Raw genomic sequence first — 57,106 nt, forward strand, 5'->3', positions numbered from 1 at the left:
CATCAGCGCGAAGGTGATCACGAAGCCGCTGACAAACACTGAGAAAAAGTCGAAGTAAAGACTGCTGTCCCGGTTGAATGCCGACGCGTACTCCCTACCGACAGCCGTCAACGACCCCAGCACATCGCCGTCAAAATATTTCCAACCCTGGATAAACAATACCGCGGTCACCAGCATCATCATGATGCCCTGCAGAGAGTTGGTGTAGGCGTGGGCATAGGTGCCGCCCATCAATACATAGGAAAAAACAAAAACCAGTACGATGACCAGCGCTGTCTTCTGCTCCAGCGGGAACAGGCCGGTCATCAGCAGGCTGCAGCCGACCAGGATCAGCACCACAAAGGTAATCGACAGGAGATTTATACCGGCGAAAAACAGGCTGAAACCGCGATGGTTGTAGCGATAGAAGATCCACTGGGGAATAGTAAGGGCCGCCGAACTCTCACCCAGCCGCAGAAACCCGCGGGTCAATACCAGGAAGGCAGACAGTATACCCAGGGAACCGGCGACACCGTAGTGCAGGTACGCCGACAGACCATGCGTATAGACAAAGCCCGGGTTAATGACGAAGGTGGCGGTCGAGGAGATGGACGCCGCCAGGGTGATACCGACAATGTAGGGACTCATGTCCTTGTTGCCGATTGAAAAGCCTTCGACCGAGCGGGTGCGGCGCATACCCAGCCAGGACAACCAGTACACCAGCAGGGCATAGGCTCCCACTATCAGGTATTTGAATATCTCCGGACTCATTGCAGGCCGCCAGTTATGATCAGTTATTGTGGCGACAAGCATATTCAACAAGCGTTGAATTAGCAACTATGGTAATCTGCTGCCGCAACCTTGCGGGGATTTCAATGAACAAAAAATCGTCCAGCCCGAAGAGCGAGCGCATTCTCGATGTCGCCGAAGAGCTGTTTGCCATGCACGGCTACGACGGCGTCACCCTGCGCCAGATCGCAACCGGTGCCGGTGTCGACGTCGCCCTGGCGAGCTACCACTTCGGCAAGAAAATGGATTTATTCAACGCTGTTTTTGCGCGCCGTGCCGGGGAACTGAACGAGTCACGCCTCAGCGCCCTGCGCCAGTGCCAGGAGCGAGCGGGGAAAAAGGGGCCGACCGTGGAGCAGATTATCGAAGCCTTCCTGCGACCACTGGAAATTGCCCAGGAAACGGGCGACGAGGGCTGGACCAATTACCTGGCGCTCATCGCCTATGTCAACAACTCCCCCTACTGGGGTGAAAAAATGATGTCCAAGCTGTTCGATAAACTGGTGCTGGAATTTATCGCCGCCCTGCGCACCGCCCTTCCGGACGCCCGCGACGAAGACCTCTACTGGTGTTATCACAACCTGTCAGGCGCGCTCACCCTGACCCTGGCGCAAACCGGCCGGATCGACAAACTATCCGGGGGCAAGTGCCGCTCCAGTGATTTCCAGGCGGCCTATGATCACATGATCCCGTTCACCGCAGCCGGTTTTCGCAAGGTCTGCGGCGGCAAGGGCAAAGGGTAATCCCTACAGACTGACGGTTGCCTGGTAGTATTCGCTGGACTCACAGTCGCTACTCTCAACGTAGCTCCGCAGCCGGCCGTGGACCTGGTCGTCGTCGCCCTCGTCGATGGAAAACATCAGCCCATCCATGTAACCGAGCGCCTTGGCGAGAATAGTGTCCCGCTCCGTGTCGTCAAACCCGTCCAGTACCGTATGGGTTCGGGCACCGTATTCCGTTTCCGAGAGATAGCCCAGGGACTGCTCAGCAAGCACGCAAGCCAGTTGTCGCGACGCCAGGAACTCCTCCGGGGCGAGGGACAGGCTCGCTGCCTGTTGGCTAAAAAACGTGCCGGCCAATGCCGCCGCAATCACCATATTACGCATAACTTACTGATCCAAAGGGATTTAGCGAGAATCCGGCCGCGCATCGCCCGGCCTGTATTGGGAACAATACCCGGCTTTCTTTACAGCAATATGACTGTTTTTTGACAGCGCGTCAGGGTCCCGGACCCCACCGGCGCAATTGTTACAGGGATGTGTACCGTATGTGAATTTTTTATGACAACGATAGAAGCAGCGAGGTTTTTGTGGGTATCCTTTGCCACATGCGGAGCAAGTCGTTGTTATGAAATTATGACAGTCAGATGAAACTTACGGCCGCGAAGGCCGCAACCCCCGGTGCGAGGCAGTTGAGTCCCGCCCGAGCTTATAGAGAGGTATAGACAATGAAAAAGCTAATGACTGCTGTATCCACCGTCGCCCTGCTTGCGGGCCCCGGCTTAGCCCTGGCGCAAACTGAAAAAGATTGCCTGCTCGAAGGCACCGTGTACAAGTCTGGTGAGGAACAAACAGGGGTTACATTCCACTCCGCCAAGCGCTATGACGAAGACGCCAAATGCCGGGTCCGTCGCGGCGAGAAGATGGAGTTCAAACTCCCCGCCGACCCGCGCCTGCAGGACGCCCCTGAAGGCAGCACGGTGAAATACCGTTACCAGGAACAGAAAGACGGCAGCAGCAAAACCGAACTGGTCAGCATCGGCGCCTGACCAGCAAGGGTCGCGCCCATTGGTCGCAGCCCGTCGCCAAGGCAAAAAAAGGGGATGCGATGCATCCCCTTTATCGTTTCCAGCAGCCGGTGGCCAGGGCCTGTCACAACAGGGCCAACCCAGTTAGTGTGAACAGGCCCTAGAACCTTGCCTTGATCCCCACCGAGTAGGTCACGCCTGGATCCCAGCGCTCGTAGCGTTGGCCACCCTGGGTCCACTCCACTTCCTCATCGAGGATATTGGCCGCCCTGGCCTCAACCTCGAACTCGTTATTGCCCCAGGGCAGCAGGTATTTCACCAGCACGTCCACCCGGTGACGATCCTCCTCCATGATGTCCGGCGCGTTGTTGTCTCCCACCAGTACGATACGCTCGCCGGTAAAGTTGTACGCGAGGGTGGCGGTAATGCCGTTGTCATAGTCCTGGTAGGACAGCAGGACGTTGGCCAGCAGGTCCGACTGGCCGGTCATCGGCCGCTCATTGGCATACAGCGGTGCGATCTGGCGACCTCCGGTCAGGGGCACGTCGGCTGCCGTTTCACCGTTACCCAGCAGGGTCACTTCCGAGTCGATCCAGGATACGTTGAAAGACGCCCGGAGGCTGTCCCAGGCCGGGTCCAGGTCGAACCAGGTGCCAAAGGTCAGGTCCTTGCGGATATCGAACTCGACACCGTCGAGGGTCGCTTCTTCCGCGTTGAACCAGGTGAAGATATCACCCTGGGCCTGGATCTTGGCCACTTCGATAGGGTTGGTAAAGTCCTTGCTGAACACCCCGATAGACATCTCGTCAGCAGCGGCAAAGTACCACTCCCAGCGCAGGTCGATGTTTTCCACATCCGCCGGCTCCAGGAATACGTTACCGCGGTACAGGTTCTGGTCTTCGGGATTGCGGATGGTGGAACCGGTAATCTCCAGCAGGCTGGGGCGATTGACCGTTTCGGAGTAGGCAACACGCAATTGCATATTCTCGAGGAACTCCCAGGTCAGCGAGGCGCTGGGCAGTGTATCCGAGTAGGAGCGCTTAACCCGGTTATCCGTGCCCTGTTCGGTGTTGCCACCCCAGGCATCGGCGGTAATGTCGGTATCTTCGCTGCGTAATCCCAGTTGCAAGCGCACTGTTGACAGCACCTGGGAATCCACGGATCCGTAATAAGCCTTGATTGATTCCTCGGATTCCGCGAACGGGAAAACGCCCGACGCGTTAGCCTGGCCCGCCGAGAAGTCGCGGACCGACAGGTATCCGTCGGCCCAGTTCTCGTTACGGAACAACTGTTGGGGTGTCATCCAGGCAACGTAACCTGGCGCGGAAGGCAGCAGACCGAAGCGGAACAAGCGGTCCTCAGTCTCGCGTGAACGCTCGTAGTCGGAATAACCAGCCTTGATCACGCTGTCCAGGAAGCTGACCGGGAGCTCAATATCCATACCGATGTCATCAATGCTGTCCTCCAGTTCGCTGTAGTTGCGATCCGGGGCCTGGAACACGTCACGCAGGTCCCCCGCCGCCTGGCGACTGGGGTCAACCACGGCCATTACGCCGTTGTTTTCCTCGGCATAGGTGTAGGTCCGCGTATCCGGCGCTTCCCGGGAACCGGAGCCGTCCACCAGGCGCCACTCCAGCAACATGTCGTTCAGGCTGGGGAAATAGTGTTCGCCGGTCAGTTGGAAAGACTCGATTTCGTTCTCTGTCCACTGCAGACGGTAGCTTTCGACAAATGTGCCGTCGGTGACATCATCCTCGGAAGAAAAGCCCCGGTCCTGCTGGACCTCGTCCTCGGACTGGCGCAGGTTGATAGCGGTAAAGGAGACCGAGTTGTTCTGGTTGAGCTCCAGGCCAAGATTCAGGAAACCCGACAGGTTGACCGTTTGTTTGGTAATCCAGCGGGTGTAGTCCACCGTCTGGTTACTGCCGCCATCGACACCGGTGAACTCGTAGCGAGCCAGGTCCTTGATGGTGTTGTTCCAGGTATTGGTGTACTTGGCATTACCCAGAATGCCCAGGGCCATGCCGCTGTCGAAATCGATACGTTTGCCGAATTCGGCCTCGCCGCTGTAGATCGGCTTCATATCTTTCTCGTAGATGTCCCAGTTGTTGTAGAAACTCGCGCCAAGGTTGGATTTCTGCGGATAGGGGTTATCCTCGAACTCCTCACTGCTGAGCTTCTGCACATTCTTCGGCACCTTGCGGGTACCGTCGTCCCAACCCCAGTTATCATTCTCCCCGCCACGATAGAAAATCCCATCACCACCGGTCGTTTCGGAATTGCCACCGATACGCAGCTTGGCGGTCAGGTAGTCCTCATCGGGTATGGTCTTGGTACGGATATCCACCACTCCACCGGAAAAATCGCCGGGATACTGGGCAGAGTAGGTCTTCTGCACCAGCAGGCTCCTGACGATGTTGTTGGGGACAATGTCCAGGGGTACTGTCTTCTGGAACGGTACCGGTGAGGAAATGCGCGAACGATTGAACAAGGTAAAGGAATAGCGCTCACCCAGACCACGCACGTACACATATTTGCCACCCACCAGGCTGAGGCCGGACACCCTGGAGAGGGTGGCGCCAACCGTGGTTTCCGGCACGATGTCCATATCCTCCTCGCCCACTACATTGGAGATTTCAGAGGTATCCCGCTTTTCGTCCGGGATAAACTCACCCGTAACAAAGACTTCCTCGATGTCCGGCGACGGTATGTACACTGTCCCGCTGTCCTGGGCCAGGGCGCTGGCGGGAAGGCCCGCCAGCGCAGCCAGGACCGCCACTGATAGTTGATTGCGTTTCATCAAATACACTCTCGATTACTGGCCGAATACCCAGCTACCTTTCCAGCTGTCCAAGTCGGAACCGACCACGTCAGACTGCTCGAAGAAACCGTCGGCGGGCAGGGTAGCCGCCGGGACATCACCGCCGTCCTGGCTGACATTAACCGCGCCGTCCAGGTAGCTTTGCAGATCCGGGTTATCGCCATCGACGACTTCAGGGCAATCGAAGGAAGCGCTCTCGATATTGATTTCGGCTCCAAGCAAGCCGACGGAGGTGTCACCGTCCACATCCAGACAGGTAGCCGAACCGGTGACTATGGTGTTGTACAGGTCCGCCCCGGTACCCCGGCGCAGGCGAATCGCTCGCTCGCCGGAATTGCCGATGATGGACAGGTTGGCAATGGTCGGGTTGGAGCGCGGCATGGCATTTTCGTCGCCCTCGCGGTTGTCCGCCTCGATGCCGTTGTCCGCCGAGTCGTCGCCCTGGACGATGTGGACAAACTGCAGGCGGCCCTGCCAGCCGTCGGTCCAGTCCAGGGAGTCGTCGGCATTCCCACTGAGCACCACATGCTTTGCATCCACCGTCCCGCCGAAGAACTCGATACCGTCATCCAGGTTGTTGTGCACCTGTATGTAGTCGACTTCGGTGCCGGAACCCACGCCCTGGAAGGCGATGCCGTTCAACTGGTTCTCCGGATCGACGTTGGAACCTGCGTACTTGACCACCACGTAGTTGAGTACACCGCTGGAGTCGCTGACGTCGGCGCCACCAAACAGGCCGGAGTTGGCCTCGCCCTCCTTGGTGCAGTCGACGGTGCCGCCGGTTGCGCCTTGCGGACAATCGTTGATCGGCGCGTTACCGTTGATCACCAGCCCGCCCCACAAACCGCGGGCGTTACCCAGGTTCACACCCTCGACATCGTCGATTGCGGTCAGCGTTACCGGTGCGGTCGAGCTGCCGTTGGCAACAATACGCGAACCGCGGGAAATCACCAGGAAGTCCTCGGCGTCGTCACCGACGATGGTGACCCCCGCATCCACAGTCAGGGTGGCGGAGTCCATGTTGTCGCCACCGACAATGGTCTTGCCATCGAGAATGTAGAAGTTGCCGGCGGTCAGCTGCAGATCACTGATAATCGACTGGGGCAACGCACAGGAAGGGGTACCGTTGATTTCCTCGCCTTCAGTGGTGCCGTCAGGACAGCCCGCCACCGGCGGTGTGAAACCGGGGCTACCGGTATCCAGGTCGCCTACGGTCCAGCCGGCGGTCCAGTCCATCTCGCCAACCGCGCCGACAAAGTCAGCACTTTCGAAGTCGGCCATTCCGGACAGGTCAGCGGCAGCGACCGAGCCACCCTCCTGGGAAACATTGCCCAGACCATCGAGGAACGACTGCAGTTCGGGGTTATCGCCATCCACTGTTTCCGGGCAGTTGAAGGAAACGCCGTCAAAGTCGATGTCGGTGCCCAGCAGGTTCAGGGATTCACCGGATACGTCAAGGCAGGTGGCATTGTCTGTCACGTAGGAGCTGTACAGACGCAGGCCGGTGCCACGACGCAGGCGCACGCCTCGCTCGGCCGGGTTGCCCACTATGCTCATATTGGCAATCATCGGGGTGGAGCGCGGCAGGGCATTCTCGTCACCCTCGCGGTTATCCGCCTCGATGCCGTTATCGGCGGAGTCAGCACCCTGGTTGATCAACAGGAACTGGATACTGCCCTGCCAACCGTCGGTCCAGTCAAGGGAATCATCCGCGTTACCGGTCAGCACCACGTGTTTGGCACTGACGGTGCCGCCGAAGAACTCGATGCCGTCATCCAGGTTGTTGTGCACCTGTACATAGTCGACCTGGGTGCCGGAACCCACGCCCTGGAAGGCGATACCGTTGAGTTGGTTTTCCGGATCGACGTTGGAGCCGGCGTATTTCACCACCATGTACTTCAGGCTGCCGCTGGAGTCGGTCGGGTCATCGCCACCGAACAGGCCGGAGTTGGCCTCACCTTCCTTGGTGCACTCGGCAGTGCCGCCGGTCGCGCCTTCGGGGCAGTCGTTGATCGGTGCATTACCGTTGATCACCACCCCACCCCAGAGGCCGCGGGTGGTGTCGATATCCGCATTGCCTTCGAGGTCAGCCAGGCCGGTAAAGGTGACCGGAGCGTTGGCAGTACCGTTGACGACCAACTGTGATCCGCGGGAAACCACCAGGAAGTCGCTGCTGCTGGGGCCGTACACGGTGGTACCGGCCTGCACGGTCAGGGTGGCTGACTCGGTGTTATCACCACCCACAACCACCTTACCGTTCAACTCGTAGTGGTTGGAGGAGGTCAGGGTTACGTCCTGGGTCAGGGTGCCAGTGAGGCTACATACTGCTTTCCCGGCGACCGATTCTCCGGTTTCCCCGGTTCCCGCAGGGCAACCCAGTCCGGGCTGGCCACCCTCGCCATTGCTGACAGAACCAGGGACAGTCCAGCCAGCGGTCCAGTCATCGCCGCTGATCGCGCCAATGTAGGCTGCGGATTCAAAGAAGTCGCCCAACGGGGTCACTGGATTTACCTGGCCACCGGTCTGGGATACCTGTTCGGCGCTGTCCAGATAGGACTCTACCGCACCGTCTTCGTCATCCGCATGAGTTTCAGTGCAACCAAAGCTGGTGCCGGCGATAGTCAGGTCACCACCGAGCAGATTGCGGGATTCGCCGCCGATTCTGAGGCAGCTGCCGGAATCGACCACGAAACTGTTGCTCAGGTGGATACCGGTGCCGCGACGGAAGCGCAGGCCGTTCTCGCCGGCAAGGCCATAGGCGGACATATTGCTGATGGACGGCAATGAGCGCGGCAGGGCATTTTCATCACCCTCGCGGTTGTCAGCTTCGATCAGGTTATCGCCGGAGCCAGACTGCTCCATGTACAGGTACTGGATATTGCCCTGCCAGCCATCGGTCCAGTCCAGGGAGTCATCGGCGTTGCCGGTGAGTACCACGTGACGGGCACTGACCGTGCCGCCGAAGAACTCGATACCGTCGTCCAGGTTGTTGTGTACCTGGACGTAGTCGACCTCAGTGCCGGAGCCTACGCCCTGGAAGGCGATACCATTGAGCTGGTTTTCCGGGTCGACGTTGGAGCCGGCGTAGCTCACCACCACATACTTGAGGATACCGGAGCTGTCGTCGGGGTCATCACCGCCGAAAAGACCGGAGTTGGCTTCACCTTCCTTGGTGCATTCGGCGGTGCCGCCCTCGACGCCCTCCGGGCAGTCGTTGATAGGGGCAAAGCCGTTGATCACCAGACCGCCCCAGAGACCGCGCTCGTTATCTTCCACTTCGCCGGTTACCGCTTTCTCTGCGGTAAACCGGATCGGTTGCTCTGCGGTACCTTGCGCATCAATCTGGCAGCCCTGCTCGATGACCAGGAAGTCCTCGTTGCTGGCGCCAACGATAGCGGCCCCAGGTGCGATTTCCAGCACACAGGACTGGGCCTGTGACTGGGCGCTGTAGCCGGTAGAAAGCAGCAGACCTGCTGCAACGCTGCGATACAATTTTGTACGGTTCATTCTCATGTCTCCCCTCAGCCGTTGCTAACGCTAAGGGCGCCGCCCCTGATGCGAAATATGACGTCGTTACCCAGCAGCAGACCCTCGGGATCCAGCTTGCCGCCCGGCAGCGCGGTGACATCGATGTCGTAGATTTCGCGGCCATCGTTGGCGGTCTCACTGGACGGGGTGATCGCGGACTCCAGGGCAGCGGGAATCACGCTTTCGACAAGATCGCCATCGCCGTCTCCATCACCATCACCATCGCCGTCACCATCGCCGTCCCCACCCCCGGGAACCTCGACCACGACCTGGCCCGGCGATACATTATCCGATGAAGAACCGCCGCAGGCGGACAGCGAGACCACGAAGAGAGCGAGCAAGAATTGCTTCATTCTTGTTTCAGACGCCATGTTTAACCCCTATTTACGTTTTCAGGAAAAGAGCGGCTTCAGCCGATAACTAAGCGCCGCATATTAGGGATGCGAAGTGACATCAATGTGATGCTTCTGTTGCAGAATTATTAAAGTTGCAGATCCGCCTGGCACTGCGCGAGGAGGCATAAGCGGTGAGAGAGACTCACAGGGCAAGGTTCCTGGACAGAGATGTCAAGGGAGAGGGGTTTGCTTCATAAAATGTTCAGCGGGGTTTATTTTCCCTGTAACCCCCGAACGCGATCCTGTCGGGAAATAACCGGAGGGGGCGCACATGGGCCGGAGAAACGATCAAACCAGCAGCAGTGAGAAGAACCGCATCCGCGCGGAGATCGACAGGCAGATCCGCGCCTACCTGCAACAGGGAGGCAGGATCGACGTAGTGGCGGCCCACGATCGTGGCCCGCGCAAGGCGATCGGGTCGGTCTGGCACGGGCCCGACGACATACCCGCCATCGAAGCAGAAAACCCTTCGTGCCCGACCTGAGCGGGGTGGTGAACACCACCTGTGGCCCTGTCTACAGGTCAGTCTCCTGCCGAAACTCCCGTTCGATCCGCTGCTCCTGTTCGTAACGGCTGATGCCCTTGCGCGCGGCGCTTTGCCGCATGCGCTGGGCAAAACGCTGACGCCGGTAGCGCGCCACCAGGCGGGGAAAGCGTTCCTGTTCGATCTCGCCGGCAATCAGTTGCTCGATGAAGGCGATATCGATGCCCACCCTGTAGGCGATCCGGCTGGGACGAATCTTGTGGGCGTGGAACTCCGCCACGATGTGAATCTGTTCCTCGCGGCTGTGGGTACAGACCCGGGAGTAGCCGTAGGGGGGAGAGGGAGTGCGCGGATCGTCGCTGTCAATCTGGTAGTTCATGGCAACATTATTAGCAGCTGGTCGAAATAATGCCAAGCTGCTGCGCCGCAGTTTTGTTGCCCGACCCGACCGTTTGCGAACAGGACAGGTAACAAATTCCGGGCAAATCCGGGGCAAATCCCGGCGCTCACCCCAAAGGTCCACATTAAATCCAGCGATAAACCCCCTGGCAGCCGTCACCCGCGCTTCACGGGAAACCGATGCCTACGGGGACTCTCCCGGCACCGGAACATAAAACCAGCTGGCGGGATCGCCAGCCGGGTGCAATACTTAAGGGCCAACCCCAAGCACTAACAGGGAGGCTCCATGAAGCGCCTGCTAATCATTTCCAGCATTCTCGCCCTCGCCGCCTGCTCAGCAGAGCCCGGCAGCGAACAGTGGTGCGAGGCCAAGCAAGAACAACCCAAGTCGGAATGGACGGCCTCTGACGCCGGCACCTACGCCAAGAATTGTATTATCGATGGCATGGAAGTAGGCTCGGAGAAGTGGTGTGAAGACCTGGCTGGCAAACCCAAGGGTGAATGGACGGCCAACGAGGCCTCCACCTACGCCAAACATTGTGTAATGTAACCAGGAATCCCTACCCCATGATCAAGACACTGAAGCAGCTCCTGCTGGGTGCGGTCGTTGCCCTCTCACTCATCAGCGGCGCCCAGGCGGGAGAGACCCTGCAACGTATTATCGACTTCAAGACACTCAAGGTAGGTATGTCTGCCGATCAGCCGCCGATGACCGCCCTGAACCGCCAGGGAGGGGTTATGGGTATGGATGTGGACCTCGCCCGAGGGCTGGCAAAGGCCATGCGGGTGCAACTGGATATCAAGGTGCTGCCCTTTGGCAACCTGCTCGATGCCCTGGAAAAAGGCGAAATCGACATGATCATGTCGAACATGTCCATTACTCCGGAGCGCACGGAAAAAGCCCATTTTGTCGGCCCCTACATGATGACCGGCAAGTCGATTCTGACCCGCAATTCGGTGCTGGCCGAGGCTGAGGATACCGGAGCTTTCAACCGGGAAGACCTGAAACTGGCGGCGGTGGCAAATTCCACCAGCTCCGTGTTCATTCGTGAAAACGCCCCGGCAGCAAATCTCATAGAGACAGACAGCTCGGACGAGGCTGTGGCCCTGCTGCTGGCCGGTAAAGTCGACGGCGTAATCGCCGATATGTCGGTAACCAAGCTGGCGGTACTGCGTAACCGGGGTGCCGGCCTGGTAACACTCAAGCAGCCCCTCACTCTGGAGCCAGTCGGTATCGCCGTGAGCAAGACCGATCCGGAGTTCCAGAACCTGGTGGATAATTTTCTCGGTGCCTTCGGCAAAACCGGCGTGCTCTCCCAGCTGCGCAAGAAGTGGTTTGAAGACGGCGACTGGATAGCCGCCCTCCCCTGATACGGTGACAGGGTTCTGCGTCGCCACTGCGCGCTCGCGGCGACACTCACTGTCAGCCTGTGGCCGGGGTGGTCTGTGAACCAGGCGGAACCGGTTGTCATCGCCCACCGGGGCGCCTCCGGCTATTTGCCCGAACACTGCCTCGCGGCCAAGGCCGTGGCTCACGCCATGGGCGCAGACTTCATCGAGCAGGACGTTGTCCTGACCCGGGACCGGATGCCCATTGTTCTCCATGACATCTACCTGGAGAGCACGACCGATGTCGAACAGCGCTTTGGGGACCGGGCCCGCAGTGACGGGCGATTCTATGCCCTGGACTTTGACCTCGCAGAGATCCGCCAGCTGCGCCTGCACGAGCGCAGCTACCGGGATGAAGCGGGTACCGAGCGGGCCTACTTCCCCGACCGATTTCCGCTGGGGCAGAGTACATTCAGTGTGCCCACCCTCGAAGAGGACATTCAGCTCATCGCCGGCCTGGACCGCAGCCGCGGCACCACCACCGGACTCTACATTGAGCTGAAGGCGCCGCGCTGGCACAGGGCACAGGGCTACGACATTGCCTCGGCGATTCTCGCTGTCCTGCATCGCAGCGGCTATGCCGACAAACCGGACCAGGTGTACCTGCAGTGTTTTGACGACCAGACCCTGATCGACCTGAAAACCAGGACCTCACTGCCACTCATCCAGCTGATTGGCGACAACAGCTGGGGAGAAGACGGCGGTGTCGACTACGACGCCATGCGCACCGACCACGGTCTTGCCAAAGTGGCCAGCTATGCGCAGGGCATAGGGCCATGGATTCCCCAGGTCATCGAACAGGGCCCGCAAGGCTTGCAGCCGACTGAACTCATCGCACTGGCGAGGCGTCACCGGCTTCTGGTTCATCCCTATACCCTGCGCCGTGACCAGCTACCTGAAGGCGTGGACAATGTCGACCAATTACACCGTGCGCTGTTTGAACTGGCGGGCGTCGACGGCGTGTTTACCGACTTCCCGGACCTCACCGGCGCCTACCTGAAATCCCGGCGATCAACGACAGGGCGATAGGCCACCTGGCCAGGCCCTTTTGTGATCTTTGCCACTGGCACTCACCGCGGCAACAGGGCATCATCAAGCCCTGAGGCACGGCCCTCTGACCGCTTCGGGCTTTCTGCCGGGCGGCAACAACCCAGTTTGGATAAACCGTGACGCCCAAAGTAAACAGACGCACCAAAATCGTAGCTACCATCGGCCCCGGCAGCGAATCCGAGGACATGATAGCCCGGCTGATCGCCGCTGGAGTTAATGTTTTTCGCCTCAATTTCAGCCATGGCACCAGTGAGCAGCACGCCGAGGTGGCGCGGCGGATTCGCAAGCAGTCCGCTATCGCCGGCCGCTACGTTGGCATTCTGGCGGACCTGCAGGGCCCCAAGATACGTATCAGCACCTTTCGCGATGACGCCATCGAGCTGGCCGCCGGGGACAGCTTCCGCCTTGATCTCACTTTGGCTGAAGGCGAGGGCGATAGTCGCGGCGTAGGCCTTGACTACCGTGAGCTGTGCAGCAGCGTCAGCCGGGGTGACACGCTGCTGCTGGACGATGGGCGGATCCGCCTGCGAGTCGACGAGGTAGAGGCCAGCGCGGTGAACTGTACCGTGCTTATCGGCGGCAAACTGAGCTCCCGCAAGGGTATTAACCGGCTGGGAGGCGGGCTCGCCGCCCCCGCCCTGACCACCAAGGACATGGCCGACATCGACAGTCTCACGGAGGTCAGGCCGGATTTTGTCGCTGTTTCCTTTGTCTCCAGCGAAGAGGACATTTTCCAGACCCGGGAGCTGCTGCAAAAACACGGTATGGACCCGGGAATCATCGCCAAGATCGAACGTGCAGAAGTGGTAGCCGACGGGGACGTACTCAACGGCATTATCCTCGCCTCGCTGGGAGTGATGGTCGCGCGGGGCGACCTGGGTGTGGAGGTGGGTGACGCCCAGTTGATAGGCATCCAGAAAGAGCTGATTGCCCGCGCCCGCAAGATGGACCGGGTGGTGATTACCGCCACCCAGATGATGGAGTCCATGATAGACAGCTCAATGCCCACCCGGGCTGAGGTGTTCGATGTTGCCAACGCGGTGCTGGACGGTACCGACGCGGTGATGTTATCGGCCGAGACTGCGGTCGGGAAATACCCGGTGGAGGTGGTTGCCGCCATGGCCGACGCCGCCCTGGGGGCCGAACGCCAGGCGGTCGCCCGAACCTCCCACTACCGCCTGGATCGGCAGTTCTCTTCGCCCCAGGAAACCATCGCCATGTCCGCTATCTACGCAGCCAACCACTACAGCGATGTGCGCGGGATCGCCTGCCTGACGGAAAGTGGCAACACGCCGCTGCTGATGTCCCGTTTGAGTTCAGGGCTACCTATTTTTGGCCTCAGCAGCAAGGCTGAAACACTGCAGAAGCTCTGCCTGTGCCGGGGCGTAATCCCCCTCTACTTCGATGCCAGCGTCTTCGATCACGACGAAGTCGACGCCCAGGCCATAGAGTTTCTGAAAGACGGCGGTTACCTGCAGCGGGGGGACGCCATCCTGCTGACCAAGGGCACCGTCATGGGAAGGTCCGGTTCGACCAATATCATTAAAATTCTGCCGGTACAGTAAATGGTCACAAATACCCGAATGGTAGCCGACGTCGGCGGCACCAATACACGCATCGCCCTTTTCGATGAGCAGCTAAACGAGTTCAGGGCGGTATCCAGCTTCAGTAACCGCGATCACCAGAGCCTGTCCCATGTGATCAACCACTGGCGGCAGCAACTGGATGAGGCCTGGCCGACGGCCGCCTGTATCGCAGCCGCCGCGCCCCCTTCCGGTGACCAGGTTTCCATGATTAACATTGGCTGGTCGTTTTCCCTCAAGGAAATGGCCAGGGAGTTTGAATTCAGCCAGCTGGGCTGGCTCAACGACTTCCAGGCCAACGCACACGCACTGCCTTACCTGAGCCCATCTGACCTGCAGCAGATCCATCCAGGCCAGGAAACAGAGCACAGCATACTGGCCACGGTAGGCCCCGGAACCGGCCTGGGCGGCGCCTCCCTGCGCTGGGCGGCGGGTGTGCCCTACGCGGCTTGTGGCGAACCCGGCCACGCCGGCCTCTCCCCGGGCAACGACCTCGAGATTGCCATCTTCAAAGCCCTGCTTCCGATCCACGGCAATATCTACGCCGAGCTGCTGGTGTCGGGAATCGGCCTGGTCAGGCTCTACAACTGCATCGCCGAAATTCACGGCAGCAAACCCCAAGCACTGGACCCGGCGGACGTATCAAGGCTGGCGCTGGAGGGGGCGGATGAACACTGTGTGCTGGCACTGGACACTTTCTGCGCGCTGCTCGGTTCCGCCTGCGGCGATTTTGTGCTCGATAACGGTGCCTACGGCGGCCTGTTCATCGCCGGCGGTATCGTGCCCCGCATGATCGACTTCCTGCAGCGCAGTGATTTCCTGGCGCGCTTCCAGGACAAGGGCGCGATGCAGGAGCACCTGCGGGCGATACCGGTAAACGTCATTATCGCCGACAACCCGGGGCTGATCGGCGCCGCCAATGCCCCGCTTCAACCCGGCTGAGAAAAGCTCACCCGGGCGCAGAAGCCCCGACCGCTGTCTGCCGGCCCGGTATCGAGCCGGGCGCCATGCAGCAGGGCGATACGCCCCACAATAGACAGGCCCAGGCCGGCGCCCAGGCCGGCACTGCCCGGCACCCGATAGAAGCGCTCACCCAGGCGGGCATGCTCCGCTGCCGACAGCGGCTCGCAATCGTTGCAGACCTCCAGACAAACCTCACCCCCCTGCTGACGCAGGGATACAGTCACCTCGGGCTTGCCACTGCTGTACCTGAAAGCATTGGTCAACAGGTTGCGAAACATGATCGCGAGCGCTTCCGTGTTGCCCTGCAGGCTGATCGCCGGCCCATCCTCCAGTACCAGCGACAGCTGCCGGTCGGCGGCAAGGTGGGCGGTATCCGCTGCCGCTTCGGTGAGCAAGGCCCGCAGGTCGATTTCGCTTCGGCCCAGCGGCGCGTCCGGGTCCAGCCGGGCCAGAGTGAGCAACTGCTCTACCGTGTGAGTCGCCCTGTCAACACGCTGGGTGATGCGGGACAACATGCTGGCCGCCGGTTGCTCGCGCAGCTGGCGCTGGCAGAGCTGCACCTCGGTTTTGATGGCGGCCAGGGGCGTGAGCAGTTCATGGGCCGCGTTGGCGGTAAATCGTTGTTCACTTTCCATGGCCTCAGCCAGCCTCGCCAGCAGGTTGTTCAGCGCTGACACCACGCTGTCCAGTTCAGCGGGAACATCGTCGGTCGCAACCGGGTCGAGAAGACCGGGTTTGCGCCTGGAAATTTGCGCAGCTAGGTGCTTCAACGGCTGCAGTCCCCCGGCGACCCCCAGGTAAAGTACCGCAATCGTCAACGGCACTACGATCAGCAGCGGGAGAAATGCGCGCCCCAGGGTGCCTAGCATATCGCGCCGGGCTGCACCCAGCTCTATGCCCACTTGCACCCAGAGACCGGTCGCCGGGTCTCGCTTGCTGAGCAGCCGCCAGTGACCGGAACCGCCGCCCAGTTCGCGATCGGCGAGGCCTTCCCGGGTCGGGCGTTCGAACAGCGGTGAACCCGCCACGATGGCGATGCGGGTCTGGTTTTCCCAGACATTGATGGCCGGTGCCAAGCCCTCGCTGAACGGCCCCTCGATGACAATCGGCTCCAGGTGGGCCTGGTCATAGTCCACGCCACTCCAGGCCTCGTACAGGGGCTGTCCCTGGGCCAGCTGGCGCTCAAATACCCGGGTAATATAGTTGACCAGGTCCGCATACTGCCCGAGCTGACGGTCCACCTGCTCCAGCAGCACCCGGTTGGAGTAAAAGTAAGTCACTACCGCGGAGCCAATCCAGGCAAAAAGTGTGAGGGCCAGCAGGATCCAGGTCAGGCGCTTTTGCAGGGAAAGGGTCATCGCGGAATGCGGTAACCCACGCCGCGCATAGTCTCGATGCTATCGCCACCAAAGCGTTTGCGCAGACGGGAAATATAGACTTCAACGGTGTTGGATCCCACTTCCTCGCCCCAGCTGTAAATGCCTTCTTCCAGCCTGGCCCGGGAGACGAACCGTCCGGCGTTACGAACCAGTATTTCCAGTATCGCGTATTCCCTTGCGGTCAGGTCCAGCACCGATCCGCCAAATGCCACCACCCGGTCGACGGGGTTGATAACGATACCGCCGGCTTCCAGTTGCTGGCCGGTCCGTTCACCGGTGCGGCGCAACAGGGTGCGAATGCGGGCGAACAACTCATCCATCTCGAAGGGTTTGGTCAGATAATCGTCGGCGCCGGAATCGAGACCGTCTACCTTGTCCTCAAGGGTATTGCGTGCGGTTAACAGCAGTACCGGCAGATCGTGCTTGTCTGCCCGCAGTTGCCTCAGTACCTGCATGCCGGGAACGCCCGGCAGGTTGAGGTCCAGAACCAGCAGATCGTAGGGGGTGGCTCCCAGGGTGGCGCGTACCGGCTCACCACTGCGCAACCAGTCGACGGCGTATTGTTCCAGGCGCAACGCCGCATCCAGGGATTCCCCCAACTGCACATCATCTTCCACCAGCAGTATACGCAAGCCCGAATCCATCTGAGATTGACCAGATCCAAAGGGTATACCCTGCCCGGTCAAGATGAAACAGGCCTGAAGCCTGGCCGCAAAACAGGCATTATTGCCAAATAACAGTGCTTGAAATAATCGGCAAGGTTCGCAATCTGGTGTTACACTCAAAAAAGCTGAAGGTTTTCAGCGAGATTTGGATAGCGGTCGAAGTTCCCACGAGTTCGTCGGTACGTAAACCATATACACTTAGATAAACAGCTGCGTTCACTGCGGCGTGGCAAGCAATACAGGTAAAAGTTATGTCTACAACTACCGGAACCGTTAAATGGTTTAACGAGAGCAAGGGCTTCGGCTTCATCGAGCGCGAGGACGGTCCCGATGTATTCGTTCACTTCAGCGCTATCAAGGGGGACGGATTCCGTACCCTGGCAGATGGCCAGAAAGTCCAGTTTGACGTTACTGACGGCCAGAAAGGCCCCCAGGCGGAAAACGTAATCGCGCTGTAAGCACTTTACGGCAGATACTAAAAAGGAGCCAACCGGCTCCTTTTTTTGTGCCTGCCAGACGCCAACCCGCAAGCGGGAGGCGGCTGGGTTCAGAGACTCAACCTTCCGCCAGGCTGCGTTGACGGTCCAGTTCGGAGTCCATGTACTTCATCCACTGGTCCGCATACTTGGCAGAGCGCTTGTCGCGTGCGGCGGCCTTGAACGCCTCCCTTGCCTTTTCGTACTCCTTCTCGTTGAAGTAGGCCATGCCCAGAACCAGGCGGGCATTATCCGGACGCTTGACACCACCGCGGGACAATCCCTTGTTGATGGCGGTGATTGCCTTGCGGTTCTGGTCGCCATCGAGATAGATATTACCCAGGCGCGCGTACAACTCACCCGTGTCGGATTTTGCCGCTGCCTTCTCCATCGCCGGGATGGATTTATCCAGTTCCTGGGCCTGGCGCCAGGCGCTACCGGTCACTTCCCAGTTCTTGGAGTTATCCTCTATGGATCCGTCCTTGAGCCCCTTGTCCATCACCTTGGCGGCCTTGTAAGGCACTTCACCCTGCAGATACAGGTACGCCATCGTGACCTGCTCGGTACCCTTGTCCAGCATGCCCTGGACATAGGCAGTTTCCATCGCAGCCAACTGGACCGCCTCTTTTTTCTGCTCGCCATACATATGTGACAGCTGCACCCAGTACTGTTTCTTCGGGTAGTGGGTCAGCAGAGTTTCCAGGACATCCACCGTCGACTTGATATCGTTTTTCTCGAAGTACAGGAAACGAGCGAGGTTATACCACTGCTCTTTGGGCAACTTGCCCTTTTCGTCGTACATGGAGATGGCTTTCTCGACATTCGCCAGTGCCTTGTCGTAATCCTTTATCTGGTAGTAACCCTGGGCCAGCAGCACATAGGCGGCGGCATTAGGGCTTTCCGTCATATCAAACCACTTCAGCAGCGCGTCGATACCCCGCTTCCAGTCTTCCTGGACGAAATACAGCTGGGCGATGGTGTAACGGGTGTTGATTTCCATCGCCAGGGGAATATCTGGCTGCGAGACCACGTTCTCATACGCTTCCAGCGCATTCCTGTAGTCCTCGCGGGAGTAATAAATAAACGCGTAGAGGTTGTAGACGTTGGCCAGCTCGTAGCTGTTCAGCGCTTTTTTACCCCCGGCGGCAATCATCCCGTCCAGAATGTTCTGTGCTTCACCCAGGTCCTTGGCTTCAGCCGCTGCCTGGGCCTCGGCGAGCTTCTCATACACCTTGTTGCGCAGGGCGGGCGTACGGCGGGTTCCACGCGTGTCCTTCTGCTGCTCCTGGGCAACGGCACTGGCGAGCGCTGCAATACCCGCATCACGCTGTAACTGAGTGACGGCCACCTGGGTCATCAGCACCGGCACTGCAAGCAGCGCTGCGCGGGACCAGGTTTTGTGGTTCAACAATTTCATAACAACCAAGCCTTGTTAGTTTTCCAGCTCATAGGTGAACTTGTTCTGTACTCCCGCCACTTCGATGGCCTCGCCGTCGACGACACGCGGCTTGTATTTGAACTTCTCTGCCGCCTTGACAGAGGCGCTTTCAAACACACCAGAGGGCTGGCAGTCCACCGGGACGGGATTGCGAATCGCTCCGGAGGTGGTCACGGTGTACTCCACAATGCAGTAACCGGTAATACCGCGGGTCTGGGCCCGGCGAGGGTAAATGGGCGCGACCTTCACGATGGGAAGATACTCACCGTCCCCTGAGGACATACCGCTGGTCGAAATGGTCACGTCAATGCTGGCGGTGGGCGCAATATTATCGACATTGGTATCCATGTTCAGGTCGATCTGGGCCATATCCATTTCCGGCGGTGGCTCTTCAGGGTCTTCCACCTTCTCCGGCTTTTTGGCTGTTGTCTCCAGCTGGATCTCTTCATCCGGCTGCACCAGGTCCGCGATTTTCTGATTTTTCACCTCGGGGTTTTTGAAATCGCGATCGATCAGACTGTGCATGACAAAAAACAGGCCCACCACTACGGGAATCGCGAGCAAAATTGAAAAAACTATTCTCACTTTACTATCACCCCTGCCCTAGCTCGCGTCGTCAGTGGAAGCACACAGCGGCGCGTCCATCAACGGTTTGATCGCTGCCAGCAATTCGCTCAACGCTGAAGTTGGTGCATCAACATCAGCCTGAATTACAAAGTTTGCCTTGGGAGCCTCTTTCTTGGCTGCTTCGGCAAGCCGGTAAGCACGGTCCACCGGGACCTGCTTTTTGTCGTAGTAAATATCGCCCGTCGCGTTAACAGCAAAGATGATCGTTCCCCGCTCGCAAGGGCCTGTAGTAACCGCCTCGGCCTTGAGGATATCGATACCCGGCTCTTTGACGAAGGACGAAGTTACAATAAAAAAGATAAGCATGATGAACACGACGTCCAGCATTGGAGTCAGGTCAATTTCACCCTCTCCACCGCCGCCGTCCGCTCCTGCTCGACCAGCTTCCATACTCCGCCTGCTCACTTCTTTTCCTCCGCTGGCCAATTCACCTGTTTCACGCCGGCCTCGCGGGCAGCATCGCCCACTTCAAGCAGCGTGCCGGCAGTGGCACCTGGCTCTGTTTTCACAGTGAATGACTGCTCAGGGTCCTCCGCCAGAAGGCGAGCAATGTTGGCCCGTATCGCACGGATATCGATTCGACGATTCTCCATCCAAATCTGGTTATCCCCGGTGATCGTCACAACAATACTGCTCGCGTCCGATTCGGGAGGATTCTGGTTGCTGTCGGGCCGGTTCATCTCGATACCGGCTTCCTTCAGGAAGGAAGCGACGACGATAAAGAAGATCAACATGATGAACACGACGTCGAGCATCGGTGTCAGGTCGATCTCAGCCTCATCGGCTGCGGCTTCTCGGTTACTCTTTCGCATCAACTTGGCTCTATTAGTGATCCGTGGTCAGGTTATCTCGCAGGAATACACTTTCCCGCTGGGCAATCCTGGTCACATAGGTATTGGCAAATACGCCTGAAAGTGCGGCGACCATGCCGGCCATGGTCGGGATCGTCGCCTGCTGAACACCGCCTGCCATCGACTTGGCGTCACCGCCGCCCGTCACTGCCATGATGTTAAATACCTCGATCATCCCCGTCACCGTGCCGAGAAGACCGAGCAGGGGGCACAGGGCAACCAGGGTCTTTATCACGGGCAGGTTTCGATTGATCTGCATGCGCGCCTGGGAAACCAGCATGGTACGTATTTGCTCGGCCTCCCAGGATTTGCGCTCGGGGCGCCCTTCCCACTTACTGATGACCTTCGCAACGTCCTGCTTCCAGCCGAACTTCAGGTACCAGACTCGTTCAAAAATCAGGGTCCACATCACGAACAGGAGGGCGGCGATTAACCACAGTACATCGCCTCCCTTGTCCATGAAACCGAGGAGCACCTCGATAAAACCGCCCATATCAAGACCTCAGATTGGCTTCAGTATGCTCTGCAATCATCCCGGTGGTCTGCTCGTCGAGAATGTGGATGATGCGCTGCGCGCGACCATTGACCACGGTGTGCAGCAGCACGGTGGGGATTGCCACCAACAGACCCAGCACGGTGGTGATCAATGCACCGGAAATACCGCCGGCCATTGCCTTGGGATCGCCAGCACCGAAGATGGTGATGGCCTGGAAGGTGATAATCATACCGGTCACCGTACCCAGCAGACCCATCAGGGGTGCCACAGCCGCGATGATCTTCAGTAGTGTAAGACCACTCTCAAGCTTCGGAGTTTCCTGCAACACACCCTCGTGGAGCTTGAGCTCCAGGGTTTCCGTGTCCATGGTGGGGTTGTCCTCGTGAATCTTGAGAACACGACCCAGCGGATTGTTGGTATTGGCCTTGTCACTCTTCAGCTGGGCGTTCACCTTGCTGCCGACGATCGTCAGGACAAACAGTCTGTAGATTGCCAGGAGGAAGGCAAAAATACCTACCGCGGTGATCGCGTAACCCACATAGCCGCCCTGGTGCCAGCGCTCTTCCAGGTTCGGCGTGTCAATGATCGCCGCCAGGAAGGAGCCACCGGTCGGCCCGGTGGGATCAACACCAAACTTGTGCATACCGCTGGTGGCGGATGCCAGGTCGGCAGCCCAACCCGTGTAGGGCCCGCTGGGCTGGCGCGGCAGCTCGCTCAGGTTACCGTTTTCGTAGGTCAGGTAGTTGCCGTCAGTATCAACCACATTGAAAGCGCCAACACGCAAAACGTCACGCTCGGCACGCTCGCCCGCCGGGGATGAAACCTCAGCACTGAACGTGGTGACCACGCCGGTTTCGCGAATTTCCCGCAGCAGCTCGAACCACACCCGCTCGATCTCTTCGATGCTGGGCAGGGTGTCGGAACCACTCATCTTGGCAATCAGGTCCTTCAGGAACTGCTCGCGCCCGGGGTATTGAGCGGAGACCAGTGACACTTCGATATTTGAAGCGAGGTCGCCTGAAGCGGAGGTCAGGTGACCGAACAGCTCAGTCAGTGTGCCCAGCTTCTCCTGCAACTGCTTTTGCTTGGCAGCAATCAGCAGCTCGTTTTCCTCAAAGGTCTTCTCCAGCTCGCTACTGAGCTGTTCCTGCCTCGCTCGCTCAGCTTCTGCACGCTTCAGCTCGGCGGCCTGGTTGGCCTTGTCCTGGGCGAAGCGCTGCTCGCGCGCGCGGTTTTCTTTCGCTTCGGCACTCTGGCCCTGCTTGACGAACTGCAGCAGCTCGTCAAGGGACTTGGCTTCCTGTGCCAGGGCGGGGCCCGTTGAGAGTGTGAGTGCGCCGCACAAAACAATAGCGGCGGCTTTTACGATTTTAACGCTCATCAGTTGGCCTCCGGAGCCGAAACTGGCATGTTCAACAATTCAATGGTGGCCTGTTTCTTCGCAATACGAATCCCTTTACGGATAGACGCGTCATACTCGCCAGCAGGCAGGTCAACCCACGCGTTATTGCTGGCATCCCAGGCGCCGGACATTGCACCGTCTGTTGTCTGGTACAACAGGGCGATGCGGCCTATACGCAAAAAGTCCACGTCACGGGACGAGCCGTTCATGTCAATGGTTCCCCGATAGGTGTCGATACCGCGGCCATACTGAAGCTCGATGTTGTAGGCCTCGAGAACGCCGCGGAATTTCTCCGCAACGCTCACATCCGCGCGGTCGATATTCGACCGCAGGAATTCGACGCGCTCCATCCGCTCGTCCTTCTCGAAGGGCACATCGAGCGCAACGAACTGCTCAAGACCATCGATCATGCGGATAACGAGTGGCGTCATCTGCCGCTGGATGATGGTGACCTGGGAGATCGACTGATCAATCTCGCCCACTCGCTTCATCTGGTTGTCGATCTGGCGTTGCAGGCGTGCGTTATACACCTTGAGGCCGTCGATCTGCTTGTTGACTGTCTTGTAGTCATTGAGCAGGTCGCGGGTCTCGTCCGCCAGCCGGTCAATCTTGGCCTGGGACTTGCGCGCCGCGTCGTTCTTGGCCTCTCCAACCGCGAGGATGGAGTCCAGCGTACTGGCCTGCACTGCAACCGCGGCACCCACCAGGGTACCCGCGGAGACAAGCGCGACGACCAGGGCATTTTTCAATCGATGCATAGTCATGGGAATCGTGTTTCCTGTGTCCAACAAAAGAAATCGGCTCTGATAAAACCGGTATCGGAACTAGTTATATAGTGGAAAAACCAGAGTCGGTAAACCGAGGTGGCGAATTTAAACCAATCAGGGTCAGTTTTTCAATTTTAGTCGGCCTTCCGAGCGTCGATAAATGGACTTTGAGTAGGAAGGTAACATTTTTTGTCACAAGAACAGCATGCGGTAACAACGAACCAAACCGGGGCAGGCTGTGCGCCATTAGCGCTCATATACCGCAAAACTGTAGGGATATGGGTTGGCTTCGCTGGCGGCAAAACGCTCTCGCGACACCTCGGTCCAGGTCGACCAGTCGATATCCGGCAACAGCGCGTCCCCCTCCACCTCGGCATGAACCTCGGTGAAATAAAGGCGATCCGCTCTTGGCAGCGCCGCCCGGTAGATCTCGGCGCCACCAATCACCATCAGCTCAGTGGCGCCATCGATCACTGCGATCTCTTCGGCCAGGGCCAGCGCCTCGTCGAGACTGTGCACCACTTTGACGCCTGCAGCGCTCCAGCTCTCCTTTCGGGTGATGACGATATTGGTCCGGCCGGGAAGCGGACGACCGATAGACTCGAAGGTCTTGCGCCCCATAACCACCGGTTTGCCCAGGGTGACGCGCTTGAAGTACTTCAGGTCTTCGGGCAGATGCCAGGGCAGGGCATTATTTCTGCCGATGACACCGTTTTCCGCGGCGGCGACGATGACTGCCAGCTGCATCAAACCCGGCTCACACCGCCACCGGGGCTGCGATGTGCCCGTGCGGGTTGTAATCGACCAGTTCAAAATCCTCGAACCGGTAATCGTAGATCGTCTCCGGCCTGCGCAGTATCCGCAGCCGGGGTAGCGGCCTGGGCTCCCGGGACAGCTGCTCGCGAACCTGTTCCAGGTGATTACTGTACAGATGTGAGTCGCCGGTGGAGATGATAATTTCCCCGGGCTCGAGGTCGCACTGCTGGGCAAGCATCATGGTCAGTGCCGCCAGGCTGGCGGTGTTATAGGGCAGGCCCAGGAAGGAATCACTGGAGCGAATGTACAACTGGGCTGAGAGCCTGCCCCCTGCCACGTAGAACTGGTACAGCAGGTGGCAGGGCGGCAGCGCCATCCGGCCGGCCTCCACATTCTGCTGGGGGCTGACCCTTTCATCAGGCAGAAATTCCACATTCCAGCCATGAAAAAGTATCCGCCGGCTGTCCGGGTTATTGCGCAGACAGTCGACCACGTAGTCTATCTGGTTAATGGAACCACCGTCCCGGGTCGGCCAGGCGGTCCACTGGGCGCCGTAGACAGGCCCCAGGTCACCGGTTTCGGTAGCCCATTCGTCCCAGATGGACACACCGTTTTCCTTCAGCCAGGCGGTGTTGGTATCGCCGTTGAGGAACCATATCAGCTCATTGATGATGCTTTTCAGGTGCAGCTTCTTGGTGGTCAGCAGGGGAAACCCGTCGGCCAGGTCGTGCCGGTACTGGCGGCCGAACACTGACAGGGTACCGGTGCCGGTACGATCCCCCTTGCTGACACCGTTATCAAGAATGTCCTGGAGCAGGTCTAGGTATTGCTTCATTTACTTTTTACCGTTGGCGGATTGCAGCGCACCCGGAGGTTTGCCGTAGGCGAAAAACAGCAGCGCCAGACCGGCCAGGATCAGCGGCACACTCAATATCTGGCCCCGGGTCAACCAACCGAAGGCCTCATAGCCGATATGGGCATCCGGCTCGCGGAAAAACTCGACGAAAAACCGGGCGCATCCATAACCCAGGGCGAACACCCCGGACACCGCGTAAGTTGGCCGTGGTTTGGCGGAAAACCAGATCAGCACAACGAACAACAGCACGCCTTCAAGGGCAAACTCGTAGAGCTGGGAAGGATGGCGGACCAGTTGCAGGGCATCCGCCGGGAACACCATTCCCCAGGGAACCTCAGTGGGCTTGCCCCACAATTCCTGGCCGATGAAGTTCCCCAGCCGACCCAGGCCCAGGCCGATGGGCACGAAGGGCGCGATAAAGTCCACCAGCCGCCAGAAGGGAATCCGCTGCCTGCGCCCGAACAGGTACATGGCCAGCAGTACGCCCAGCAGCCCGCCGTGGAAGGACATACCGCCCTCCCACACCCGCAGGGCCCAGCCCGGGTCCTCCAACAGGCGCTGACCACCGTAGAGGAAGGTATAGCCGACACGCCCCCCCAGCACCACACCCAGGGCCACGTAAAAGGTCAGGTCGTCCACCTGTTCGCGGTTTACCGGGGTCCAGGGATAGGCCGACCGCCTGACCGCCAGCCACCAGCCGGCGGCAATGCCGGTGAGGTAGGCGAGCCCGTACCAGTGAATTTTCAGCGGCCCGAAAGCAACGGCGACAGGATCTATTTCAGGATAAGGAAGCATGGAACAACCATCGGGATAAGGGCGTATTATTATGCACGTGTCCCAGTTTCACAATTGTTTAGCCAACAGGAGGAAACTCTCCCAACGATGTGCCTGATTCTTTTTGCCCACCAGGTCAGCGCCGACTACCCGCTGGTGGTAGCGGCCAATCGCGATGAGTTTCATTCGAGACCGACCGCCCCGGCCCACCGGTGGCCAGAGCACCCGGGGCTGCTGGCCGGGCGGGACCTGCAGGCCGGCGGCACCTGGATGGGCATCCACAGCAACGGCCGCTTTGCTGCCATCACCAATTTTCGCGATCCGGATCGGACTCGAGCCGCCCCCCGCTCGCGGGGCGAGCTGACCACCCGGTTCCTGCTCACAGACACCGGCGCGGAGGACTTTCTCGCCGGGCTGATGACCTCGGTGGACGACTACGCAGGCTTCAGCCTGCTGCTGGGTGAGGGTGACGAGTTGTGGTATTACAGCAACAGCGGCAAGGGTTCCGGGGCTCTCCCCAGGCCGCTGGCGCCGGGCGTATACGGCCTCAGCAATGCGCTGCTGGATACGCCCTGGCCCAAGGTGGAACTGGGCAAGCAGGCGCTGTCGCGGGTACTGGCAGGGGACGTGATTAATCACGACGAGCTGGCCGCAGTCGTCGGGGATCGCCAGCTCGCCAGCGAGGAACAGTTACACCCCCAGGGTCTGGACGGCGAGATGGACCAGATGCTATCAGCCCAGTTTATCGTCAATCCTGCCTACGGCACCCGCGCGACCACCACCTGTTGGCGCGACAGTGCGGCCGCATATCACTGGCGGGAGCAGACCATCGCCGCCAGCGGAGAGATCACCGGCACCGTGGAGCAGGTCATCGCTACGCAACCGGGTTGTGGATGAAGTTCTCCATCCCGTGTTCAGCCAGGAAACGCTCGAGGCGGGCGTGAATGGCGCCGGGATACTCATGTTGCATTACTTCCTCCAGTAACGCCCGCGCCTCGACAAGACTGACATTGCGCAATGCTCTTTTCACCTTGGGCAGGCTGGTGGCGTTCATGGATAACATGTCGTAGCCCATGGCCAGTAACAGCACGGCCCCCTCCGGATCGCCGGCCAGCTCTCCGCAAATACCCACCTTTTTGCCTTCGGCGCGGGCTGCTTCGGCAACCTGCTGCAGCGCACCAAGCACCGCCGGGTGCAGCGAGTGGTAGAGGTCGGCCACCCGGGCATTGTTGCGATCTACCGCCAGCAGATACTGGGTCAGGTCGTTGGAACCCACCGACAGGAAGTCGACCCGGCGGGCGAGCGCCCTAGCCTGGTAAACGGCCGAGGGCACCTCCACCATTACCCCGATACGCGGTAGCGGGGTCTCCACCCCTTCCTGGAGAATTTCCCGGTGACTGCGGTGAATGAGTTCCAGGGCTTCATCCAGTTCGCTGACGCTGGAAATCATCGGCAACATGATGCGCAGGTTGCCCAGCCCGGCATTGGCCTTGAGCATGGCCCTGACCTGGGAGAGAAAAATTTCCGGGTGATCCAGGGTGACGCGGATGCCCCGCCAACCGAGAAAGGGATTGTCCTCCTCGATAGGAAAATAGGGCAGGGCTTTGTCGCCGCCAATGTCCAGGGTACGCATGGTTACCGGCCTGGGTGCAAATGCTTCCAGCTGGCTGCGGTAAATCTGCCGCTGCTCCTCTTCCGAGGGGAAACGCTCGCGCAACAGGAAGGGCACCTCGGTGCGGTACAGACCCACCCCTTCGGCCCCGTGCTCCAGCGAACGGGAGACATCGGCCATCAGCCCGGTATTCACCCACAGCGGCATGCGATGGCCGTCTTCGGTCACGCAGGGCTGATCCCTGAGTGACTCCAGGTCGCGACTCAACTCCCGGTCGGAATCGACAATCGCCTCGAACCGGGACAGCACTTCCGGCGGCGGATTGAGATGCACGGTCCCGTTGTAGCCGTCGATCACCAGATTGCGACCCTGCAGCTTGGTGTAGGGCAGGTCCACCGCCCCCATTACCGTGGGGACACCCATGGCCCGGGCGAGGATGGCGACGTGGGAATTGCCTGATCCGCGCACGGAGATCAGGCCCGCCAGTCTGTCCCGTGGAATTTCACCCAGCGACGAAGCAGTCAGTTCCTCCCCCACCAGCACAGTCTGTTCCGGGAAGACCTGTTCTTCCTTGTCCGATGCCTGGAGGTAGGCGAGCACCCTGGTTCCAAGGTCCTTGACGTCCACCGCACGCTCTTTCAGGTAGCTGTGCTCCATCCGTTCAAAATGCCGGATGTGCTCGATCATCACCTTGCTCAGGGCTCCCTGGGCCCAGTGACCTTCCTTGATCAGGCTGACCACCTCGCGACCGATAGAAGAGTCATCGAGGATTCCCAGGTACACGTCGAACAGGGCATGGTCCTCGGGGCTGAGTTCGCCACCGAGATTATCGGCCACGCCCCGGATATCCTCACGCACCCTGCCCAGGGCGCCGCGGAAGGCCTTCAGCTCACCCCTGCGGTCGTCGACGAACTTCTGCGGCACCGCGTACAGGTCGGCTATTGGCGAAATCACCACCGCGGTGCCTATGGCAATCCCCGGCGCACCGGGAACACCGCTGATCTTGGTGGGCGCACCCGCCGCGACCTCGTCCGAGTCCACCGCACCGGTCACCCGGGCGTGGGCAATGACCGCCGCCAGCTGTGCCGACATGGTGACCAGGAAAGCTTCCTCACCCTCGTCGAAGCGACGGTGTTCCGCCTGCTGGACTACCAGGACGCCCAGTACGTCACGCTGGTGAATAATGGGTACACCGAGAAACGCGTTGAAATGCTCCTCTCCCAGGTCAGGGAAAAAGCGGAAATTGGGGTGGTTCTCGGCATTTTCCAGGTTCAAGGGTTCTTCCCGTTCAGCCACCGTGCCCACCAGGCCCTCCCCCGGCGCGAGGCTGGCAATCCCCACCTGGTCCTGGTTCAGGCCCTCGGTGGCGCTGAACACAAACCGGGAGCCGTCCTCTTCCCGCAGGTAGACGCTACAGACTTCCGTGCCCATGGCGACGCGCACCCGGCTGACAATAATCCCCAACGCCTCTTCCAGCGTGCTGGCGGAGTTGACCTCCTGGACTATCTGGCGCAGTACCTCCAGCATCAGCGACCCTGTGCCTCAAACTGTTGTTCCGTGTGGCGCCCAAGGGGCAATGCCAGTTCTTTCATGGCTCGTCGGTAAACCTCGCGCTTGAAGGAAATAACCTGGCCCAGTGGATACCAGTAGCTAACCCACTGCCAGTGGTCGAATTCGGGCTTGTGGTTGTGATCCAGGCGCACCGCGTCGTCATCGGCCAGCATGCGCAGCAGGAACCACTTCTGCTTCTGGCCGATACAGACGGGCTTCTGGCCCTTGCGCACAAAGCGCCTGGGCAGTCGGTAGCGCAGCCAGCCCTTGGTCACCCCCAGCACTTCTACTGCATCCGGGGTCAGGCCGACCTCTTCCTCCAACTCGCGATACAGCGCCTCTTCCGGAGATTCACCGCGGTTTATCCCTCCCTGGGGAAACTGCCAGGCGTCCCGTCCACCGACACGCCGGGCCCACAGGACCTGCCCCCGGTCATTTGCCAGCACTATTCCCACATTGGGCCGAAAGCCATCTTTATCGATCACGTTTATTGGTCTATCCAGCCAAACAGCCGGTTATTGTTCCACACTTTCCCGTCCCTGAGAAATTTACTCCGGCGGTGCCGGCGGCTATGCTGCCCTCCTTTTACCCGGAGCAGCGGCGATGGCACTGGCGATTTTTGACCTCGACAACACCCTTATCGGTGGTGACAGCGACTACCTGTGGGGGGAATTTGTCTGCGAGCGGGGCCTGGTCGACAGTGAGGAGTTCGCCGCCCGCAACGACCAGTTCTATGAAGACTACAAATCCGGCGACCTGGATATCTACGCGTACCTGCGCTTCGCCCTGGCTCCGCTCAAGGGCGTCGACCCGGAAATCCTCGCCAGCTGGCACCGCGAGTTTATGGCCAGCAAGATCCAGCCGATAATGCTGCCGAAAGCACAACAGCTGGTCGACAGTCACCGCCAGCGCCACGACCAGTTGCTGATCATTACCGCCACCAACGAATTCATTACCCGCCCCATTGCCGCGGCGCTGGGGGTCGACGATATCATCGCCTGTGAAGCGGAAAGGGTGAATGGCCGATATACCGGCGAACCTTCTGGCACCCCCTCCTACCACGAGGGCAAGGTGGTCAGGCTCGAACAGTGGCTGCAGGGACGGGATATCTCCCTGGCCGGGGCCTACTTCTACAGTGATTCCCACAACGACCTGCCGCTGCTGGAACAGGTGGACAAGCCGATCGCAGTGGACCCCGACCCAACGTTGCTGGCCAGGGCGCGGGAAGCAGGATGGCCAGTGATTTCCCTGCGCGACCAGGGCCAACTCAGTTAGTGTGAACAGGCCCGGCTCAGTCCCGGCGGGCGAAAATCGCTTTCAGGTATTCGGTCTCCGGAATTCCCGGGTGAATCGGGTGGTCCGGCCCCTGGGCACCCTGCTCCACAACACGCAACTGGCAACCGGCACGCACCGCGGCCTGTTGCAGTGCCGACATCAGGTCAGCACGGCCGAGATGCATGGAGCAGGAACCGGAAACCAGCAGGCCGCCAGGAGCCAGCAGGCGCAGACCCAGCTCATTGATCCGCCGGTAGGCAGCGATTCCTTTTTTGAGATCCTTGCGCCGCTGGATGAACGCGGGCGGATCCAGTATGACCACGTCAAAGGAAAGGCCCTCGCCAATCATCTGCTTCATGGTTTCCGGCGCTGAACCCTGGCGGACAGTCACTTTATCAGCCAGGCCATTGAGTTCAGCATTTCTCATCACCCCCTCGAGGGCGACCGCGGAGCTGTCCAGGCAGCTGACCTGGCGGGCGCCAAATGCCGCCGCCTGGATGCCCCAGCCGCCAATGTAGCTGTAAACATCCAGCACCGACCTGCCGGCCACCCAGGGGGCAAGCCGGGCGCGGGACATGCGATGATCGTAGAACCAGCCGGTTTTCTGTCCGGCGTGGACCGGCGCCAGGAACTGCACGCCATTTTCCTCCAGGGGAACCCGTTCAGGTACCTGGCCAAACACCACTTCGGCAGATTCCTCCAGCCCGCTTTCCCGGCGGGCACGGCTGTCGCCCCGCAACAGGATTCCCTCCGGCTGCAACAACGCCTGCAGCGCCTGCAGCAGTGGCTGGCGGTAACGCTCGATCCCCGCGTTGTTGAACTGCACAACCAGTTGCGGACCAAACCGGTCGATGACAACGCCCGGCAGCAGATCGCTGTCGCCATACACCAGCCGATAAAAGGGTTGGTCAAATGCGATCTCACGGCCCTGCAGGGCGCGCTGCAGCCGTCGGGTAAAAAATTCGCCATCGAGGGCCCGCTCCTCGCCCGGGGCATAAAGCCTGGCGCAGATCAGGGACTGCGGTTCCATATAGGCGCTGCCCAGCAGGCGGCCCTGAGTGTCCAGCACCCGCACCAGATCGCCGGCCTGATAGTTCGCCAGCGTATTGCGCTTACTGTCAATCTCGTTGGAATAAACCCACAGGTGGCCAGCGCGCAGGCGTCGGTCGGCCCCCTGGCGCAGGTAGAGGTCGGCGAATGCTGTCATGGGGAGGTTCGGGGAACCGGACGAGGTTCTAGTCGTCCTCGTCACACTTGCTCTGGTAGTCCTCGGCGCTGAGCAGGGCATCCAGTTCGTTGGCGTCCGCTGGTTGTATCTTGAACATCCAGCCGTCAGTGTAGGGGTCGGCGTTGACCGTTTCGGGCTCGTCTTCAAGCTGCTCATTGACCGCCAGCACTTCACCACCCACGGGAGTGTATATGTCAGACGCGGCCTTCACCGACTCCACCACGCCCGCCTCGTCACCGGCTGCCAGGGTGATGCCCACTTCCGGCAACTCCACGAAAACCACATCGCCCAGTGCATCCTGGGCGTGATCCGAGATGCCCACAGTCACGGTGCCATCCTCTTCCAGGCGCGCCCACTCGTGGCTGCTGGCGTATCTCAATTCGCTTGGTGTCTGGCTCATGGAGCGTCCTCTGTTGGATCAATGATGGGAGCTGAGCCGCTCATTCTAACGGGGAGTGGGTGAAAAACAATACAGTGAGGTTCAACCGATGCCCAGGGCCTGGCGCATCAGCCGTTGTTTTAGCGGCGCGATGCGACCCACTCCGCGCATACCCGCGTTGCGCAGCCACCGCACCGGCAGCGCCTGCTGCTCGAACAGGCGCTTGAAACCATCCATGGCGCCCATCATCAACAAATTGTCCCCCTTGCGCCGGCGCTGGTAACGGGACAGTACGTCCACGCGTCCCGGCTGCAGGCCGCGCTCATGGGCCTGCAACAACTCCTCGGCCAGCACCGCCACATCCCGCAAGCCCAGGTTTATGCCCTGTCCGGCCAGCGGATGAATGGTATGGGCGGCATCGGCCACCAGCGCCGCACCTGGCTGGATGTAGTCCACCGCATGGCGCTGGCGCAGCGGAAACGCGAAGCGCGGGCTACTGGCCAGCACCGGGCCAAGGGTTTCCTCGAAGGCGGCACCCAGGCGGGCACAGAAGCCGTCATCATCCAGGGCCAGCACCTCCTCGGCCACCTCATCCTGCAGCGACCAGACAATGGAGCTGAAATGCTCGCTGGCACTGCCCGGTAACGGCAGGAAAGCCAACGGACCAGTCGGCAGGAAGCGCTGCCAGGCCGTCTGCTGGTGGTCCAGGGCGGTCTGTACGGTGCACACCACGGCGCGATGGCCGTAATCCCACTCACGGGTTGAAAACTCCAGCATCTGCCGCACTCGTGACAGGGCACCGTCGGCACCCACCACCAGGTTGGCACGCAAGCTCTGGCCACTGTCCAGTTCAAGCAGCATTGTCCCATCACCACCCCGCTGGCACTGTTGCAGACAGTCGGGGTTGTAGGTAGCGATATCCCGGGCACGCTCCATCACTGCCAGCAAGCCATCAATGATGGCCCGGTTTTCGACGATGTGCCCCAGCGCCGGAACACCCAGTTCCGAGCGGTCAAACTCAATGCGGCCGGTGCCCTCGGCGTCCCAGACTGTCATGTGGGAATAGGCGCAGTGACGGTAGGCGGCAATGCGCTCCCAGGCGCCCAACTGTTCGAGAAAGGCGATAGAAATGGGCGTCAGGGCGCTGACCCGGGCGTCATAGCTGTTGAGATCGCGCCCGGCCGGCAGCGTTTTTCGCTGCAGGGGCTGCGCCTCCACCAGGGCCAGTGACAAGCCACTGCCGGCGAGGGCGGTCGCCAGCGCGGTGCCGGCGATACCGGCGCCGATTATCACCACATCGTACTGCGCAGGCCCGCTCACTGTTCCCCCAGTGCGGCCAGGCCGGCGGCGTGGTTGACGAAATTTCGTTTCAGCGGCGGCAGTAAGTCCAGCCCCGAGAGGGCCGCGTCGCGGACCAGGCCGAGCACCGGGTCGGTCTGCATGAACAGTGACGGTAGTCGATCACTGAATTCAATCGTTCGCCGCTGGTCGTCCTGCTGGCGTCGCTCATAACGCTGCAACACCGCCAGAGACCCGTAACTCTCTCCCCGCTCGGCGGCATCGGCGAGCACACCGGCCAGTTCCGCCACGTCGCGCAGGGCCAGGTTATAGCCCTGGCCAGCGACCGGGTGCAGGGCATGGGCGGCATTGCCCATAACGACCACCCCCTGGCGCACCTGCTCATCAGACGTCACCAGTGACAGGGGATAGGCGTGCCGCTCACCGACCTGCTCAAGCCGCCCCAGTCGATAGCCGAACCGCCGCTGCAAGACCTGTAGAAACTCCGCCTCGGGGCAGTCCAGCAGGCGCTCCGCTTCCTCTGGTGCCAGGGTCCAGACCAGGCCACTGCGATTGACGCTGTTGGCAACCCCGAGTAACGGGAGTAACGCCAACGGGCCGCGTTCAGTGAAACGCTCGAAGGCACAACCCTTATGCGGCTGGGCAAAGCCGATATTGGCAACCAGTGCCTGCTGCCGGTAGGACTTTTCGCTCACCCCCACTCCCAGCTTCTGGCGCAGCCCGGAATCGGCACCGTCAGCCACCACCAGCAAGCCGGCCTCCAACTCCCCGTTCGTGCCCCCCGCCAGGCTCAGTCGGGTCAGCTGCCCGGCGGGACGGGCCTCGGTCACTTTGGCAGGGCTGATCAGTTCGACCCGCCCCTGGCGATGCAAGGCCTGAGCCAGGCTGGCACCCAGCCAGGCATTTTCAACCACATAGCCCAGCGCCTCCCAGCCGTAATCCCGGGCGCGCATCAGGGTGCTGCCAAAACGGCCGCGGTTGGACACGTGAATGGTTTCAATCGGGCACAACCACTGCTGCAGGTCCGCCCACAGGCCGAGGCGCTGGTAGATCAGGCGGCTGCTATAGCTCAGGGCGGTAGACCGGGCATCAAACGAAGGATGGTAATCGGGCTTGTGCCCCGGCTGCGGCTCCGGAAAGGGATAGCTTTCTACCAGCGCGATACTGGCCCGCGGGGGCAGGACGTGCGCCAGGTAAAGGGCGAGGCTGATGCCCACCATGCCGCCACCGGCTATCACGATGTCATATTGCTCACGCATGATCAGGCGGCCATGGTGGCCTCAATCTCCTCTATGGTGCGCGGCGCGTCGGCGGTCAACACCTCACAACCTGACGCAGTCACCAGAACGTCGTCTTCTATACGCACCCCAATCCCTCGCCACTTGCGCGCCACGTCGGTATTCCCTGGCGCTATGTAGATACCCGGTTCCACCGTCATCACCATCCCCGCTTCCAGCAGGCGCCACTCATCGCCAACCCGGTAATCGCCCACATCATGCACATCCAGGCCCAGCCAGTGCCCCAATCGATGCATATAAAAGGGCTGGTAGGCCTGGGCTTCAACGAGTTCATCGACCTCACCCTCCAGCAGGCCCAACTTCACCAGGCCCGCGGTGATCACCCGGACGCTGGCATCGTGGGGCTGGTTCCAGTGATTGCCGGCGCGAATCTCAGCGATCGCCGCCCCGTGGGCGGCCAGCACCAATTCATAAATCGCTCGTTGCTCGGCGTTGAACCTGCCGTTTACCGGGAATGTGCGGGTGACGTCCGCCGCGTAATACTCGAACTCACATCCGGCATCGACCAGCACCAGGTCACCGGCGCGCATTTTGCTGCTGTTTTCCACGTAATGCAGGGTACAGGCGTTAACACCACTGCCGACGATACTCAGGTACGCCGGATAGCGGGCGCCCCCACGAACAAACTGGTGGTGCAGTTCACCCTCCAGTTCATATTCAAACATGCCGGGCTGGCAATAGCGCATGATGTGGCGGTGGGCACTGGCGGTGATTTCGCCGGCCCGGCGCAGCAGCTTTTGCTCGGCGGCGCTCTTGATCAGCCGCATATCATGGAGCATGTGGTCCAGGTCGGTGAACTCTCCGGGAGGAGAGGCGCCGCTGGACTCCTTACTGCGAATGCTGTTGACCCAGCCCATGATCTGGCGGTCAAACTCTGCGCTGCGGCCCATGGAATAGTAGACCCGGTCGCGGCCTTCAATCAGCCCCGGGAGAATTTCATCCACATCGGTCACCGGAAAGGCGTCGTCGGCACCGAAATGGTCGCAGGCACCATCCGGCCCCGCCCTGCTCCCGTGCCAGAGCTCGGTCGCAGGGTCACGCTCCCGGCAGAACATGACAAACTCGCCATGCGCGCGCCCGGGAATCAACACCAACACCGCCCCGGGCTCGCAAAAACCGCTGAGGTAATAAAAGTCGCTGTCCTGGCGAAAGGGGTATTCGGTATCCCTGCTGCGCAGTTTTTCCTGCGCGGCGGGTATGATGGCGATGCTGTCAGGCGCCATCATCGCCATCAGCTTGCGCCGTCGGCGGGCGTATTCTGCGTTGCTTATCTTCATCCGGTGACGCTGTAATCGGGAAATCCGCAGATTACCACAGGCTATCTAGTGCAGAGAGGGAGGCTCTCCCCCGGCGGGTTCGACCCGGCTGTCCATGAAAATGTTGAGAGAGGCAAAACGCAGGTACTCGACAATCTCCATGAAAGCGTTTTCTGCGTCCTCTTCCTCCTCGCCTTCATCCACCCCGGCCTCGGCGATAGCCGCGAAGTCCCGCAGGATTTCACTACTGTCCTGTGACACCTGGGCCTGGTTGACCTGGGCAAAGCCGGCGAGAAAACCGCTGGCCCAGTCGGCCACGGCTGCGGTACGGGCTTCAATCTCAACCTCATCGTCCGGCAACAGGGGGTAGAAGTCGAATTCGTCGTCTTCCAGCGCCGCCGCCGATACCTGGTAGAGTTGCATGAGCTGAGCGGCCAGCTCACCGTGCGAGTTCAGGTCCATCGCCTGACTTAGCAGCGCCAGTCCCGCCTCGGCCTGGGCCGGAGCGCCTGCAGCGAGAAGGCCGCACAAACAACCGTGGATACGCGAGGGGGAGGTGTCCAGGCCCTGCTCCAGCAGGTGATTGGCCAACTCGTCGATGTCGAAGACTCCGACTTCATCGGGGGATGGATCAAACATGTCGATTTCCTGGCGCGTGAAACCCGGTGACCCCGGGGAAAGTTACAACAGCAAGCTAACAAAGCTTGGCAGGCCCTTGATTTTCATTGCTTTTGTTCCGTTGACCTCGATCGGAAGCGCCCTTATAGTAAAGTCCACACGGGACTAACACCAGTAAAACTCCATGGCGGACAAGCAACTGCAGGCCCTGAGCCAGAAGATCGATCAGCTGATCGAACTGTGCAACCAGCTGAACAGGGAAAACCAGCTGCTAAAAGCGGAAAATGCCGGCTGGCAGCAGGAACGCCAGGACTTGATCGACAAGAACGAACTGGCCAGATCCAAAGTAGAAGCCATGATCAACCGTCTGCGCACAATGGAGTGAATCGGTGAACCAACCCAACACTGTCACGGTAAAAATTCTCGACAAGGACTACCAGGTCGCCTGCCCGGAAGAGCAGGAATCGGATCTGGTGGTATCGGCAAAATACCTGGACAAACAAATGCGCAGTATCCGCGAAACAGGCAAGGTCATCGGCCTGGAGCGCATTGCGGTCATGGCCGCACTCAACATCAGCTATGAGTTGCTGCAGGCCTCTGAACACAGTGGCAGCGAGGCTCCCGCGCCGGAAGCCAGCGCCGTAGAAGGCCTCAACCGCAAGCTCGATGACGCCCTCTACCAGCTGCGACAGCTGGAAATCGGCTGAGCCCTCCCGTAATTCCCGCGGAAATGCAAGGGCGAATTTGTTCTCCGCCCCCGTTATAATCCACCCCGGATCCCTGGCGTATGCGCCAGGCAGACAGTCCTCGAGCCGATAAATTTGTATCCGGGGGCGTCTCGCCACTGCTGGTGTGCAGGTCCGGCATGACCGGAAAGCCTTATGCAGTGCAGGTGCCTCCACCTTGAACCATCGGGTTCAAGGGCAGCGCTGTCAGCGGTACGCCGGGAATCTTTAACACCCATGGAAAACCTGCCTCAGTCCAAATCAGAGCTCCGCCGGGACATGCGTTCCCGTCGGCGGGCGCTGCCAGAGACCAAACGGCGCCAGGCGGCGGGCAAAATTGCCGAGCGACTGGCGTCCCTGCCGAGTTGGCGCCTGGCGCAACGTATCGCCGTGTATCTCGCCAATGACGGAGAAATAGACCCCTCTATCGTGGTCAACACCCTTCGCGCCGAAGGCAGGACACCGTACCTTCCGGTAATCCAGGCCGACAGATCACTTCGATTCGCGCGTTGGGAAGCGGGCGAGCACCTCGGCAGGAACCGTTTTGGTATTCCGGAACCTTCGGGCGACCCACGCCCGGCCAGCGAACTGGACGTCATACTGCTGCCGCTGGTTGCCTGGGACCGGCAGGGTAATCGGCTGGGGATGGGGGGCGGTTTCTACGACAGGGCGCTGGCAAACGCCCCTGAGGTACTGAAGGTGGGTTTGGCGTACGAGTGCCAGCAGGTGAGCACCCTGCCGGCGCAGTCATGGGATGTTCAGCTGGACTTCATCGTGACCGAAAGTACCCTGTACAACTGTCAGGGCGATCACTGAGCCTGCCTTCAGTCGTTTATGATAACGCCCGCCTGCAGTTCGGAGGCAGGTGCTGCAACTGAGTCGGAGGCGGCCATTGGCAGCATCAGGGTGACCAATACGCCCATGCCAAAAGCGGCCATCAGGACTAGCATAAGGTCTGGCTTGCGTTTCACTGTTTCCCCACTCTTCTCGGATCAGTAACAGGCGCTTCCGGGAAGGCCTGTTCGACTTATTATCAGATGGAATCAACCACTAACTTTCGGCATTATTTCACAAAAACGAAAAATGTCTACAGCTAGTGGACAAAAACTTCAACTTTCTGAACTATTTCTGTTGCACAGGCGGCTCAGCTGTCCCGCTGGCCAAGGTACAGCGCGTAAGCGAGGTTGTCCGTCTCGTCCCAGTAACGATACCCGATCTGGGCGAGCACTTGCTCAAACGCCCCCTTTTCCCCGTGTGGGACCTGCACGCCCGCCAGAATCCTGCCGTATGCCGCACCGTGGTTACGGTAGTGGAACATGGAGATATTCCAGTGCTGCCCCAGACCTGAGAGAAATTTCGCCAGCGCGCCGGGCCGCTCGGGAAATTCCACCCGATAGACCCGCTCATTGTCCAGGCCCGCCGGCGCATGACCACCCACCATGTACCGGACATGGAGTTTGGCCACCTCGTTATCGGTGAGGTCCTGTGCCTCATAGCCCTTGTCCTCAAGCACCTGTAACAGGCGGGCAAGATCCTCTCCGCCGGGCACCACCGAGAGGCCGACGAAAACCTGTGCCGAACCCTTGTCGACATAGCGATAGTTAAACTCGGTGATATTGCGCCTGCCCAGGGCGGCGCAGAATACCCGGAAACTACCCGGCTGCTCCGGGATGGTCACCGAGATTACTGCCTCACGCTGTTCACCGATTTCAGTTCGCTCGGAGATATAGCGCAGCCGGTCGAAATTGGTATTGGCGCCACTGACAATCGCCAGCAGGTCCTCGTCCTGCACGCCCTCGCGCTCGCAGTAGAGCTTCAGCCCTGCCAGCGCCAGCGCACCGGCGGGCTCGGCAATGCTGCGGGTGTCCTCAAAGATATCCTTGATAGCGGCGCAGATTTCGTCGCTGCTGACGGTAATAACCTCGTCCACCAGCTCTTTGATCACCCGAAAGGGCTCCTTGCCCACCTGGGCGACGGCACAGCCGTCGGCGAACAACCCCACTTCAGGAAGGACTGCCCGACGGCCCCGCTCCAGCGCCAGCTTGAGGCAGGCAGCGTCCTCCGGCTCGACGCCAATGACCCGGGTATCGGGCCAGACGTACTTGATGAAGGCAGCAACACCGGCAAGCAGGCCGCCGCCGCCTACCGGGACAAAAATCGCATCCAGCGGCCGCTCCTGCTGGCGGACAATTTCCATGCCCACGGTGCCCTGGCCGGCGATAACGTCGGGGTCATCAAAGGGATGAACGTAGGTCATGCCCTTTTTTTCCACCAGCACGGCAGCATGCGCAGCGGCCTCGTCGTAGGAATCGCCCCGCAGCACCACCTTGGCACCGCGATCGCGAACCGCATCGACCTTGATTTGCGGCGTGGTGCGAGGCATGACAATGGTCGCCCTGACCTTCATTCTGCCGGCAGCCATGGCCAGGCCCTGGGCGTGATTGCCGGCGGAAGCCGCCACCACACCGAGGGCGCGCTGCTCCGGGGTGAGGTGATGCATCTTGTTGTAGGCGCCCCGCAGCTTGAAAGAAAACACCGGCTGCAGGTCTTCCCGTTTCAACCAGACCCGATTGCCCAATCGGCGGGACATCAGTTCAGCCCGGTCTACCGGGGTCTCCCTGGCCACGTCATAGACGCGCGCATCGAGAATCCGCTTGATGTAGGACTTTGGCATAGATCCGGGTTCCGCTGGTTTGAAGCAAGCGGCCATGTTAAAGAAGCCGCGCCGGTTTTGCAGCCCCGATACCGGATAATTGCTGCCGCGACCAGCCCGCTGGCCTATAATGGCCCTCCGCAGAACTCTGGAGCCATGGTCTATGAACCAGGATGAGATGAAGCAGGCCGTCGCCCAGGCCGCACTGGATTATATTCGCCCGAAAATAGACGACGACACCGTGCTGGGCATCGGCACCGGCTCCACCGCCAACCTGTTCATTGACTGCCTGGCGGACATTCGCGGGCTGTTAACCGCAACGGTAGCCAGTTCGGAGGCATCAGCCGAGCGGCTGCGAAACCATGGCATTCCGGTGTATGACCTGAACGCGGTCGACCAGGTGGACTTTTACATTGACGGCGCCGACGAATGCAACGCCGCCCTGCAACTGATCAAGGGCGGTGGCGCTGCCCTGACCCGGGAAAAAATCGTGACGGCGGTGGCAAAAGAATTCATCTGCATCGCCGATGAGTCAAAACTGGTTCACACCCTCGGACAGTTTCCCCTGCCGGTGGAAGTTATTCCCATGGCCCGCAGCCACGTCGCCAGGGAGCTGGTAAAGCTGGGGGGTGACCCGGTGTACCGGGACGGTGTGGTCACTGACAACGGCAATGTCATCCTGGATGTGTACAACTTTTCCATACCCCAGCCACTGGCCACCGAGGAAAAGATCAACGGCATCACCGGGGTGGTCACCAACGGCCTGTTTGCACTGAAGCCAGCGGATGTATTGCTGCTGGGTACGCCACAGGGAGTGAAAACCCTGTATGCGGCCGACTGACTGACGAGCGGCTCAGGCCCGGCGACGAGAGGCCGGATAAATGACCGACCACAGCCAGCGCCAGAAGCTGTTACCGGCCAGCACCTCGGCGTTGATGGCGTCAAAAAAACGCTCCAGTTCAACGGGATTGGCAAAATAATCCATGCGGGTTTTGAAGCCCCGGTCCGGATCCAGCTCCTTGACCACTTTTGCCGGGTTGCCCGCCACCACCGCGTTCGCCGGCACGTCGCGGGTGACAACGGCCCGCGCCGCCACTACCGAATTGTCGCCGATAGTGACGCCCTTGAGCACCACCGAACCGTCTCCCAGCCAGCAGTTGCGGCCGATATGTACCGGCGTCGGCGTGGGGTCGCGTTCCGTGCGATCGTAGATCATATGCCAGTCGGAATCGGTGACGTAGGCGCCATTGGCGAACATGGTGCCATCACCGATAGTGACCTCGTCGGAAGCGCTGATGCGCGAACCCGGGCTCATCAACACACAGTCGCCTATGTCGATCCGGCCCTGGCCCTCGGCGCGGCCCCACACACCAATTTCCACCTGGTGCATGGGCTCGCCGATGGCGGTGAAGGAGCGCCCAATACGGATATTGTTGCCGGAAATGTTGACATACCAGGGCTTCATAATGGTGTGATACGGCCCCAGCGACTCGCACTGCGGCCGCAGGAAATACTCGGCATACCATTGACGATAACGCAGGTACAGTTTCTTCAGCCACCAGGGACGGAGATCTTTACGCATGAACGTGGTTCCACGATAGATGCTGGAAATAGTCTGAGGCGTTATCATGGCAACCCCTGTGTTGAACTGCAACGGAATCCACCAAAGCGAGCATGAGCGAGCCCCGCCAGTCTGATATATCGCGCCCGGTAAGCAGTAACCAGACGGGTCTGCATTCACAGCTCGCGACCACTTTGCAGCGTCACCTGGATCACCCCTTCCGCCGACCACCGGCACCGCATTCAGTGGCAGCCTACCAGGCACTGGCCGAGCGACTCCGTGCGCAGCCACAACCACTGGTTATCGACTCCTTCTGCGGTACCGGAATGAGTACACAGCTATTGGCGCAAAGGCATCCTGACCAGCTGGTGGTGGGTATAGACCAATCCGCCCACCGGCTGCAAAAACACCTACCCTCCCCTGCCGGCAACTACCTGCTGCTGCAGGCCCAGGTCGAGGATATATGGGCACTGCTGTTGGCCGATGGCTACCGCGCGCAATACCACTACCTGCTCTATCCCAACCCCTGGCCCAAGCGCAAACACCTGCAGCGGCGTGTCCACGGCCACGGCAGTTTTCCACTGTTGCTGGAACTTGGCGGCTATATCGAACTGCGCTCGAACTGGCAGCTGTACGTGGAAGAGTTCGGTGTGGCCATGCACCTCGCCGGCCGCCGAGGCCTGATACGCCAGATATCCGGAGATCCACCCCTGACCCTGTTCGAGGACAAGTACCGCAACAGTGGTCACCGGTTGTGGGCGTTCACCGCAGCGCCGTGACGAAAAGCCTGTTATAGGCTAAAGTCCCCGCTGCAGAGAGAGGAACCGCAATGACTGCCAATCAGCCCGACCCGGTGTGGGAACGAATTCGCGCCGAGACAGAGAAACACGCCCAGGAAGAACCGGTGCTGGCCAGCTTCCTGCACGCCACGATTCTCAATCACGACTCTCTGGAGTGCGCCCTCAGTTTTCACCTGGCCAGTCAACTGGATAGCCCGACCGTCACCTCGCTATTATTGCGTGAGGTCATGTTGCAGGCCATGCGCTCGGATAAACGTATCGGCGAGGCGATGCGCTGCGACCTGCTGGCCGTGGTCGATCGCGATTCCGCAAGCCACGAGCTGTATATCCCGTTTCTCTACTTCAAGGGCTTCCACTCCCTGCAAACCCACCGTATTGCCCATTGGCTGTGGAACAACGGCAGGCGCTCCATGGGACTGTTCTTCCAGAACCGGGTTTCGGTGAAATTTGGCGTGGACATACACCCCGCTGCGCGCATTGGCAGCGGCATTATGCTGGATCATGCGACCGGCCTGGTGGTCGGAGAAACCGCCGTCGTTGGCGATAACGTCTCCATCCTGCAGTCGGTCACTCTGGGTGGCACTGGCAAGGAAGACGGCGATCGCCATCCCAAGATAGGCAATGGTGTGCTGATCAGCGCAGGGGCGAAAATTCTCGGTAATATCCGCGTCGGTGAGGGCGCCAAGATCGGCGCCGGCAGTGTCGTGCTGGAAGAGGTTCCACCGCACACAACGGTTGCCGGTGTGCCGGCGAAGATTGTGGGCCGACCGGCCACCGACGCACCGGCACTGGATATGAATCACGATTTCTGCTGCGACGGGAGAGATGTCTCGTCGCAGTCGGGCTAGGGCGCTAATCCCCCAGGTGATACTGGGGTGACAGCTCCTGGACCGCGTCCACAAACGCAGTTACGTGGTCCGGGTTGACGCCCGGCGTTATTCCGTGGCCAAGGTTGAATATGTGACCACTGCCATGGCCGAAACCCGCCAGGATAGACGCCACTTCTTCGCGGATCCGTGCCGGTGAGGCAAACAGCATCGACGGATCCATATTACCCTGCAGGGCCACCCGGTCACCAACCTCGGCACGCGCCAGGGCAATGTCCGTGGTCCAGTCAATACCGACCCCCTGGGCACCGCAGTCAGCAATCGAGGTCAACCACTGACCGCCCCCCTTGGTGAATACAATGACCGGCACATCCCGGGTTTCGGGCTGGCCCTGCAATCTGGTGATGATCCGCTGCATGTACGCCAGTGAGAACTCCCGGTAACCGGCTGCAGACAGGCTGCCTCCCCAGGTATCGAAAATCTGCACCGCCTGGGCGCCCGCGCGAATCTGCGCCGCCAGGTAATCGGCCACGGCATCCGCCAGCAGCGACAGCAGGCCGTGCATCAGGGCCGGTTTGTCGTAGGCCATGCCCTTGACGTTGGCAAAGTCCTTGGAGGAACCACCCTCGACCATGTAGGTTGCCAGAGTCCAGGGGCTACCGGAAAAACCGATCAACGGCACCTTGCCGTTGAGTTCGGCTCGAATCGTGCGAACGGCATTCATGACGTAGGCCAGGTCATCATCGGCCGTGAAACTGTTAAGCCCGGCCAGGTCTTCCTCGCTGCGCACGGTCTTGCGAAAACGCGGGCCCTCACCTTCCTCAAAGTACAGGCCCAGACCAAGGGCGTCGGGCACGGTGAGAATGTCGGAAAACAGGATGGCCGCGTCCATGGGGTAGCGGCGCAGGGGCTGCATGGTGACCTCGCAGGCCAGCTCGGCATTCTTGCAGAGGTCCAGAAAAGAACCCGCCTGTTTCCGGGTGGCGCGATATTCGGGCAGGTAGCGGCCGGCCTGACGCATCATCCACACTGGCGTGCGATCAACAGGCTGGCGTTGCAATGCACGCAGGAAGCGGTCGTTCTTCAGTTCACTCATCAATATCTCTCTTGCCTGCACCCGGACGGCGCAGCTTGTCGTTCGCGCCTAGACGCCCAGGTAGTCCAGAATCCCATCTGCCGCCTGGCGCCCCTCCCAGATGGCCGTGACCACCAGGTCAGACCCGCGCACCATGTCACCGCCGGCAAAAATTTTGGGGTTGCTGGTCTGGAACTTGTAGGTCTGCGCTTCTTCCGCAACCACGCCATTCCAGTCGTTGGTCTGCACCGCCACTTCCTCCAGCCAGTCAGGCGGGCTGGGCTGGAATCCGAAGGCAATGATCACCGCATCCGCCTCCAGCACTTGCTCACTACCGGGTATGGGCCGGGGCCGACGACGACCATCCGCATCCGGCTCACCCAGTTCGGTTTCCACCACCTTGATGCCACAGGCCTGACCAAAATATTCAACCACCTCGATGGGCTGGCGATTAAAGAGGAATTCGACCCCCTCTTCCCGCGCATTTTTCACTTCCCGGCGCGAACCAGGCATGTTTTCCTCGTCGCGACGGTAGGCGCAGATGACCTTATCCGCGCCCTGGCGCACCGCCGTGCGCACACAGTCCATCGCGGTGTCGCCACCGCCGAGGACGATAACCCGTTTGCCCCGGAGGTTGACGTAGTCTTCCGCTTCCTGTTCGAAACCGAGATTGTGGTTCACATTCCCTATCAGGTAGGGCAGTGCTTCATAGACTCCGGGCAGGTTCTCTCCAGGAAAGTTACCTTTCATGTAGGTGTAGGTGCCCATGCCCATAAATACCGCATCGTACTGTTCCAGCAGTTCGCTGATCGCGACGTCCCTGCCGATTTCCGTGTTGAGGCGGAACTCGATGCCCATGCCTTCAAACACGTCTCGACGCCGGGTCATGACCTGTTTTTCCAGCTTGAACTCGGGAATGCCGAAGGTCAGCAGGCCGCCGATCTCGGGGTAGCGGTCGTAGACCACAGCCTTGACCCCGTTACGGGTGAGAATATCGGCACAGCCAAGCCCCGCCGGCCCGGCTCCGATGATCGCTACCTTCTTGCCAGTGGCAACGACATGGGAGAGATCCGGTCGCCAGCCCATGGCAAGGGCGGTATCGGTGATGTACTTTTCCGAGGACCCGATGGTGACCGCGCCAAACCCGTCGTTCAGCGTACAGGCCCCTTCACAAAGGCGATCCTGCGGGCATACCCGGCCGCAGACCTCCGGCAGGGTGTTGGTCTCATGGCTCAGTTCCGCCGCCTCGAACAGGTTGCCCTCGGACACCAGCTTGAGCCAGTTGGGAATGAAGTTGTGCACCGGGCACTTCCATTCACAATAGGGGTTGCCACACTCCAGACATCGATGGGACTGTTCCGCCACCTGGCCCTTGGTAAAGGGCTTGTAGATTTCCACATAGTCCGTCTTGCGGGACTGCAGCGGCTTTTTGTCGGGATCATTGCGGCCGACATCAATAAACTGGAAATTGTTTGCCAGGCGATTACTCATATCTTCTCCTGTCCACGCGTCAGTCGGTGTTACGCAGACGTGATAGCAGCTGGTCGAACTCCGCTGCCTTGGGTTTGACCAGCCAGAACTTGCCAACGTAGTCGACAAAGTTTTCCAGCAGGTAGGCACCCCATTCAGAACCGGTTTCCTCGACAAATTCGCGGATGTTGCTGCGCAGGTAGTTCCGATAGGGTTCCATGTACTCCGAGCTTACCCGGTGGATTTCCACCAGTTCACTGTTGTACTTGTCGATAAAGGTGCGATCCATGTCCAGCACATAGGCAAAACCACCGGTCATGCCCGCGCCGAAGTTGACGCCGGTCGGGCCGAGCACGGTGACATTACCGCCGGTCATGTATTCACAGCAGTGGTCTCCCGCGCCCTCGACAACCGCATGGGCACCGGAATTGCGCACCGCAAAACGTTCTCCGGCAATGCCAGCCGCGTGCAGCCGCCCGCCGGTCGCTCCATAGAGACAGGTATTGCCGATAATCGCCGTCTCCTGGGACTTGAATTCACTGCCACGGGGCGGGTAAATCACCAGCTTGCCGCCGGCCATTCCCTTGCCCACGTAGTCGTTGGAGTCCCCCTCGAGGTACATGTGCAGGCCGCCGGCATTCCACACACCAAAGCTCTGGCCTGCGGTACCGGTCAGGCGCAGGACCAGCGGGTTTTCTTCCATACCCGTGTTGCCATAACGGCGGGCGATTTCGCCTGACAGCCGGGCGCCAATCGAGCGATCACAGTTGCACACCGTGAAGTTGAACTCACCACCGGTGCGGGACTCAATGGCAGAGAGGGTCGCGGCGACCATTTCCTCGGCTTTCTCACCCTTGTCGAAAGGGTCGTTGGCGGCCACCTGGCAATACTCGGGCTGGTCCTGGGCAGATTGATCCTTGTGGAGAATGGGAGCGAGGTCCAGGCGGGCCTGTTTGTCGGTCTCTCCCGGCAGGGCCTCCAGCAGGTCGGTACGACCAATGAGCTCCTCCAGGGAAGCGACGCCCAGCTTCGCCAGCCACTCGCGGGTTTCCATGGCGATGAAAGTGAAGAAATTGACCACCATCTCCACGGTGCCGTTGAAATGTTCGTCACGCAGCGTCTGGTGCTGGGTGGCAACACCGGTGGCACAGTTGTTGAGGTGACAGATGCGCAGGTACTTACATCCCAGCGCAACCATGGGCGCGGTGCCGAAGCCAAAGCTCTCGGCCCCCAGAATCGCGGCCTTGATCACGTCGAGGCCGGTCTTCAGGCCACCATCGGCCTGCAGCCTGATATTACCGCGCAGGTTGTTGCCGCGCAGGGTCTGCTGCACCTCCGCGAGGCCCAGCTCAAAGGGAGAGCCGGCATAGCGAATTGAGGTTAGCGGGCTGGCGGCAGTACCACCATCGTAGCCGGATATTGTAATCAGGTCGGCATAGGCTTTGGCGACGCCCGCGGCGATTGTGCCGACTCCAGGCTCGGACACCAGTTTCACCGACACCAGAGCCTTGGGATTGACCTGCTTGAGATCGAAAATCAGCTGTGCCAGATCCTCGATTGAGTAAATATCGTGATGCGGCGGCGGCGATATCAGGGTCACGCCGGGCACGGAATAACGCAGCCGGGCGATCAGGTCATTGACCTTGCCCCCCGGCAACTGGCCTCCCTCGCCGGGCTTGGCACCCTGGGCCACCTTGATCTGCAGCACCTCGGCGTTGACCAGGTAGTGGGGAGTGACCCCGAACCGGCCGGAGGCAATCTGCTTGATCTTGGACATGCGCTCGGTGCCGAATCGCTCAGGATCCTCGCCACCCTCGCCCGAGTTGGAACGGGCGCCCATGCGGTTCATCGCCGCCGCCAGTGCCTCGTGCGCCTCGGGGCTGAGCGCCCCCAGGGACATACCCGCGGAATCGAAGCGCGGCAGGATGTTCTCTACCGGTTCCACCTCGTCGAGCGCAATACTGCTGACACCTTCCACCGGCTTGAGCAGGTCCCGCAGGGTGGCCACCGGTCGCTTGTTGACCAGTTCCGCATAGCGTTGGTAATCGGCGTAATCGCCGCTCGCCACCGCCTGTTGCAAAGTCATCACCACATCCGGGTTGAAGGCGTGATACTCCTGGCCATGGACATACTTGAGCAGACCGCCCTGCTCGATGCCCTTGCGCGGGCTCCAGGCCCGGGCCGAGAGGAGCTGCTGCTCCCGCTCCAGTTCCTCGAAGCCGCTGCCCTCGATGCGCGAGGCGACGCCGCAAAAAGCGGTGTCGACAACCTCGCTGGAGAGGCCCACCGCTTCGAACAGCTGGGCACCGCGATAGGAGCTGACGGCCGAAATGCCCATCTTGGACATGATTTTCAGCAGGCCCTTGTTAATGCCCTTGCGGTAGTTCTTGTAACACCTGCTGGGTTCTCCCAGCACCTCGCCGCAGCGGATCAATTCTTCCAGCACGCTGTAGGCCAGGTAGGGATAGATGGCGGTAGCACCAAATCCCAACAGGCAGGCGATCTGGTGTGAGTCTCTGGCGCTGGCGGTCTCCACCACGATGTTGGCATCGGCGCGCAAGCCCTTGCGGATCAGGTCATGGTGTACCGCACCCGTGGCCAACAGGCTGTGTACCGGCAACTTGCCTTTTTCAATTGCCCGATCGGACAACACCAGCACAGTGGCACCGTCTTTCACCGCCTGCTCGGCAGCCGCAGTAACCGCGGCAATCCCCTCCTTCAGGCCGGATTCCCCCGGCGTGTAGGTGCAATCAATTTTGTGAACCTTGAAGCCCGGGCGATCCAGCTGCATCAGCGTGGTGAACTTGCCCTGGGACAACACCGGAGAGGTGAGGATGACCCGGTCGGCGTGCTCGGGCCCTTCGTGGAAGAGGTTTTTCTCGCCGCCAAGGTCAGTCTCCAGGGACATGACAATGGTCTCCCGCAGCGGGTCGATGGGCGGGTTGGTGACCTGGGCGAATTTTTGCCGGAAGTAGTCGTAGAGTGAGCGCTCTTTCCTCGACAGTACCGCCATGGGTGTGTCGTCACCCATGGAACCCACCGCCTCGTTGCCGGACTCCGCCAGCGGTCGCAGCACCTGGTCCCGCTCCTCAAAGCTGACCTGGAACATCTTCATGTAGGTTTCAAGCTGTTCGCGATCGATACCGGAAATCATCTCGCTGCCGAAGGTACCCTCGATGCGCTGGGCTTTTTCCTTCAGCCAGCGCTTGTAGGGCTGGCGTGACTTCAGGCGCTGGTCGATTTCCTCGGTCTGCAGCAATTCACCGGTATGGGTGTCGACCATGATCATCTGCCCCGGGCCGACCCGGCCCTTGGCGACCACGTCTTCCGGCTTGTAATCGTAAGTGCCGATTTCAGAGGCGAGGGTCATAAAGCCGTCTTTGGTTTTCACCCAGCGCGCCGGACGTAAACCGTTGCGATCCAGCAGGCACACGGCGTAGCGCCCATCGGTCAGGACAATGCCGGCGGGGCCGTCCCAGGGCTCCATGTGCATGGAGTGGTACTCGTAAAAGGCCTTCAGATCCGGGTCCATCAACTCCATGTTTTGCCAGGCCGGGGGAATCAGCATGCGCAGGGCCCGGGCCATATCCACACCGCCGGTGAGCAACATGTCCAGCATATTGTCCAGGCTGGAGGAGTCCGAACCGGTGCGGTTCACCAACGGGGCGATTTCCTCGATATTCGGCAGCAGCTCGCTTTCAAAGCGCGGGGTGCGGGCATCTGCCCAGTTGCGATTACCCTCAATCGTGTTGATCTCGCCATTGTGCGCCAACAGGCGGAACGGCTGGGCCAGAGGCCAGCGTGGCATGGTGTTGGTGGAGAAACGCTGGTGGAATACGCAGATGGCCGTCTCCAGCCTCTGGTCGGCGAGATCCAGGTAGAACCGCGGCAAGTCCACAGGCATGACCAGTCCCTTGTAGGCGATCACCCGGCCGGACAGACTACAGATGTAATAGTCCTCGTCACCCTCGCACGCTATCTCGGCCTTGCGTCGGGCAACAAACAGCTTGGTGGACAGCTCGGTTTCACTGAGACCGGGGGCATCGACAAACACCTGTTCGATACGGGGCAACTGCTGCAGGGCAATTTCGCCACACACTGAGTCATCGGTGGGCACTGTCCGCCAGCCGAGCACTTTCAGGCCCTGACCGGTGAGCGCGGTTTCGGTGGCCGCGCGTGCGGCCCGGGCTGCGTCATCATCCCGGCTGAGGAAAATCTGGCCGATGGCGAAGGCATCGCCCAACTCAGCGCCAAAGCTCTCGCTGGCGAGGGTGCGGATAAAAGAAGCGGGCATCTGCAACAACAGGCCGCAACCATCACCCGTCTTGCCATCAGCCGCAATACCGCCGCGGTGGGTCATGCAGGTCAGGGACTCAATCGCGGTTTGCAGCAGGCGATGGCTCGCTTCACCGGAAGTGTGGGCAATCAGTCCGAATCCGCAATTGTCGCGGAATTCTTCAGGTCTAAAAAGGCCTGCGCTCATAGTCAGTCCAGAATATTAAGTGAAAACAAACAGTTACACCGGAGACCCAACCCTGCAACAAAGGCTGGGGCAAAAGGGGGAGCTTATTTTACACAGATGCCCTGACTGCGACAAACGGGGGTTTGGCGCGCCAGAACGGCTAACTGGCCAGCGGCTCCAGTAGCGCCAGTAACTCCTCTTCGCTCACGTCATCGACAACACAGGCTTCGCCCATCGCGCGCAGGAGCACCAACCGCAGGCGACCATCGATCACTTTCTTGTCCCTGCCCATCAGATCGATAAATTGCGCTGCCGACATGTCCTCCGGGGGCGCTACCGGCAAGCCGGCAGACAGCAACAACTCGCGCAGGGCAGCGACCTCGCCGGCTTCCACCCAGCCGCGCTGTGCGGAAAGTTTCAATGCAATTAGCATGCCCGTGGCCACCGCCTCCCCATGCAGCCAGTTGCCATAACCCTGGGCAGTTTCAATGGCGTGGCCAAAGGTGTGGCCCAGGTTCAGGATAGCCCGCAGTCCGCCTTCCCGCTCATCGGCAGCGACCACCTCGGCCTTGCAGGCGCAGCTACGCTCGATGGCTTCTGCCAGGACGGCTTCGTCTCGCGACAACAGTCGCGGCATCTGTTGCTGCAGCCAGCGATAGAAAGGTTCATCGCGGATCAGGCCGTACTTGATCACCTCCGCCAACCCGGCGGCATATTCCCGCGGCGGCAGGCTGTGCAGGGTATTGATGTCAATGAGCACTGCCCGGGGCTGGTAGAAGGCGCCGATCATGTTCTTGCCCAGAGGATGATTGACCGCGGTCTTGCCGCCGACCGAGGAATCCACCTGTGCCAGCAGGGTAGTAGGCACCTGAATAAAATTGACACCGCGCTGGTAGCAGGCAGCGGCAAAGCCGGTGATGTCGCCCACCACACCGCCGCCGAGGGCGACCATGGTGGTGTTTCGGCTGTGCCGGTCCCCCATTACCCGGTCAAAAATTTCCGCCAGTACGTCCAGGTTTTTGTATTGCTCGCCATCCGCAAGAATGATTTCCGTGACCAGGGAGCGCTCGCCCAGTGCGGCGCGCAACCGATCCATGTACAGGGGGGCGACGGTTTCATTACTCACCAGCACCACCTGGCTGCCAGGGACATGGTTGTTCAGTAACCCGGCGTCCTGTAACAGATCCCGGCCGATATAAATGGGGTAGCTGCGTTCTCCCAGCTCAACATGCAGGGTGTGCATGAGTAATGACACAATAGCGCTCTCCTGTTCAGGGGAGGGCTATGATACTGCCCGCAAGGGTCCCTGTCTTCAGGTGCTGAGTTCGCGCACCAGGCGTTGGGCGACCGTGCGCGGACTGCAGCCGTCGGTCTCAATAACGTGGTCGGCGATTTCCCGGTACAGCGGGTCACGGATAGCCATCAGTTTACGCAGGGTTTCTTCCGGGTCGCCGGTCTGCAACAGCGGCCGCTTGCGGTCCCGGCGGGTCCGCCGGACCTGCTCGTCCACGGTGGCATACAGATAGATGACATAGCCCCTGCCACCCAGGGCGCGACGATTCTCCGGACGCAGCACCACTCCACCGCCGGTGGCCAGGACCACGTTGTCCCACTGGGTCATTTCTTCCACCACCTGCTGCTCCCGATCCCGGAAACCTTCCTCACCCTCGACATCGAAGATCCAGGGGATATCGGCACCGGTGCGCGACTCGATCTCAGAGTCGGTATCGGCGAACTGCAGCTTCAGGTGATCGGCAAGGTACTTGCCAATAGTTGTCTTGCCGGCCCCCATGGGGCCGACAAGAAAAACGCGGTGTAGTGCGGGCATTAGTCGAGCAGGGTATCAGCCAGAATCCGCGGTGTGATAAAGATCAGGGTCTCGGTCTTGGTGTTGTTGCGGGTCTCACTGCGGAAGAAAGCACCCACATAGGGGATGTCGCCGAAGAAGGGAACCTTGTTTATGGTTTCGATATTTTCAGTCTTGAACACACCGCCCAGAACCACGGTTTCGCCGTTACCCACCAGCACCTGGGTGGTCAGCTCGGTGGTGTCAATGGAGGGAATAAAACCACCCTGGCCACTGGGCACCAGGTCACCGACCGAGTCCTGCTTGACGTTGAGGTCCAGCATCACCCGATCGTCCGGGGTAATATTGGGCGTGACATCCAGTTCCAGCACAGCCTCCTTGAAAGAGGTGGAGGTCGCGCCAGAGGCGGCCGCTTCCTGGTAGGGAATTTCGGTACCGGACTTGATGGTCGCCTGCTGCTTGTCGCCGGTAATGACCTTTGGCTGTGACACGACCTCGCCTTCACCGGCGGCCTCCAGCGCAGACAGCTCAGCGGTCAGGAACAGGTCATCGCTGGTAAAACCGAGGGCAAAGCCGCTGGTACTGGCCACACCCAGGTCAACCAGCAGCGCTCCGGGATAACTCACCGACGGCGTCTGACCGCTGATGATGGAATTGTTGATTCCAACCACGTTGGCAGCATCACCCGACACTGACAGAATATTGCCGTTGACATCGTCGATGTAGCCACCGCCCCACTCGATACCCAGGTTGCGGGTAAGGTCTGACTGGGCGATAACGATACGGGACTCGATCATCACCTGGCGGACCGGGATATCCACCTGCTCGATAAGCTCGCGGATTTCCGCCAGCTTGGCGGCGGTGTCGGTGATGATCAGCGAATTGGTACGCTGGTCAACCACCACCGAGCCCCGCTCGGAAATCAGGCTGCCACCCTCTTCCGAACCGGCCTGGAACAGACCGACGATCTGCTGGGCGCTGGCGTAGCGGATGCGCACGAATTCAGACTGCAATGGCGCCAGTTCGGCGATCTGCTTGTTGGCCTCTATCTCCTGGCGCTCCCGCTCGGCAATTTCCGCCGCCGGCGCGACCATCAGCACGTTACCGATCTGGCGCTTGTCCAGTCCCTTGGTCTTGAGCACCAGTTCCAGCGCCTGGTCCCAGGGCACATTCTGCAAACGCAGGGTAATACGACCGGACACAGTATCGCTGGCCACCAGGTTGAGTTCGGTGAAGTCAGCGATCAGCTGCAATACCGCTCGCACTTCAATGTCCTGGAAGTTGAGCGAGATACGGTCGCCAACATAGGAGAACTCGTTGCGCCGCTCTTCCACTTCCTTGGCACTCAACGGCTTGACGCTCAGCACGTACTGGTTATTGGTCTGGTAGGCCAGGTAATCAAAGTCACCACTGGTCTTCATGGTCAGGATTGCGCCGCGCTCGGTGGTATTCACATCCACGCTGTCGACGGGTGTGGCAAAGTCGGTGACATCATAGCGGCGCATCAGACGCTCGGGCACGCTGGTGTCGATAAACTGGACCTTGATATCCCCCGCTTCACTGAACACGTTGACATCCACCGAGGGGTTGGTCAGCTCCAGGGTCAGGCGACCCTCGCCGTCCCCGGTGCGCTGGAACTGCAGGTCACTGATTTCAGAGCTTACGTCGGCCACCGGCTCCACTTCGGTTTTCAGCTTGTTGGGATCAGTGGTCGGCTTGATGTAGTCGCCGCCGTCCTGGCCCACCACCAGGAACAGGCTATTGCCGTCCACCCGGGTCTCGTAGGGCACCAGTTTGACCAGGTTGAGCACCATGCGGGTCCGGTCGCCCGACTCCAGCACCACGACGCCGGTGGCATTGCCGTAAGGCAGGGAGTAACGCTTGCGCTCCAGGCTGCTGGTGGTCCCCGGGAAGTCGACGGCGATACGGGCCGGCTTTTCAATGGTATAGGCCTTCAGGTCCGGGGGTGTTTCATTAAAGTCCAGGCGCACTTCAAACTTGCTGCCCGGTCGCGAGCTGAACTCGATGTCGGTGATAGTGGGTGCCGCCTGGGCGGCAAACGCCCAGGCACCCAGCGCCAGTCCGGCGACAGGGCGTATCCATTTCCCCAAATTCAACTTTCCTTTCCCCACGGCCTTGTTCCCCAACGGTTGTTTTTTAAATGACATGGCTATCACCCATGGCCTCGGCTTATAAGCCGGATAATTTAATGGTCCGAGGACGCTCTACCCAACCGTCCTCGCTGCCGTCACTGACAATCTCGACCACGGCGACGTAGGTCTCGGCAGTTTCGACAATCTTGCCGTGATGGCGGCCGAGATAATTCCCCACCGCCACCCGGTGCACCCCACCCTGGGGGTCGCGAATCAGCGTCCAGCTGTTATCCCCTCGCTCCAGCGTGCCCACCATGACCAGGGAGTCGAAGGTAAACTGTTCCAGGAACTCCTTGGCCCGGTTTTCGTCGGGCTTGATGGCGCTGACAGCCTGTAGCTGGGCAATGTCCCGAACCTCGATCGGCCGCTCAAACGGGCTGCGCAAGGTAGTCGCGCTGTAGGCGAAAGCCTCGTAAGCCTTGAAGGTGGGGATTGGCGCAATGATTCCGCCGGGACGGGCCAGCTTCTCCGCCATGAAGGCATCGAGATCAACGAAGTCGCGGCTGCCGCATGCAACCAGGGCCAGCGGGAGTGTAAGCAGGGCGGCGATATGGGTCAGTCGCTTCATACTCATACCTCATCATCCCGGTAGCGGTAGGTCTTGGCGATGATGCGCATCTGCAGATTGTTGGCATCCCCACCCGGCGCCGAAATATTGAAATCATGCAAGGTCACAATTCGCGGCAATGCGGCCATGCCGCTGATGAAGGCGCCCAGGTCATGGTAGGAACCTGAGGCGACGATCGAGATCGGCAGCTCGATGTAAAACTCCCGGGCCTGTTCCGGCAACAGGTCGATACTGGCAATGTTGAGACCGTTGAGCAGGCCCTTGTTGGTAATATCCTCCAACAGGCCCGGTACTTCGGTATCGCTTGGCAGCTGACTCACCAGGGCACCGAAGGACTCTTCCATCTCCTTCATCTGCTGGCGGTAGGCATCGAGATTGGCCGCCTGGAAGGCCTTTTTCTCAAACTCCTGCTTGAGTTGCTCCTCTTTCTTGCGCTCACCCTCCAGCTGTATCTGCAGGTCCTCGATGTGGTAGTAGTAACCAAAGGCGAGCACCCCGCCCAGGACCACGATCCAGATGAACATCCTGATGGGCAGCGGCCAGCTACCGACGGTGTCAAAGTCCAGGTCGTTGACATCAAACTCGCGCAGGGAGCGCATGGTATCTTCAAATGCCATGGATCACTGCCCCCCCTGCTGATCTTCGGGCTTGGGCAGTTCGACATTCACCGTGAGGTTGAACGTCGTTGCCTGGTCCCCGTATTGTGTGGCCGCATTGACCTTGTCCAGGTTCGGATTTGCCAGCCAGTCCGATGCATCAAGCCGGCGCATCAGGCTGGACACGCGGTTGTTGGACTCGGCGATACCGTTGATGGTGATCTTGCGGTTCTTGGTGGACAGGTTGGAATAAAACACCCCGTCCGGGATGGTACGTACTATCTGGTCCATGATGCGCACAATAATCGGCCGATTGCCCTGCAACTCCTGAATCACCCGCATCCGTTCTATCAACTGGTTACGCCGTTTCTGCAACTCGCGTATTTCCGCCACCTTCTTGTCCAGCTCACGGATATTTTCGGTCAGGTAATTGTTGCGCGCCTTCTGGTACTCGATCTGTCCATTGACGACCCTGTCACCGAGCAACACCAGGCCGGCGCTCAACAGGGCGACCAGGGCGGTCGTGATCAGGAACTCTTTCTTCTGTTCCTGGCGCCGCTCCTCTCTCCACGGAAGTAAATTAATTTTAGCCATCAGTCAAAACTCCGCATTGCCAGGCCACAGGCAATCATCATGGCCGGGGCGTCACTGGAGAGGGCAACGGCGTTGACCCTGGACGAGATGGACATATCGGCGAAGGGGTTCGCCACCGTGGTGGGCGTGCCGAGCTTTTCCTGCACCAGGTCGGGCAAGCCCTCCATGGAGCCGACACCACCAGCGAGGATGATGCAGTCGACATCGTTGTACTGGCTTGAGGAGAAGAAAAACTGCAGGGAACGGGCCACCTGCTGCACCACCGCGTCCTTGAAGGGTTCCAGTACTTCCGGCTCATAATCATCGGGCAGGCCGCCCTGCTTCTTGGCCAGACCGGCCTCTTCCAGCGGCAGGCCGTAACGACGCATGATTTCGTCAGTCAGTTGCTTGCCGCCGAACAGCTGTTCGCGGGTGTAAATGGTCTGTCCGCTGTTGAGCACGCTGAGGGTGGTCATGGTGGCGCCGATATCCACCACCGCCACTGTCGAATCATCATCGAGATCAAGCTGGTTCTGGATCAGCGAGAAAGCGCGCTCCATGGCGTAGGCTTCCACGTCCATGATCTTGGCTTCCATCTCGGCGCCCTCAATGGCCTCGACCCGGGCATCGATGGTTTCCCGCCTGCAGGCTGCCAGCAACACCTCGACCTGGCCGGCCGCCTCTGGCGATGGCCCCTGGATCTCAAAATCAATGGCAACTTCTTCCAGCGGGTAGGGGATGTACTGGTCCGCTTCCAGCGTAAGCTGGGTTTCCAGATCGTCCTCGTTCAAGCCGCTGGGCATATCGATCATCTTGGTGATTACCGATGAGCCAGCAACCGCCGCCGCAGCCGTTTTGAGTTTAGTCCTGGACTGGGCGACGACGCTGCGAATGGCATTGGCTACGCCGTCCACATCGTTGACGTTCTTTTCGATGACCGCGTCCTGCGGTAACGAGCTCACCGCGTAACTTTCCACGCGGTAGCGATCCCCTGAATAGCTCAACTCCAGCAATTTCACTGTCGTCGAGCTGATATCAAGCCCCAGAACCGGTGTCGCCTTTCTTTTCCCTATTAGACCAAGCAACTTTTTTCCCTATCAGTATCACTAACTTAGGATGTTTTTATGCACCGATACATTAATTAGAAGGTATAACACAGTCTGATATATATCCAAGTCAAAAAAGGCATATAATTACCAAACGCATACCCGCCCCTTCTTTTAACAGTAATACAAGCCACTGTTTTGTAAAGAGATTAAATGAGCTTTCTCCACTTTCTTGTTCGTTCAGCTATTTTAGGGCTGTTTGGCGCCCTCTGGCTGATCGCAGGCGTCTATCTTTACCTCAGCCCCAACCTCCCCGACGTGGAGACATTGCGGGACGTAAAACTGCAAACCCCCATGCGGGTTTACACCCGCGAAGGAGACCTGATCGGCCAGTTCGGCGAGCAGAAACGCAGCCCACTGCCCTACGATGAAATTCCGGACCAGTTCGTGAAGGCGCTGCTGGCGGCGGAGGATGACAGTTTTTTCCAGCATCGGGGCATCGACATCATGGGCCTGGCCAGGGCGGTATCGGAACTGGTGCTTACCGGGCAAAAGGGCTCAGGGGGCAGCACCCTGACCATGCAGGTGGCGCGCAATTATTTTCTCAGCCTTGAACGCACCTTCATGCGCAAGTTCAACGAGATTCTGCTGGCCATCGAG

57 protein-coding genes and 1 other RNA gene (2 of these 58 running past the window's edge) are annotated in these 57,106 nt (G+C 60.0%); 19 read left to right on the forward strand and 39 right to left on the reverse strand.

Translation table 11 applies throughout. The features are described from left to right. Positions 1-750 carry the 5' portion of a sodium:solute symporter family transporter gene (locus tag E2F43_RS04670; protein WP_133210074.1) on the reverse strand. Its footprint begins 690 nt before the window's first position, so only the first 750 of its 1,440 coding nucleotides appear in the window; the start codon lies at positions 748-750; the stop codon falls past the left edge of the window. Positions 751-854: 104 nt separating this feature from the next. On the opposite strand from E2F43_RS04670, the gene E2F43_RS04675 reads away from it, so the two are divergent. After that, a complete protein-coding gene (locus E2F43_RS04675; protein ID WP_133210076.1) occupies positions 855-1,511 on the forward strand; it encodes a TetR/AcrR family transcriptional regulator in 657 nt (218 codons plus the stop codon). Between the two features lie 3 nt (positions 1,512-1,514). Here E2F43_RS04675 and E2F43_RS04680 read toward each other — a convergent pair whose 3' ends face one another. After that, positions 1,515-1,874 carry a hypothetical protein gene (locus E2F43_RS04680; RefSeq protein ID WP_133210078.1) on the reverse strand — a complete coding sequence of 120 codons (360 nt, stop codon included), beginning with the start codon at positions 1,872-1,874 and terminating at the stop codon, positions 1,515-1,517. Between the two features lie 341 nt (positions 1,875-2,215). Between E2F43_RS04680 and E2F43_RS04685 the strand changes: the two genes are divergently transcribed. Continuing rightward, entirely contained in the window at positions 2,216-2,536 is a 321-nt protein-coding gene (locus tag E2F43_RS04685; RefSeq protein WP_133210080.1) for a hypothetical protein, read from the forward strand. Between the two features lie 139 nt (positions 2,537-2,675). Here the strand turns inward: E2F43_RS04685 and E2F43_RS04690 are convergent, their stop codons facing one another. Genes E2F43_RS04690 through E2F43_RS04700 form a run of 3 tightly spaced genes read right to left on the reverse strand, consistent with a single transcriptional unit; the run spans position 2,676 to position 9,217 of the window. Continuing rightward, positions 2,676-5,315 (reverse strand): TonB-dependent receptor domain-containing protein, encoded by a 2,640-nt coding sequence (locus E2F43_RS04690; RefSeq protein ID WP_133210082.1) that lies wholly within the window; start codon positions 5,313-5,315, stop codon positions 2,676-2,678. A 15-nt stretch (positions 5,316-5,330) separates the two neighbouring features. Beyond that, positions 5,331-8,843: a hypothetical protein gene (locus E2F43_RS04695; protein WP_133210084.1), complete on the reverse strand. Its 3,513-nt coding sequence runs from the start codon at positions 8,841-8,843 to the stop codon at positions 5,331-5,333. Between the two features lie 14 nt (positions 8,844-8,857). Continuing rightward, positions 8,858-9,217, reverse strand: coding sequence for a hypothetical protein (locus E2F43_RS04700; RefSeq protein ID WP_133210086.1), 360 nt, complete (start codon positions 9,215-9,217; stop codon positions 8,858-8,860). Positions 9,218-9,530: 313 nt separating this feature from the next. Between E2F43_RS04700 and E2F43_RS04705 the strand changes: the two genes are divergently transcribed. Beyond that, complete coding sequence (locus tag E2F43_RS04705; protein WP_133210088.1) at positions 9,531-9,743, forward strand: hypothetical protein; 213 nt, start codon at positions 9,531-9,533, stop codon at positions 9,741-9,743. A gap of 31 nt (positions 9,744-9,774) precedes the next feature. Here the strand turns inward: E2F43_RS04705 and E2F43_RS04710 are convergent, their stop codons facing one another. Continuing rightward, positions 9,775-10,122, reverse strand: a complete 348-nt coding sequence (locus tag E2F43_RS04710; protein WP_133210090.1) for a hypothetical protein — start codon at positions 10,120-10,122, stop codon at positions 9,775-9,777. 306 nt (positions 10,123-10,428) lie between these two features. On the opposite strand from E2F43_RS04710, the gene E2F43_RS04715 reads away from it, so the two are divergent. From E2F43_RS04715 to glk, 5 genes are all read left to right on the forward strand, one after another. Then, the gene (locus E2F43_RS04715; protein ID WP_133210092.1) at positions 10,429-10,692 is read left to right on the forward strand and encodes a DUF3012 domain-containing protein; all 264 of its coding nucleotides are present in this window, start codon (positions 10,429-10,431) and stop codon (positions 10,690-10,692) included. Positions 10,693-10,709: 17 nt separating this feature from the next. Further along, positions 10,710-11,513: a substrate-binding periplasmic protein gene (locus E2F43_RS04720; RefSeq protein WP_133210094.1), complete on the forward strand. Its 804-nt coding sequence runs from the start codon at positions 10,710-10,712 to the stop codon at positions 11,511-11,513. Between the two features lie 57 nt (positions 11,514-11,570). Then, a complete protein-coding gene (gene glpQ / locus E2F43_RS04725) occupies positions 11,571-12,560 on the forward strand; it encodes a glycerophosphodiester phosphodiesterase (protein WP_133210096.1) in 990 nt (329 codons plus the stop codon). Between the two features lie 137 nt (positions 12,561-12,697). Next, positions 12,698-14,146 (forward strand): pyruvate kinase, encoded by a 1,449-nt coding sequence (pyk, locus tag E2F43_RS04730; protein WP_133210098.1) that lies wholly within the window; start codon positions 12,698-12,700, stop codon positions 14,144-14,146. After that, complete coding sequence (gene glk / locus E2F43_RS04735) at positions 14,147-15,106, forward strand: glucokinase (protein WP_133210100.1); 960 nt, start codon at positions 14,147-14,149, stop codon at positions 15,104-15,106. Here glk and E2F43_RS04740 read toward each other — a convergent pair. Continuing rightward, entirely contained in the window at positions 15,094-16,485 is a 1,392-nt protein-coding gene (locus E2F43_RS04740; protein WP_133210102.1) for an ATP-binding protein, read from the reverse strand. The genes glk and E2F43_RS04740 overlap by 13 nt on opposite strands. Further along, on the reverse strand, positions 16,482-17,138 hold the full coding sequence (locus E2F43_RS04745) for a response regulator (protein WP_133210104.1): 657 nt from the start codon (positions 17,136-17,138) through the stop codon (positions 16,482-16,484). Before E2F43_RS04745 ends, E2F43_RS04740 begins: the two co-directional genes overlap by 4 nt. A gap of 284 nt (positions 17,139-17,422) precedes the next feature. Between E2F43_RS04745 and cspE the strand changes: the two genes are divergently transcribed. Further along, entirely contained in the window at positions 17,423-17,629 is a 207-nt protein-coding gene (cspE, locus tag E2F43_RS04750; RefSeq protein ID WP_133210106.1) for a transcription antiterminator/RNA stability regulator CspE, read from the forward strand. 97 nt (positions 17,630-17,726) lie between these two features. Here the strand turns inward: cspE and E2F43_RS04755 are convergent, their stop codons facing one another. The 10 genes from E2F43_RS04755 to lgt all read right to left on the reverse strand — a co-directional run bounded on the left by E2F43_RS04755 (position 17,727) and on the right by lgt (position 25,635). Next, a complete protein-coding gene (locus tag E2F43_RS04755) occupies positions 17,727-19,064 on the reverse strand; it encodes a tetratricopeptide repeat protein (RefSeq protein ID WP_133210108.1) in 1,338 nt (445 codons plus the stop codon). A 15-nt stretch (positions 19,065-19,079) separates the two neighbouring features. After that, complete coding sequence (locus E2F43_RS04760) at positions 19,080-19,670, reverse strand: energy transducer TonB (RefSeq protein ID WP_420820753.1); 591 nt, start codon at positions 19,668-19,670, stop codon at positions 19,080-19,082. A gap of 18 nt (positions 19,671-19,688) precedes the next feature. Further along, on the reverse strand, positions 19,689-20,102 hold the full coding sequence (locus E2F43_RS04765) for an ExbD/TolR family protein (RefSeq protein ID WP_133210110.1): 414 nt from the start codon (positions 20,100-20,102) through the stop codon (positions 19,689-19,691). A gap of 11 nt (positions 20,103-20,113) precedes the next feature. Continuing rightward, positions 20,114-20,524, reverse strand: coding sequence for an ExbD/TolR family protein (locus E2F43_RS04770; protein ID WP_133210112.1), 411 nt, complete (start codon positions 20,522-20,524; stop codon positions 20,114-20,116). 13 nt (positions 20,525-20,537) lie between these two features. Continuing rightward, positions 20,538-21,056, reverse strand: a complete 519-nt coding sequence (locus tag E2F43_RS04775; RefSeq protein ID WP_133210114.1) for a MotA/TolQ/ExbB proton channel family protein — start codon at positions 21,054-21,056, stop codon at positions 20,538-20,540. 1 nt (position 21,057) lies between these two features. Continuing rightward, a complete protein-coding gene (locus tag E2F43_RS04780; protein WP_133210116.1) occupies positions 21,058-22,440 on the reverse strand; it encodes a MotA/TolQ/ExbB proton channel family protein in 1,383 nt (460 codons plus the stop codon). After that, positions 22,440-23,225, reverse strand: a complete 786-nt coding sequence (locus tag E2F43_RS04785) for a DUF3450 domain-containing protein (RefSeq protein WP_133210118.1) — start codon at positions 23,223-23,225, stop codon at positions 22,440-22,442. The genes E2F43_RS04780 and E2F43_RS04785 overlap by 1 nt, the downstream gene beginning before the upstream one ends. 249 nt (positions 23,226-23,474) lie before the next feature. Next, positions 23,475-23,975, reverse strand: a complete 501-nt coding sequence (locus E2F43_RS04790; RefSeq protein WP_133211103.1) for a dihydrofolate reductase — start codon at positions 23,973-23,975, stop codon at positions 23,475-23,477. Between the two features lie 10 nt (positions 23,976-23,985). Beyond that, entirely contained in the window at positions 23,986-24,819 is an 834-nt protein-coding gene (locus E2F43_RS04795) for a thymidylate synthase (protein ID WP_133210120.1), read from the reverse strand. Beyond that, the gene (gene lgt, locus E2F43_RS04800) at positions 24,820-25,635 is read right to left on the reverse strand and encodes a prolipoprotein diacylglyceryl transferase (RefSeq protein ID WP_133210122.1); all 816 of its coding nucleotides are present in this window, start codon (positions 25,633-25,635) and stop codon (positions 24,820-24,822) included. It abuts the gene before it with no gap. Between the two features lie 87 nt (positions 25,636-25,722). Between lgt and E2F43_RS04805 the strand changes: the two genes are divergently transcribed. Further along, positions 25,723-26,511 carry an NRDE family protein gene (locus tag E2F43_RS04805; protein WP_133210124.1) on the forward strand — a complete coding sequence of 263 codons (789 nt, stop codon included), beginning with the start codon at positions 25,723-25,725 and terminating at the stop codon, positions 26,509-26,511. Here E2F43_RS04805 and ptsP read toward each other — a convergent pair. Next, positions 26,489-28,753, reverse strand: a complete 2,265-nt coding sequence (ptsP, locus tag E2F43_RS04810) for a phosphoenolpyruvate--protein phosphotransferase (protein ID WP_133210126.1) — start codon at positions 28,751-28,753, stop codon at positions 26,489-26,491. The genes E2F43_RS04805 and ptsP overlap by 23 nt on opposite strands. Beyond that, complete coding sequence (locus E2F43_RS04815; RefSeq protein WP_133210128.1) at positions 28,753-29,262, reverse strand: RNA pyrophosphohydrolase; 510 nt, start codon at positions 29,260-29,262, stop codon at positions 28,753-28,755. The genes ptsP and E2F43_RS04815 overlap by 1 nt, the downstream gene beginning before the upstream one ends. A gap of 118 nt (positions 29,263-29,380) precedes the next feature. Between E2F43_RS04815 and E2F43_RS04820 the strand changes: the two genes are divergently transcribed. Continuing rightward, entirely contained in the window at positions 29,381-30,052 is a 672-nt protein-coding gene (locus E2F43_RS04820; RefSeq protein WP_133210130.1) for a histidinol-phosphatase, read from the forward strand. Positions 30,053-30,068: 16 nt separating this feature from the next. On the opposite strand, the gene E2F43_RS04825 is transcribed toward E2F43_RS04820, so the two are convergent. The 6 genes from E2F43_RS04825 to E2F43_RS04850 all read right to left on the reverse strand — a co-directional run bounded on the left by E2F43_RS04825 (position 30,069) and on the right by E2F43_RS04850 (position 36,151). Continuing rightward, the gene (locus tag E2F43_RS04825) at positions 30,069-31,259 is read right to left on the reverse strand and encodes a class I SAM-dependent rRNA methyltransferase (protein ID WP_133210132.1); all 1,191 of its coding nucleotides are present in this window, start codon (positions 31,257-31,259) and stop codon (positions 30,069-30,071) included. 28 nt (positions 31,260-31,287) lie between these two features. After that, entirely contained in the window at positions 31,288-31,680 is a 393-nt protein-coding gene (gene gcvH / locus E2F43_RS04830; RefSeq protein WP_133210134.1) for a glycine cleavage system protein GcvH, read from the reverse strand. Between the two features lie 81 nt (positions 31,681-31,761). Further along, positions 31,762-32,979: a UbiH/UbiF/VisC/COQ6 family ubiquinone biosynthesis hydroxylase gene (locus tag E2F43_RS04835; protein WP_133210136.1), complete on the reverse strand. Its 1,218-nt coding sequence runs from the start codon at positions 32,977-32,979 to the stop codon at positions 31,762-31,764. After that, a complete protein-coding gene (gene ubiH / locus E2F43_RS04840; protein WP_133210138.1) occupies positions 32,976-34,217 on the reverse strand; it encodes a 2-octaprenyl-6-methoxyphenyl hydroxylase in 1,242 nt (413 codons plus the stop codon). Before ubiH ends, E2F43_RS04835 begins: the two co-directional genes overlap by 4 nt. Positions 34,218-34,219: 2 nt before the next feature. Beyond that, positions 34,220-35,533, reverse strand: a complete 1,314-nt coding sequence (gene pepP, locus E2F43_RS04845) for a Xaa-Pro aminopeptidase (RefSeq protein WP_133210140.1) — start codon at positions 35,531-35,533, stop codon at positions 34,220-34,222. Positions 35,534-35,578: 45 nt separating this feature from the next. Further along, on the reverse strand, positions 35,579-36,151 hold the full coding sequence (locus E2F43_RS04850; protein WP_133210142.1) for a UPF0149 family protein: 573 nt from the start codon (positions 36,149-36,151) through the stop codon (positions 35,579-35,581). Positions 36,152-36,314: 163 nt separating this feature from the next. Here E2F43_RS04850 and E2F43_RS04855 point away from each other — a divergent pair, with 163 nt between their 5' ends. The 4 genes from E2F43_RS04855 to E2F43_RS04870 all read left to right on the forward strand — a co-directional run bounded on the left by E2F43_RS04855 (position 36,315) and on the right by E2F43_RS04870 (position 37,671). Next, complete coding sequence (locus E2F43_RS04855; protein ID WP_117952651.1) at positions 36,315-36,515, forward strand: TIGR02449 family protein; 201 nt, start codon at positions 36,315-36,317, stop codon at positions 36,513-36,515. Between the two features lie 4 nt (positions 36,516-36,519). After that, the gene (locus E2F43_RS04860) at positions 36,520-36,837 is read left to right on the forward strand and encodes a cell division protein ZapA (RefSeq protein ID WP_133210144.1); all 318 of its coding nucleotides are present in this window, start codon (positions 36,520-36,522) and stop codon (positions 36,835-36,837) included. 67 nt (positions 36,838-36,904) lie between these two features. Continuing rightward, a non-coding RNA gene (gene ssrS / locus E2F43_RS04865) (6S RNA) lies at positions 36,905-37,084 on the forward strand. A gap of 8 nt (positions 37,085-37,092) precedes the next feature. Further along, the gene (locus E2F43_RS04870) at positions 37,093-37,671 is read left to right on the forward strand and encodes a 5-formyltetrahydrofolate cyclo-ligase (RefSeq protein WP_133210146.1); all 579 of its coding nucleotides are present in this window, start codon (positions 37,093-37,095) and stop codon (positions 37,669-37,671) included. A gap of 8 nt (positions 37,672-37,679) precedes the next feature. Here the strand turns inward: E2F43_RS04870 and E2F43_RS18995 are convergent, their stop codons facing one another. Both E2F43_RS18995 and ilvA read right to left on the reverse strand, forming a co-directional pair. Continuing rightward, entirely contained in the window at positions 37,680-37,826 is a 147-nt protein-coding gene (locus tag E2F43_RS18995) for a hypothetical protein (protein ID WP_165954195.1), read from the reverse strand. A gap of 173 nt (positions 37,827-37,999) precedes the next feature. After that, entirely contained in the window at positions 38,000-39,529 is a 1,530-nt protein-coding gene (gene ilvA, locus E2F43_RS04875; RefSeq protein ID WP_133210148.1) for a threonine ammonia-lyase, biosynthetic, read from the reverse strand. A 142-nt stretch (positions 39,530-39,671) separates the two neighbouring features. Between ilvA and rpiA the strand changes: the two genes are divergently transcribed. Further along, entirely contained in the window at positions 39,672-40,349 is a 678-nt protein-coding gene (rpiA, locus tag E2F43_RS04880; RefSeq protein WP_133210150.1) for a ribose-5-phosphate isomerase RpiA, read from the forward strand. Between the two features lie 12 nt (positions 40,350-40,361). Here rpiA and E2F43_RS04885 read toward each other — a convergent pair whose 3' ends face one another. After that, a complete protein-coding gene (locus tag E2F43_RS04885) occupies positions 40,362-41,090 on the reverse strand; it encodes an acyltransferase (protein ID WP_133210152.1) in 729 nt (242 codons plus the stop codon). 92 nt (positions 41,091-41,182) lie between these two features. Here E2F43_RS04885 and trmB point away from each other — a divergent pair, with 92 nt between their 5' ends. After that, the gene (gene trmB, locus E2F43_RS04890) at positions 41,183-41,848 is read left to right on the forward strand and encodes a tRNA (guanine(46)-N(7))-methyltransferase TrmB (protein ID WP_133210154.1); all 666 of its coding nucleotides are present in this window, start codon (positions 41,183-41,185) and stop codon (positions 41,846-41,848) included. A gap of 50 nt (positions 41,849-41,898) precedes the next feature. Continuing rightward, positions 41,899-42,717: a serine O-acetyltransferase gene (gene cysE / locus E2F43_RS04895; protein WP_133210156.1), complete on the forward strand. Its 819-nt coding sequence runs from the start codon at positions 41,899-41,901 to the stop codon at positions 42,715-42,717. Positions 42,718-42,721: 4 nt separating this feature from the next. On the opposite strand, the gene hemE is transcribed toward cysE, so the two are convergent. From hemE to E2F43_RS04945, 10 genes are all read right to left on the reverse strand, one after another. Next, the gene (hemE, locus tag E2F43_RS04900) at positions 42,722-43,792 is read right to left on the reverse strand and encodes a uroporphyrinogen decarboxylase (RefSeq protein ID WP_133210158.1); all 1,071 of its coding nucleotides are present in this window, start codon (positions 43,790-43,792) and stop codon (positions 42,722-42,724) included. 48 nt (positions 43,793-43,840) lie between these two features. Next, a complete protein-coding gene (locus tag E2F43_RS04905; RefSeq protein ID WP_133210160.1) occupies positions 43,841-45,262 on the reverse strand; it encodes an FAD-dependent oxidoreductase in 1,422 nt (473 codons plus the stop codon). Between the two features lie 19 nt (positions 45,263-45,281). After that, entirely contained in the window at positions 45,282-49,724 is a 4,443-nt protein-coding gene (gene gltB, locus E2F43_RS04910) for a glutamate synthase large subunit (RefSeq protein ID WP_133210162.1), read from the reverse strand. A gap of 139 nt (positions 49,725-49,863) precedes the next feature. Then, a complete protein-coding gene (aroB, locus tag E2F43_RS04915; protein WP_133211105.1) occupies positions 49,864-50,946 on the reverse strand; it encodes a 3-dehydroquinate synthase in 1,083 nt (360 codons plus the stop codon). Between the two features lie 69 nt (positions 50,947-51,015). Further along, positions 51,016-51,531, reverse strand: a complete 516-nt coding sequence (gene aroK, locus E2F43_RS04920) for a shikimate kinase AroK (RefSeq protein WP_133210164.1) — start codon at positions 51,529-51,531, stop codon at positions 51,016-51,018. Then, positions 51,531-53,678 (reverse strand): type IV pilus secretin PilQ, encoded by a 2,148-nt coding sequence (locus E2F43_RS04925; RefSeq protein ID WP_420820755.1) that lies wholly within the window; start codon positions 53,676-53,678, stop codon positions 51,531-51,533. The genes aroK and E2F43_RS04925 overlap by 1 nt, the downstream gene beginning before the upstream one ends. A 22-nt stretch (positions 53,679-53,700) precedes the next feature. Then, on the reverse strand, positions 53,701-54,237 hold the full coding sequence (locus E2F43_RS04930; protein ID WP_133210166.1) for a pilus assembly protein PilP: 537 nt from the start codon (positions 54,235-54,237) through the stop codon (positions 53,701-53,703). Then, the gene (locus E2F43_RS04935) at positions 54,234-54,848 is read right to left on the reverse strand and encodes a type IV pilus inner membrane component PilO (RefSeq protein ID WP_133210168.1); all 615 of its coding nucleotides are present in this window, start codon (positions 54,846-54,848) and stop codon (positions 54,234-54,236) included. Before E2F43_RS04935 ends, E2F43_RS04930 begins: the two co-directional genes overlap by 4 nt. Positions 54,849-54,851: 3 nt before the next feature. Continuing rightward, positions 54,852-55,421, reverse strand: coding sequence for a PilN domain-containing protein (locus E2F43_RS04940; protein WP_133210170.1), 570 nt, complete (start codon positions 55,419-55,421; stop codon positions 54,852-54,854). After that, on the reverse strand, positions 55,421-56,485 hold the full coding sequence (locus E2F43_RS04945) for a pilus assembly protein PilM (RefSeq protein ID WP_133210173.1): 1,065 nt from the start codon (positions 56,483-56,485) through the stop codon (positions 55,421-55,423). The genes E2F43_RS04940 and E2F43_RS04945 overlap by 1 nt, the downstream gene beginning before the upstream one ends. Before the next feature lie 174 nt (positions 56,486-56,659). Here E2F43_RS04945 and E2F43_RS04950 point away from each other — a divergent pair, with 174 nt between their 5' ends. Next, positions 56,660-57,106: the 5' end (the start) of a penicillin-binding protein 1A gene (locus tag E2F43_RS04950; protein WP_133210175.1), read on the forward strand. 1,989 nt of this gene lie beyond the right edge of the window; only the first 447 of its 2,436 coding nucleotides appear in the window; it begins with the start codon at positions 56,660-56,662; the stop codon falls past the right edge of the window.

The sequence above is a fragment of the Seongchinamella unica genome (assembly GCF_004354085.1).
Lineage (GTDB): Bacteria > Pseudomonadota > Gammaproteobacteria > Pseudomonadales > Halieaceae > Halioglobus > Halioglobus unicus.

Coding starts and splice junctions, on each gene's coding strand:
- E2F43_RS04675 (WP_133210076.1), top strand. CDS start 855: ATGAACAAAAAATCGTCCAGCCCGAAGAGCGAGCGCATTCTCGATGTC.
- E2F43_RS04680 (WP_133210078.1), bottom strand. CDS start 1,874: ATGCGTAATATGGTGATTGCGGCGGCATTGGCCGGCACGTTTTTTAGC.
- E2F43_RS04685 (WP_133210080.1), top strand. CDS start 2,216: ATGAAAAAGCTAATGACTGCTGTATCCACCGTCGCCCTGCTTGCGGGC.
- E2F43_RS04690 (WP_133210082.1), bottom strand. CDS start 5,315: ATGAAACGCAATCAACTATCAGTGGCGGTCCTGGCTGCGCTGGCGGGC.
- E2F43_RS04695 (WP_133210084.1), bottom strand. CDS start 8,843: ATGAACCGTACAAAATTGTATCGCAGCGTTGCAGCAGGTCTGCTGCTT.
- E2F43_RS04700 (WP_133210086.1), bottom strand. CDS start 9,217: ATGAAGCAATTCTTGCTCGCTCTCTTCGTGGTCTCGCTGTCCGCCTGC.
- E2F43_RS04705 (WP_133210088.1), top strand. CDS start 9,531: ATGGGCCGGAGAAACGATCAAACCAGCAGCAGTGAGAAGAACCGCATC.
- E2F43_RS04710 (WP_133210090.1), bottom strand. CDS start 10,122: ATGAACTACCAGATTGACAGCGACGATCCGCGCACTCCCTCTCCCCCC.
- E2F43_RS04715 (WP_133210092.1), top strand. CDS start 10,429: ATGAAGCGCCTGCTAATCATTTCCAGCATTCTCGCCCTCGCCGCCTGC.
- E2F43_RS04720 (WP_133210094.1), top strand. CDS start 10,710: ATGATCAAGACACTGAAGCAGCTCCTGCTGGGTGCGGTCGTTGCCCTC.
- glk (WP_133210100.1), top strand. CDS start 14,147: ATGGTCACAAATACCCGAATGGTAGCCGACGTCGGCGGCACCAATACA.
- E2F43_RS04740 (WP_133210102.1), bottom strand. CDS start 16,485: ATGACCCTTTCCCTGCAAAAGCGCCTGACCTGGATCCTGCTGGCCCTC.
- cspE (WP_133210106.1), top strand. CDS start 17,423: ATGTCTACAACTACCGGAACCGTTAAATGGTTTAACGAGAGCAAGGGC.
- E2F43_RS04755 (WP_133210108.1), bottom strand. CDS start 19,064: ATGAAATTGTTGAACCACAAAACCTGGTCCCGCGCAGCGCTGCTTGCA.
- E2F43_RS04765 (WP_133210110.1), bottom strand. CDS start 20,102: ATGGAAGCTGGTCGAGCAGGAGCGGACGGCGGCGGTGGAGAGGGTGAA.
- E2F43_RS04770 (WP_133210112.1), bottom strand. CDS start 20,524: ATGCGAAAGAGTAACCGAGAAGCCGCAGCCGATGAGGCTGAGATCGAC.
- E2F43_RS04775 (WP_133210114.1), bottom strand. CDS start 21,056: ATGGGCGGTTTTATCGAGGTGCTCCTCGGTTTCATGGACAAGGGAGGC.
- E2F43_RS04780 (WP_133210116.1), bottom strand. CDS start 22,440: ATGAGCGTTAAAATCGTAAAAGCCGCCGCTATTGTTTTGTGCGGCGCA.
- E2F43_RS04785 (WP_133210118.1), bottom strand. CDS start 23,225: ATGACTATGCATCGATTGAAAAATGCCCTGGTCGTCGCGCTTGTCTCC.
- E2F43_RS04790 (WP_133211103.1), bottom strand. CDS start 23,975: ATGCAGCTGGCAGTCATCGTCGCCGCCGCGGAAAACGGTGTCATCGGC.
- E2F43_RS04795 (WP_133210120.1), bottom strand. CDS start 24,819: ATGAAGCAATACCTAGACCTGCTCCAGGACATTCTTGATAACGGTGTC.
- lgt (WP_133210122.1), bottom strand. CDS start 25,635: ATGCTTCCTTATCCTGAAATAGATCCTGTCGCCGTTGCTTTCGGGCCG.
- E2F43_RS04805 (WP_133210124.1), top strand. CDS start 25,723: ATGTGCCTGATTCTTTTTGCCCACCAGGTCAGCGCCGACTACCCGCTG.
- ptsP (WP_133210126.1), bottom strand. CDS start 28,753: ATGCTGGAGGTACTGCGCCAGATAGTCCAGGAGGTCAACTCCGCCAGC.
- E2F43_RS04820 (WP_133210130.1), top strand. CDS start 29,381: ATGGCACTGGCGATTTTTGACCTCGACAACACCCTTATCGGTGGTGAC.
- E2F43_RS04825 (WP_133210132.1), bottom strand. CDS start 31,259: ATGACAGCATTCGCCGACCTCTACCTGCGCCAGGGGGCCGACCGACGC.
- gcvH (WP_133210134.1), bottom strand. CDS start 31,680: ATGAGCCAGACACCAAGCGAATTGAGATACGCCAGCAGCCACGAGTGG.
- ubiH (WP_133210138.1), bottom strand. CDS start 34,217: ATGCGTGAGCAATATGACATCGTGATAGCCGGTGGCGGCATGGTGGGC.
- pepP (WP_133210140.1), bottom strand. CDS start 35,533: ATGAAGATAAGCAACGCAGAATACGCCCGCCGACGGCGCAAGCTGATG.
- E2F43_RS04850 (WP_133210142.1), bottom strand. CDS start 36,151: ATGTTTGATCCATCCCCCGATGAAGTCGGAGTCTTCGACATCGACGAG.
- E2F43_RS04855 (WP_117952651.1), top strand. CDS start 36,315: ATGGCGGACAAGCAACTGCAGGCCCTGAGCCAGAAGATCGATCAGCTG.
- E2F43_RS04870 (WP_133210146.1), top strand. CDS start 37,093: ATGGAAAACCTGCCTCAGTCCAAATCAGAGCTCCGCCGGGACATGCGT.
- ilvA (WP_133210148.1), bottom strand. CDS start 39,529: ATGCCAAAGTCCTACATCAAGCGGATTCTCGATGCGCGCGTCTATGAC.
- rpiA (WP_133210150.1), top strand. CDS start 39,672: ATGAACCAGGATGAGATGAAGCAGGCCGTCGCCCAGGCCGCACTGGAT.
- E2F43_RS04885 (WP_133210152.1), bottom strand. CDS start 41,090: ATGCGTAAAGATCTCCGTCCCTGGTGGCTGAAGAAACTGTACCTGCGT.
- trmB (WP_133210154.1), top strand. CDS start 41,183: ATGAGCGAGCCCCGCCAGTCTGATATATCGCGCCCGGTAAGCAGTAAC.
- cysE (WP_133210156.1), top strand. CDS start 41,899: ATGACTGCCAATCAGCCCGACCCGGTGTGGGAACGAATTCGCGCCGAG.
- hemE (WP_133210158.1), bottom strand. CDS start 43,792: ATGAGTGAACTGAAGAACGACCGCTTCCTGCGTGCATTGCAACGCCAG.
- E2F43_RS04905 (WP_133210160.1), bottom strand. CDS start 45,262: ATGAGTAATCGCCTGGCAAACAATTTCCAGTTTATTGATGTCGGCCGC.
- gltB (WP_133210162.1), bottom strand. CDS start 49,724: ATGAGCGCAGGCCTTTTTAGACCTGAAGAATTCCGCGACAATTGCGGA.
- aroB (WP_133211105.1), bottom strand. CDS start 50,946: ATGCACACCCTGCATGTTGAGCTGGGAGAACGCAGCTACCCCATTTAT.
- aroK (WP_133210164.1), bottom strand. CDS start 51,531: ATGCCCGCACTACACCGCGTTTTTCTTGTCGGCCCCATGGGGGCCGGC.
- E2F43_RS04925 (WP_420820755.1), bottom strand. CDS start 53,678: ATGTCATTTAAAAAACAACCGTTGGGGAACAAGGCCGTGGGGAAAGGA.
- E2F43_RS04930 (WP_133210166.1), bottom strand. CDS start 54,237: ATGAGTATGAAGCGACTGACCCATATCGCCGCCCTGCTTACACTCCCG.
- E2F43_RS04935 (WP_133210168.1), bottom strand. CDS start 54,848: ATGGCATTTGAAGATACCATGCGCTCCCTGCGCGAGTTTGATGTCAAC.
- E2F43_RS04940 (WP_133210170.1), bottom strand. CDS start 55,421: ATGGCTAAAATTAATTTACTTCCGTGGAGAGAGGAGCGGCGCCAGGAA.